General features: G+C 45.4%; 45 protein-coding genes (1 of these 45 running past the window's edge). 16 read left to right on the top strand and 29 right to left on the bottom strand.

Going from position 1 to position 57,671, the window contains the following annotated elements; translation table 11 throughout:
• Positions 1-67, bottom strand: the start of a protein-coding gene (gene can / locus IRQ95_RS16720) for a carbonate dehydratase (protein WP_194437990.1). The gene continues 602 nt to the left of window position 1, outside the view; 67 of the gene's 669 nt are visible here — the first part of the coding sequence; it begins with the start codon at positions 65-67; its stop codon lies beyond the left edge, outside the window.
• Positions 68-312: 245 nt separating this feature from the next.
• Here can and IRQ95_RS16715 point away from each other — a divergent pair, with 245 nt between their 5' ends.
• The 3 genes from IRQ95_RS16715 (at position 313) to IRQ95_RS16705 (ending at position 3,880) form a co-directional block, all read left to right on the top strand.
• On the top strand, positions 313-1,983 hold the full coding sequence (locus IRQ95_RS16715; RefSeq protein ID WP_194438028.1) for a SulP family inorganic anion transporter: 1,671 nt from the start codon (positions 313-315) through the stop codon (positions 1,981-1,983).
• A gap of 200 nt (positions 1,984-2,183) precedes the next feature.
• A complete protein-coding gene (locus IRQ95_RS16710) occupies positions 2,184-3,110 on the top strand; it encodes an ABC transporter ATP-binding protein (protein ID WP_194437989.1) in 927 nt (308 codons plus the stop codon).
• Entirely contained in the window at positions 3,110-3,880 is a 771-nt protein-coding gene (locus IRQ95_RS16705) for an ABC transporter permease (protein ID WP_194437987.1), read from the top strand. The genes IRQ95_RS16710 and IRQ95_RS16705 overlap by 1 nt, the downstream gene beginning before the upstream one ends.
• 224 nt (positions 3,881-4,104) lie before the next feature.
• On the opposite strand, the gene panC is transcribed toward IRQ95_RS16705, so the two are convergent.
• The 7 genes from panC to sfsA all read right to left on the bottom strand — a co-directional run bounded on the left by panC (position 4,105) and on the right by sfsA (position 10,027).
• Positions 4,105-4,986: a pantoate--beta-alanine ligase gene (gene panC / locus IRQ95_RS16700; protein ID WP_194437985.1), complete on the bottom strand. Its 882-nt coding sequence runs from the start codon at positions 4,984-4,986 to the stop codon at positions 4,105-4,107.
• A gap of 11 nt (positions 4,987-4,997) precedes the next feature.
• A complete protein-coding gene (gene panB / locus IRQ95_RS16695; RefSeq protein ID WP_194437984.1) occupies positions 4,998-5,792 on the bottom strand; it encodes a 3-methyl-2-oxobutanoate hydroxymethyltransferase in 795 nt (264 codons plus the stop codon).
• 23 nt (positions 5,793-5,815) lie between these two features.
• On the bottom strand, positions 5,816-6,301 hold the full coding sequence (gene folK, locus IRQ95_RS16690; protein ID WP_194437983.1) for a 2-amino-4-hydroxy-6-hydroxymethyldihydropteridine diphosphokinase: 486 nt from the start codon (positions 6,299-6,301) through the stop codon (positions 5,816-5,818).
• Entirely contained in the window at positions 6,298-7,671 is a 1,374-nt protein-coding gene (gene pcnB, locus IRQ95_RS16685) for a polynucleotide adenylyltransferase PcnB (RefSeq protein WP_194437982.1), read from the bottom strand. Before pcnB ends, folK begins: the two co-directional genes overlap by 4 nt.
• Before the next feature lie 87 nt (positions 7,672-7,758).
• Positions 7,759-8,646 carry a tRNA glutamyl-Q(34) synthetase GluQRS gene (gene gluQRS, locus IRQ95_RS16680; protein ID WP_194437981.1) on the bottom strand — a complete coding sequence of 296 codons (888 nt, stop codon included), beginning with the start codon at positions 8,644-8,646 and terminating at the stop codon, positions 7,759-7,761.
• An 82-nt stretch (positions 8,647-8,728) separates the two neighbouring features.
• Entirely contained in the window at positions 8,729-9,175 is a 447-nt protein-coding gene (gene dksA / locus IRQ95_RS16675; RefSeq protein ID WP_075649367.1) for an RNA polymerase-binding protein DksA, read from the bottom strand.
• A gap of 132 nt (positions 9,176-9,307) precedes the next feature.
• A complete protein-coding gene (sfsA, locus tag IRQ95_RS16670) occupies positions 9,308-10,027 on the bottom strand; it encodes a DNA/RNA nuclease SfsA (RefSeq protein WP_194437980.1) in 720 nt (239 codons plus the stop codon).
• Positions 10,028-10,081: 54 nt separating this feature from the next.
• Between sfsA and hrpB the strand changes: the two genes are divergently transcribed.
• The 4 genes from hrpB (at position 10,082) to acnB (ending at position 20,119) form a co-directional block, all read left to right on the top strand.
• Positions 10,082-12,541, top strand: coding sequence for an ATP-dependent helicase HrpB (gene hrpB, locus IRQ95_RS16665; RefSeq protein WP_194437979.1), 2,460 nt, complete (start codon positions 10,082-10,084; stop codon positions 12,539-12,541).
• A 2-nt stretch (positions 12,542-12,543) separates the two neighbouring features.
• On the top strand, positions 12,544-14,907 hold the full coding sequence (gene mrcB / locus IRQ95_RS16660; protein WP_194437978.1) for a penicillin-binding protein 1B: 2,364 nt from the start codon (positions 12,544-12,546) through the stop codon (positions 14,905-14,907).
• A gap of 63 nt (positions 14,908-14,970) precedes the next feature.
• Positions 14,971-17,244, top strand: coding sequence for a patatin-like phospholipase family protein (locus tag IRQ95_RS16655; protein WP_194438026.1), 2,274 nt, complete (start codon positions 14,971-14,973; stop codon positions 17,242-17,244).
• Positions 17,245-17,530: 286 nt separating this feature from the next.
• Positions 17,531-20,119 (top strand): bifunctional aconitate hydratase 2/2-methylisocitrate dehydratase, encoded by a 2,589-nt coding sequence (acnB, locus tag IRQ95_RS16650; RefSeq protein ID WP_194437977.1) that lies wholly within the window; start codon positions 17,531-17,533, stop codon positions 20,117-20,119.
• Positions 20,120-20,207: 88 nt separating this feature from the next.
• Here acnB and IRQ95_RS16645 read toward each other — a convergent pair whose 3' ends face one another.
• The 4 genes from IRQ95_RS16645 to IRQ95_RS16630 form a co-directional block, all read right to left on the bottom strand.
• On the bottom strand, positions 20,208-21,341 hold the full coding sequence (locus IRQ95_RS16645; RefSeq protein WP_194437976.1) for a glycerate kinase: 1,134 nt from the start codon (positions 21,339-21,341) through the stop codon (positions 20,208-20,210).
• A gap of 17 nt (positions 21,342-21,358) precedes the next feature.
• Positions 21,359-22,624, bottom strand: coding sequence for a GntP family permease (locus IRQ95_RS16640; RefSeq protein WP_075649362.1), 1,266 nt, complete (start codon positions 22,622-22,624; stop codon positions 21,359-21,361).
• A gap of 133 nt (positions 22,625-22,757) precedes the next feature.
• Positions 22,758-23,909, bottom strand: coding sequence for a sugar diacid recognition domain-containing protein (locus tag IRQ95_RS16635; RefSeq protein WP_194437975.1), 1,152 nt, complete (start codon positions 23,907-23,909; stop codon positions 22,758-22,760).
• Positions 23,910-24,064: 155 nt separating this feature from the next.
• Positions 24,065-25,243, bottom strand: coding sequence for a DUF5666 domain-containing protein (locus tag IRQ95_RS16630; protein WP_194437974.1), 1,179 nt, complete (start codon positions 25,241-25,243; stop codon positions 24,065-24,067).
• 88 nt (positions 25,244-25,331) lie between these two features.
• On the opposite strand from IRQ95_RS16630, the gene IRQ95_RS16625 reads away from it, so the two are divergent.
• From IRQ95_RS16625 to IRQ95_RS16590, 8 genes are all read left to right on the top strand, one after another.
• Positions 25,332-26,000, top strand: coding sequence for a response regulator transcription factor (locus tag IRQ95_RS16625; protein WP_194437973.1), 669 nt, complete (start codon positions 25,332-25,334; stop codon positions 25,998-26,000).
• Positions 25,972-27,210, top strand: a complete 1,239-nt coding sequence (locus IRQ95_RS16620; RefSeq protein ID WP_194437972.1) for a sensor histidine kinase — start codon at positions 25,972-25,974, stop codon at positions 27,208-27,210. The genes IRQ95_RS16625 and IRQ95_RS16620 overlap by 29 nt, the downstream gene beginning before the upstream one ends.
• A 72-nt stretch (positions 27,211-27,282) precedes the next feature.
• Complete coding sequence (locus tag IRQ95_RS16615) at positions 27,283-27,654, top strand: YacL family protein (protein ID WP_075649357.1); 372 nt, start codon at positions 27,283-27,285, stop codon at positions 27,652-27,654.
• A 186-nt stretch (positions 27,655-27,840) separates the two neighbouring features.
• Positions 27,841-28,179: a P-II family nitrogen regulator gene (locus IRQ95_RS16610; RefSeq protein ID WP_070962313.1), complete on the top strand. Its 339-nt coding sequence runs from the start codon at positions 27,841-27,843 to the stop codon at positions 28,177-28,179.
• A 23-nt stretch (positions 28,180-28,202) separates the two neighbouring features.
• The gene (locus IRQ95_RS16605) at positions 28,203-29,432 is read left to right on the top strand and encodes an ammonium transporter (protein WP_194437971.1); all 1,230 of its coding nucleotides are present in this window, start codon (positions 28,203-28,205) and stop codon (positions 29,430-29,432) included.
• A gap of 146 nt (positions 29,433-29,578) precedes the next feature.
• Complete coding sequence (locus IRQ95_RS16600; protein ID WP_194437970.1) at positions 29,579-30,592, top strand: Fe(3+) ABC transporter substrate-binding protein; 1,014 nt, start codon at positions 29,579-29,581, stop codon at positions 30,590-30,592.
• Between the two features lie 96 nt (positions 30,593-30,688).
• A complete protein-coding gene (locus IRQ95_RS16595) occupies positions 30,689-32,314 on the top strand; it encodes an ABC transporter permease (protein ID WP_194437969.1) in 1,626 nt (541 codons plus the stop codon).
• Positions 32,314-33,345, top strand: coding sequence for an ABC transporter ATP-binding protein (locus IRQ95_RS16590; RefSeq protein WP_194437968.1), 1,032 nt, complete (start codon positions 32,314-32,316; stop codon positions 33,343-33,345). Before IRQ95_RS16595 ends, IRQ95_RS16590 begins: the two co-directional genes overlap by 1 nt.
• On the opposite strand, the gene IRQ95_RS16585 is transcribed toward IRQ95_RS16590, so the two are convergent.
• From IRQ95_RS16585 to hemL, 16 genes are all read right to left on the bottom strand, one after another.
• The gene (locus IRQ95_RS16585; protein ID WP_194437967.1) at positions 33,342-33,635 is read right to left on the bottom strand and encodes a ribbon-helix-helix domain-containing protein; all 294 of its coding nucleotides are present in this window, start codon (positions 33,633-33,635) and stop codon (positions 33,342-33,344) included. The two genes, IRQ95_RS16590 and IRQ95_RS16585, sit on opposite strands and share 4 nt — an antisense overlap.
• 93 nt (positions 33,636-33,728) lie before the next feature.
• A complete protein-coding gene (locus IRQ95_RS16580; RefSeq protein WP_194437966.1) occupies positions 33,729-34,292 on the bottom strand; it encodes a DJ-1/PfpI family protein in 564 nt (187 codons plus the stop codon).
• A 146-nt stretch (positions 34,293-34,438) separates the two neighbouring features.
• The gene (locus IRQ95_RS16575; RefSeq protein ID WP_194437965.1) at positions 34,439-35,851 is read right to left on the bottom strand and encodes a phosphoglucomutase/phosphomannomutase family protein; all 1,413 of its coding nucleotides are present in this window, start codon (positions 35,849-35,851) and stop codon (positions 34,439-34,441) included.
• Between the two features lie 51 nt (positions 35,852-35,902).
• Positions 35,903-38,311 carry a glycoside hydrolase family 94 protein gene (locus tag IRQ95_RS16570; RefSeq protein WP_194437964.1) on the bottom strand — a complete coding sequence of 803 codons (2,409 nt, stop codon included), beginning with the start codon at positions 38,309-38,311 and terminating at the stop codon, positions 35,903-35,905.
• Between the two features lie 87 nt (positions 38,312-38,398).
• The gene (locus IRQ95_RS16565; RefSeq protein WP_194437963.1) at positions 38,399-40,318 is read right to left on the bottom strand and encodes a beta-N-acetylhexosaminidase; all 1,920 of its coding nucleotides are present in this window, start codon (positions 40,316-40,318) and stop codon (positions 38,399-38,401) included.
• A gap of 13 nt (positions 40,319-40,331) precedes the next feature.
• Positions 40,332-41,207: a glucosamine kinase nucleotide-binding domain-containing protein gene (locus IRQ95_RS16560; protein WP_194437962.1), complete on the bottom strand. Its 876-nt coding sequence runs from the start codon at positions 41,205-41,207 to the stop codon at positions 40,332-40,334.
• Between the two features lie 4 nt (positions 41,208-41,211).
• On the bottom strand, positions 41,212-42,930 hold the full coding sequence (locus IRQ95_RS16555; protein WP_194437961.1) for a glycoside hydrolase family 9 protein: 1,719 nt from the start codon (positions 42,928-42,930) through the stop codon (positions 41,212-41,214).
• An 80-nt stretch (positions 42,931-43,010) separates the two neighbouring features.
• A complete protein-coding gene (locus tag IRQ95_RS16550; RefSeq protein ID WP_194437960.1) occupies positions 43,011-44,006 on the bottom strand; it encodes an ABC transporter ATP-binding protein in 996 nt (331 codons plus the stop codon).
• A gap of 41 nt (positions 44,007-44,047) precedes the next feature.
• Positions 44,048-45,031: an ABC transporter ATP-binding protein gene (locus IRQ95_RS16545; RefSeq protein WP_194437959.1), complete on the bottom strand. Its 984-nt coding sequence runs from the start codon at positions 45,029-45,031 to the stop codon at positions 44,048-44,050.
• 2 nt (positions 45,032-45,033) lie between these two features.
• On the bottom strand, positions 45,034-46,059 hold the full coding sequence (locus tag IRQ95_RS16540) for an ABC transporter permease (protein ID WP_194437958.1): 1,026 nt from the start codon (positions 46,057-46,059) through the stop codon (positions 45,034-45,036).
• A 2-nt stretch (positions 46,060-46,061) separates the two neighbouring features.
• Positions 46,062-47,048: an ABC transporter permease gene (locus IRQ95_RS16535; RefSeq protein ID WP_075649342.1), complete on the bottom strand. Its 987-nt coding sequence runs from the start codon at positions 47,046-47,048 to the stop codon at positions 46,062-46,064.
• Between the two features lie 172 nt (positions 47,049-47,220).
• Positions 47,221-48,903 carry an ABC transporter substrate-binding protein gene (locus IRQ95_RS16530; RefSeq protein ID WP_194437957.1) on the bottom strand — a complete coding sequence of 561 codons (1,683 nt, stop codon included), beginning with the start codon at positions 48,901-48,903 and terminating at the stop codon, positions 47,221-47,223.
• A gap of 641 nt (positions 48,904-49,544) precedes the next feature.
• Positions 49,545-52,928: a response regulator gene (locus IRQ95_RS16525; RefSeq protein ID WP_194437956.1), complete on the bottom strand. Its 3,384-nt coding sequence runs from the start codon at positions 52,926-52,928 to the stop codon at positions 49,545-49,547.
• A gap of 264 nt (positions 52,929-53,192) precedes the next feature.
• Complete coding sequence (gene rsmC, locus IRQ95_RS16520) at positions 53,193-54,215, bottom strand: 16S rRNA (guanine(1207)-N(2))-methyltransferase RsmC (protein WP_194438025.1); 1,023 nt, start codon at positions 54,213-54,215, stop codon at positions 53,193-53,195.
• Between the two features lie 58 nt (positions 54,216-54,273).
• Positions 54,274-55,359, bottom strand: coding sequence for an AI-2E family transporter (locus IRQ95_RS16515; RefSeq protein ID WP_194437955.1), 1,086 nt, complete (start codon positions 55,357-55,359; stop codon positions 54,274-54,276).
• A gap of 249 nt (positions 55,360-55,608) precedes the next feature.
• Entirely contained in the window at positions 55,609-56,901 is a 1,293-nt protein-coding gene (gene hemL / locus IRQ95_RS16510) for a glutamate-1-semialdehyde 2,1-aminomutase (RefSeq protein WP_194437954.1), read from the bottom strand.
• Positions 56,902-57,192: 291 nt separating this feature from the next.
• Between hemL and erpA the strand changes: the two genes are divergently transcribed.
• Positions 57,193-57,534 carry an iron-sulfur cluster insertion protein ErpA gene (gene erpA, locus IRQ95_RS16505; protein WP_194437953.1) on the top strand — a complete coding sequence of 114 codons (342 nt, stop codon included), beginning with the start codon at positions 57,193-57,195 and terminating at the stop codon, positions 57,532-57,534.
• A 38-nt stretch (positions 57,535-57,572) separates the two neighbouring features.
• Here the strand turns inward: erpA and IRQ95_RS16500 are convergent.
• On the bottom strand, positions 57,573-57,671 hold a 99-nt coding region (locus tag IRQ95_RS16500; protein WP_194435861.1), incomplete at its 5' end, for an integrase core domain-containing protein.

Here is a 57,671-nt window from a genome sequence, read left to right as displayed (position 1 = left end):
GTCGTTCAGATTTAATTTCTTCCGACCACTTAGAGTTGTTATCAAAGAGCTGTTTGATTTTCGGCATGGTTGTGCATATATCCCTAAAGTTTCTAGGCGATAATATACACAATGTTACAAAATCGATCCCGTTAAATATACGTTCTTAGGCACTCATCTGACTTGTTATCGTAGCAAAACGCATAGACTTGGCGGGGAAAAAGGCATTTGGCTCGATTTCCTCTAAGTTTTGCGCCAGTTAACACATTTAAGTGAATCTAAACATTTGTTACAGTGACTAAAATCTTTTCGCATATTACAGGGAGCAATATGTTGTTCGGAGAGCGTTTTAAAGACATCAACTTCAAAGGCGATCTATTTGGTGGAGTTACCACCGCGATAATCTCGTTACCTTTGGCATTAGCCTTTGGTGTCGCCTCAGGAGCGGGAGCAGAAGCAGGTCTTTGGGGCGCGATCATGGTGGGCTTATTTGCCGCACTATTTGGTGGTTCGTCGACGCTGATTTCAGAGCCAACCGGCCCGATGACCGTGATCATGACAGCGGTCCTGACTAGCATGATGGCGAAGTACCCGGAAACGGGCATGGCCATGACTTTTACCGTGGTGATGATGGCCGGCGCTTTTCAGATTTTACTGGGAACACTAAAACTCGGTAAATACGTTACGTTAATGCCGTATAGCGTGATATCCGGATTTATGTCAGGGATTGGGGTTATCCTGATTATTCTACAGATCTCGCCACTGCTTGGTCATGCCGCTCCTTCTGGCGGTGTGATTGGTACACTCAAGGCTCTGCCGGAGTTGCTCGCTAATATCAAATTTTCAGAGCTTTTGCTTGGTGCTCTTACCCTTGGCATTCTGTTCTTCTTTCCGCAAAAATACCGTAAATTCGTTCCGGCTCAGTTAGTCGCTTTAGTGGCGGTGACATTACTCTCTGTGATTTTATTTGATACCGATGCTATCCGTCGTATTGGTGAAATCCCAGCGGGTTTACCGTCGCTGGTTATGCCGCATATTAATCCTGAGATGTTTACCACTATGATTATCGATGCCTTAGTACTGGGTACCTTAGGCTGTATCGATACTTTGCTAACGGCGGTGATTGGCGACTCACTGACCCGTAAAGAGCATGATTCTGACAAAGAACTGCGTGGTCAGGGATTAGCGAATATGATCTCCGGTTTATTTGGTGCATTGCCAGGGGCAGGTGCGACGATGGGAACGGTAACGAATATTCAAGTTGGAGCGCGCTCGCCACTATCTGGTGTGATCCGTGCGTTAATGCTGGCGTTAGTGGTATTGGTGGCTGGTGGCTTAACTGAGCCGATCCCAATGGCCGTGTTAGCAGGTATCGCAGTGTATGTGGGTTTCAATATTCTAGATTGGAGCTTTATCCAACGTGCACATAAGGTCAGTATGCAAGGTATGGCGATCATGTACGGCGTTATGATGCTGACGGTGTTTGTTGACTTGATTGCTGCGGTTGGCCTTGGCGTATTTATTTCCAATATCATTATTATTGAGCGACTAAGTCGCGTGCAATCGCGTCATGTAAAAGCGATCAGTGATGCGGATGAGGATGATGTACCCCTAACGGAAGTGGAGCGAGCTTTACTTGATCAAGCGAATGGCAAGGTTTTGTTCTTCTACTTATCTGGGCCAATGATATTTAGTGTCTCTAAGGCGATTTCTCGTCAGCATACCAGTATTGCCGATTACGAAGCGATGATCCTCGATTTGACCGATGTGCCTATGATTGATGTCACCGTTGGTATCGCGTTGGAAAACGCAATTAACGATGCGTTGGATGCTAATTGTGCGGTGTACTTGCTGTGTCCTAACAAGCAGATATGGCAGCAACTTGAGAAGTTCCATATTCTCGATTTAGTGCCGATAGAAAATACCTACTCATTCCGTTATGAAGCGTTGCGAGCTGCAACCAAGCAGGTTGAAGGAAGTGATGAGCCCGTTTATTCAATTTAAGTAAAGCGATGCTGTTGAACGCCGTGGGTTTATGCTCACGGCGTTTTTGTTTATTTCGTTAAGTCACAACCATCGACGATAATATTTCGAAAAAAATCGAAAGGTTTAATTGTAATCATCGTCACTCGACGATAGACTTAATGCAATTGATAAAATCAGCCGCGGTACAAAACACTGCGACGCAGAAAGAATGAGAAGCTATGTACGCACTAGAAATAGATCAACTGCGTAAGACTTATGCAGGCGGTTTTGAGGCGCTAAAAGGAATCAGCCTCAATGTTGAAAAAGGGGACTTCTACGCACTACTTGGACCCAACGGGGCAGGTAAATCAACCACCATTGGTGTCATCTCATCGCTGGTCAACAAAACTTCCGGTAAGGTCAAAGTGTTCGGCTTTGATATTGATAGCGACCTTGAACTCGCGAAGCAAAATCTAGGTTTGGTGCCACAAGAGTTTAACTTCAACCAGTTTGAAACGGTTGAACAGATCGTAATGCAGCAAGCTGGCTATTATGGTGTGTCAAAATCGCTGGCTAAAGAGCGTGCTGAGAAGTACTTAACCAAGCTCGATTTGTGGGAAAAGCGCAAAGAGCGCGCACGTAACCTTTCTGGTGGTATGAAGCGCCGCTTGATGATTGCACGTGCTCTGATGCACGAGCCGCAGTTATTGATTCTCGATGAACCCACAGCTGGGGTCGATATCGAGTTGCGTCGCTCAATGTGGGAGTTTCTCAAAGAGATTAACCAAGAGCAGGGGATCACGATTATCTTGACCACTCATTACCTAGAAGAAGCGGAAATGTTGTGTCGCAATATCGGCATTATTAACCGTGGTGAGCTAATTGAAAATACCTCGATGAAGTCGTTACTGGCAAAACTGCATGTTGAGACTTTTATTCTTGATATTGAAGGCGAGGGTGACGTACCACAACTTGAAAGCGTGGTATCGCAACGTTTGGTTAATGGCTCGCTAGAGATTGAAGTAGAGAAGACGCAAGGTCTTAATCCGGTGTTCAGTCAGCTAACTCAAAGTGGTATTCAAGTGATGTCGATGCGTAACAAAGCGAACCGTTTGGAAGAGCTGTTTGTTAGCATTGTTCAGCAACAAACGCGAGGTGAAGGCTAATGTATCAACTATATTGGACCGCCTTTTGCAGCCTATTGACCAAAGAGGTCAATCGCTTTACTCGTATTTGGGTGCAAACTCTAGTTCCGCCCGCGATCACCATGACGCTCTACTTCATTATTTTCGGTAGCTTAATTGGCTCGCGAATTGGTGAAATGAATGGCTTTAGCTACATGGAATATATTGTGCCGGGCTTGATCATGATGTCGGTGATCACCAACTCATATTCAAACGTCGCTTCGTCATTTTTTAGCTCTAAGTTCCAGCGTAATATCGAAGAGCTATTGGTCGCGCCAGTGCCTAACTACGTCATCATTTTAGGTTTTGTTATGGGCGGCGTCGTACGTGGCTTACTGGTTGGTACCATCGTCACTTTCGTTTCGTTGCTGTTTGTTGACCTGCAAGTTGAGCATTGGGGAATCATCATTGCCACGGTGTTTATGACTTCAGTGGTGTTCTCGCTGGGCGGTTTAATCAATGCGGTGTTTGCGCGCACGTTTGATGATATTTCGATTATTCCCACCTTTGTTTTAACACCACTGACTTACCTAGGCGGGGTGTTCTACTCGATCAGCTTGCTACCAGAGTTTTGGCAAGGTGTATCGAAAATCAACCCAATCGTCTATATGGTCAATGCTTTCCGTTATGGCTTCTTAGGGGTTTCCGATGTGGGCATCGGTATGTCATTTGCCGTACCGATGGTATTTATTGTGGCACTGTATGGGGTTGCTCACTATTTGGTGACCAAAGGGATAGGATTACGTTCGTAGCGGGTTGCGGAACGCTGCGCTACGGATGTGGGAACACTTCGTTACGGAACGCTGCGCTTACGCAGCGTTGAGCAAGTTTGTTTTACGACGGAAGGTGAGAGTAATATCTTATCCGTTATCCGTTATCCGTTATCCGTAGCGAAGCGTTCTCGAAAAAAAAGGTTGGCATCTGCCAACCTTTTTTGTTCTCTAAGCGAAGCGCTCTAAACGCTCGTTTTTCGCTCTTAACCTTCCGAGCTTTCTTCTGCAGCCTCTGTCGTCATATCAACGGTTTGGTTGTCGATAAGACGTGCTTTACCTAGGAAAGCCGACATCAAGATCACTGCTTGTGTCGTTTCTGCGGTAATGGTTTGTAGCGTGCGCGCATCACGAATAAAGATCTCATCTGGCTGTAAGCCCGCTGCTCGTAGCTGATCGCTCGCATCTTCAATGATAGATGCGTAATCATCGCGACCGCCGCGGATAGTACTGCTAATCCAACGCATAGTGCGTGCTAAAACTGGGGCACGTTGGCGCTCATCAAGAGTCAATAAACCGTTGCGAGAGCTCATCGCAAGACCATCCATTTCACGTACTGTCGGTACGCCAATGATTTCGATGTCCATCGCCATGTCTTCCACCATCTTGCGGATGATTGCTAGCTGTTGGAAGTCTTTCTCACCAAAGCATGCCACTTCAGGCTGTACGATGTTGAATAGCTTAGTCACTATGGTCGAAACACCACGGAAGTGACCAGGACGCGAAGCACCTTCAAGCATGCTTGAAAGTCCTGGGACTTCGACAAAAGTTTGCTTGTCTAGACCTTCAGGATAAATAACTTCTGGAGTTGGAGTGAAGACTAGCTCTACACCTTCGCCATTGAGTTTGCTTAGATCATCTTCAAGAGTACGAGGGTAGTTATTTAGGTCGTCGGCACGTTCAAACTGCATTGGGTTAACAAAGATGCTGACCACCACGATATCCGCGTGTTCACGAGCTTTACGCACTAAAGTTAGGTGACCTTCATGAAGGTTACCCATAGTTGGTACGAAAGCAACTTTGCGTCCGTCGCGCTTGTACTGTTTGATCTGCTCACGGAGAGCTGAAATATCAGTAAATGTTTGCATGCTCAACTCCTCTAGGCAATCGTATGAGCTTCGTCAGGGAAGGCGCCAGTTTCCACATCTTGAATGTATTTAGTCACTGCTGTGCGCATATCGCCCGTTTCAGCAAGGAAATTTTTCGAGAATTTTGGCATGTAGTTCGCCGCAATACCGAACATATCGTGCATTACTAGGATTTGACCATCAGTCACATTACCCGTACCGATACCAATAACAGGCACATCCAATACTTCAGTAATGCGCGCGGCAAGATCAGCTGGTACACACTCTAGCAATACGATCTGTGCGCCCGCTTCTTGTAGAGCGAGTGCGTCACGAACCATACGATCCGCTTTATCTTGCTCGCGACCTTGAACTTTGAAACCACCGAAAATGTTAACCGACTGAGGTGTTAGGCCTAAGTGTGCACAAACAGGTACTGCACGCTCGGTGAGCATTTTCACAGTGTCAACTAGCCAGTCGCCACCTTCGATTTTTACCATGTTCGCACCCGCGCGCATTAGCTTGCCTGCGTTCTCACAAGCTTGCTCAGGCGTTGCGTAGCTCATAAATGGCATGTCAGCCATAAGTAGACAGTTTGGGCTGCCTGCGCGCACGCAGCGCGTGTGGTAAGCGATTTCGTCAACGGTTACTGGTAGCGTGCTTGATTCGCCTTGCAAAACCATGCCTAGCGAGTCACCAACAAGTAGTACCGGCATTTCTTGTTGCTCAAAAAGTTGTGCAAAGCTTGCATCGTACGCAGTAGAAGAAGCGAATTTACGACCTTCTTGTTTCCACTTCATTAGGTCGTTGATGGTAATTTTTTTCATTTTTTTTCCTTACTAGGATCTGGCTATGACTGCCACACGCTGAGCCCATTGCGATCGACTTGGTTAAGTAACTGCGTAAGCTCAGTCCCATCAGGGAGAGTTAAATTAGGTGCGATTTCCGCCAGCGGATAGAGAACAAATTCTCTTTCACGCATCCCGTAATGTGGGACCGTTAAACGCTCGGAATCGATCACTTCATTGCCGTAAAGAATAATATCTAAGTCAAGGGTTCTTGGGCCCCATCGCTCATCTTTACGGACACGCCCTTGCTCTAGCTCAATGGCTTGAGTGCAATCCAGCAGTTCAAGTGGCGTTAATTCGGTTTTGATCGCCACGACCGCATTAATGTAGTCCGGCTGATCTTGTGGTCCCATCGGTGTACTACTGTACAGCTGAGACGCTTGCATAAACTCAGAGCTCGGTAGCAACTTTAATGCGTCAATGGCAGCATTCGCTTGAGTAACGGGATCAGCTAGATTGCTGCCGACAGCAATGTAGGCAGTAATCATGATTCGCTTTTACTCTTACGGAAATTGCGCTTTTTATTATTTGGCTTGCGACGACGAGAATTTGGACGGCTTGGTGCCGCATCATCTAAATCATTAACCATCGCTTGGCGCATGTTGCGGCCCGCATTTTGGAAAGTGTGCCACCATTTAGCCAATAGCTCCGTCTCATCACCTTCAATCTCACCACGCATTTCAAGGAAATCGAAACCAGCACGGAACTTATTCAGCTCCATCAAACGGAATGCGCGTTTGCCATTACGACGAGGTAGGCGCATTTGAAGTTGCCAAATCTCGCGAATAGTTGCTGTGTGGCGACGTGGAATAGCAATGGTACGCACTTGATCATCAAGAATGTCGTTGCTCGCTTCCATTACCGCATCGTAATGACATAGATTGCGAGATTCCATTAACTCATCCGCTTTCGCTTGTAGCGGATACCAAAGCATTGCAGCGAACATAAACGCAGGGTTAATACGTTTACCTTCTTCAACGCGCTGATCGGTTGAATCCAAAACAAGATCCAACATCTGCTCCGCTTTTGAGTCGTAGCTGTCAGTGAAAAACTCAGAGACTGACGGGAATAGCTGTTGGAAGAGATTATACTCACGCATTAAATGGTAAGTTTCTAATCCATAGCCACTTTGTAGCATCTTTAGTGATTCTTCGTACAGACGCGCAGCAGGGATTTCTTTCAATAGATGAGAAAGCTCTTCAATTGGTGCTGCGGTGTCTTCTTCGATATCAAAGTCGAGTTTGACGGCAAAGCGAATCGCACGCAGCATGCGTACAGGATCTTCGCGATAGCGAGTCTCAGGATCGCCAATTAGACGAATCAACTTATCTTCAAGGTCTTCAACGCCGCCAGCGTAATCGTGAATCGCATAGTTGCCGATGTTGTAGTACATCGCATTGATTGTGAAATCACGGCGTTCCGCGTCTTCATCAATCGTGCCATACACGTTATCACGCAGCAGCATGCCTTCTTTCGATTGCTGAGAGACGTTTTTGTTTGGCTCTTGGTGATGACCACGGAAGGTTGCCACTTCGATGATATCGCGGCCAAACATAATGTGCGCTAAGCGGAAGCGACGACCAATTAGACGACAGTTTTTAAAAAGCTGACGAATCTGCTCTGGGGTTGCGTTAGTCGCAATATCAAAATCTTTCGGGTTTTGCCCTAGCAATAGATCGCGTACACCGCCTCCTACCAGATAGGCATCGAAGCCTGCACCATGAAGTCGGTAAAGGACCTTCAGCGCATTATCGCTGATCTGTTTACGCGAAATATTGTGCTCTTGGCGAGTTAGAATGTTGAGCGAAAGCTCCGGAAAGCTAATTAGCTCGCTTGGTGTATTGTCGTTTCTATTCATGTGCTTTTAGCAAAATGCGGTGGTTAAACCAGCTATGCTTCCATCTAAATTCTGAGGCCTTAGGGCGAATTTGCGGCTAATGATAGCTTACCGAGCGCGTTTTGAGAATCTCGGTGTGATCTCGGTAGTGTTTGGTAGCTGGCAAATTTGCCAATTTTGTACGCCCCAATGGATGATTTCGGCCAAATTTGCCGCTTCAATATCACGATTGAGTTTAAAACCTAAGAAATGCATCGCTTCTAAAAGTGCAGGTTTAGGGTTGAGATTATCTATCGTCGGAGCGTGGTTTTGCTTTGAGAGCTTCTGCCCGTTGTCTCCCATGGCTAAAGGGAGGTGCAAGTAGCTAATGGGTTGTTTACCCATCATTTTGTATAAACTGATTTGACGCCCTGTCGGCTCAATGAGATCGGCACCGCGGACCACTTCGGTGACACCTTGGTCGATATCGTCTAATACTACTGCAAGGTTATAAGCGAATAAGCCGTCCCGACGTTTGATAATAAAATCTTCATCAGCCAGCGCTTGAGGTATTTTTAACAACCCATGCTTTTGATCGATAAATTCGTAGACCGGTTCTGTCATACGCAGCCGAGTCGCGCTTGGGTTGTCATTAGTAAGCTGTTTTTCTCGACAAGTGCCTAAGTAGTAACCACCGCTTTCTTTGATCTCTTTACGCGTGCATTGACAGTAATAAGCTTGTCCTGACGCCAGCCAAGCATCAATTTGCTGTTGGTAGAGATGATGGCGCTGGCTTTGATAGACCACTTCACCATCCCACTCGAGTTGATACGCTTCTAAGGTACGCAGAATTAAATCGGCAGCGCCTTCCATTTCTCGCGGAGGGTCAATATCTTCAATGCGAACGAGCCATTGGCCTTGATTCGCCTTAGCTTGAAAATAACTGCCCAAGGCGGCAATAAGAGAGCCAAAGTGTAAAGGACCGGAAGGTGAAGGAGCGAAACGACCGATGTACATAGTTGAACCGAGGGTAAAGTGGAATTAAGGAAACCAAAAAGGGAGCATATACGCTCCCTTTTCAATAGTCATCAGCAAAGAATTAACCTTGCATCTGTCTCTCTTTGATCTCTGCAAGAGTTTTACAGTCGATACATAGATCGGCAGTTGGACGCGCTTCTAGGCGACGAATGCCGATCTCAACACCGCAAGACTCACAAAAACCGAAATCATCATCATCCAATTTGTTTAATGTTTTTTCGATTTTCTTGATTAGACGACGTTCACGGTCACGGTTGCGCAGTTCTAGGCTGAATTCTTCTTCCTGAGAAGCACGGTCAACTGGATCCGGGAAGTTTGCCGCTTCATCTTGCATGTGGTGCACAGTACGGTCTACTTCTTCGCGTAGCTGGTTGCGCCAAGCTGATAAAATCTTTCTAAAGTGATCCATTTGCTCAGGTGACATGTACTCTTCACCTGGCTTTTCTTGATATGGTTCAACACCTGCAATGGCTAGGATGCCTAGCGCTTTTTTCTTCGATTCTGGCATGCAGCATCTCCTACTAACACCTAGTCAACTGCTTGAGCAGCTAATTTAAGGCGGGTATCTATAGCAAAAAGAACTTTAGGAGGCAAATACTGTTGAGTAAAGTTAACGCCTATGTGAAGACTGCATCATTTTTCAGCCGAGATATCTGAAATCTACAGCCTTTGCGAGCTTAATCTCACGTTGGGAAATATCGGCTTTGTAGCACAATACTTCCACTCCTTGTTCAATTGCTATTTTCAGTAATTGTGAATAATCCGCGTCTATATGGTGTGCCGGGGAAACTTTTTCAATACCTGAATGCAAAACAATAAATAAAAGTACTGAACGGTTCCCACTTTTGACCATTTCTGTTAGCTCACGCAGATGTTTTTGACCTCTTGTGGTCACTGCATCTGGAAAATATCCCTGACCCGGTTTGCTTTCATCCAAAAGCGTTACGCTTTTGACCTCGATATAGCAGGTTGAGCGCTTAGGGTCGCTAAGCATGACATCAATGCGGCTATTCTCATTACCATACTTCACTTCGGTGCGAAGATGTTGATAGCCTGCTAACTCCTCAATCACGCCTTGTTCTATGCCTTCTACAGCCAGCTGGTTAGCTCGTGCAGTATTAATACATATACGGTGTCCAGCTTGGGTTTCGCTCAACTCCCAACTGTTTGGGTATTTACGTTTTGGGTTATCCGAGGTCGAAAACCAAATTGTGTTTCCCGGTTCGGCACATCCAGTCATTGCGCCTGTATTCGCGCAGTGGATGGTACGTTCACTTTTGTCTTCTAACTGAATGTCGGCTAAAAAACGTTTATAGCGTTTAATTAAAGTAGCTGATTGTAGGCAAGGTTCAAACTTCATTTAGGACTGGTTTTATGTACAATGTTTGCAACATTACACCATAAGGCTCTCCCATTGTCACAATTGCCCATTGAAGCCGTGATGCCGGCACTTCTCTCCGGTGTGCGTAGCGCTTCTCAACTTATTCTTAAAGCAGCACCGGGTGCTGGTAAATCGACTTACTTTCCACTGCAACTGCTTAAGCATGGCATTGTGTCTGGCAAAATTATTATGCTGGAACCACGCCGCTTGGCTGCGCGCAATATCGCGCGTTACTTAGCTGAGCAATTAGGTGATCGAGTTGGACAGCGAGTGGGCTATCGAGTGCGTGGTGAAACCAAGGTCAGTGATGAAACTCAGCTGGAGATTGTCACCGAAGGAATTATGACTCGCATGATTCAGAGTGATCCTGAACTATCCGGTATTGATCTTATTATTTTTGATGAATTTCATGAACGCAGTATTCATGCGGATATGGGCTTGGCGCTATGTTTGGAGATTCAAGAAGCGCTGCGTGATGATCTTAAGTTAGTAGTGATGTCGGCAACGCTTGAGCGACAAGCATTAGCGAAGTTAATGCCAGACGCTGAGTATATTGAATCTCATGGACGCAGTTTTCCAGTCGAGTTTCGTTATCAGCCGTTGAAAGCCAATGAACGCTTTGTGGATGCGATGGTAAAACAGATTCAAACCTTAATGCACAATGAGACAGGCTCGTTATTGGCCTTTTTGCCTGGCGTTGCCAGTATTCTACAAGTGCAAGAACGGTTATCTGGGCTTGCTGCCGACGTCGAAGTCTCTCCTTTATATGGCCAGCTTAATTTTAGTCAGCAGCAAGCTGCTATTCAGCCAGCACCGCAAGGCAAACGCAAAGTGGTGTTAGCCACCAATATTGCTGAAACCTCATTGACCATTGAAGGGATCCGTTTAGTGGTCGATGCTGGTTTAGAACGGGTGGCAAAGTTTGATTTAAAAACGGGGATTACCAAGCTAGAGCAAGTTCGAATTGCTCAGTCATCCGCGGAGCAGCGAGCAGGTCGTGCTGGGCGTATTGAGCCGGGTATCTGTTTACGTCTCTACAGCGAAAGCCAACTGAATCAGCAACCTTATGTGCCTAGCGCTGAAATTTTGCATAGTGATCTTGCACCTCTGGCAATGGAGTTGGCGCAGTGGGGGTGCACGGAAGCGAGCGAATTGAAATGGCTCGATGTGCCAACGGTGAGCGCCCTTACGCAGGCGCGAAGTTTATTATGTTCGCTTGGTTTAATGGATGAAAAATATCAGTTAACCACGGCAGGGAAGAAAGTCCAGCAGCTGGGGCTCGAGCCTCGCAGTGGCGCGATGCTAGTTCATGCGCTTGCGGACAATGACTGGCAGAGCACCGCGCTCGCACTGGCCGCTTTATTGGAAGAGCCTGAGCGAAACATAGTCGATTTCTCTCATAGCGTGCAACGTTTACAAGCTAGTAAACACAGCAAGCAAAAAGTCGTGGTCACACGCGCTCAAAGTTTGGCAAACAAACTGAAGCTGAGCTTTAACTTATCTCAAGTGGATGAACGACTCGCCCCTATGCTACTTGCAATCGCTTTCCCTGATCGAGTGGCGCAGCGCCGCGTGCAAGGAAATCGATTTTTGCTGGCCAATGGTCACGGTGCTCAATTTCGTGATGATGAGCCACTTGGTGATGATGACCATGTTGTGGCGATAGATTTGATGCGAAGCCAAGGTGAGTCGGCGCTAATCAACTTAGCGATAGAGCTCGATATCACTCAGCTTCGCAGTGCGATGCCAGAGAAGTTTATTCAGTCAGAAGTCGCCGATTGGGATGATAAGCGTGGCAAGCTGGTGTCTGAAGCGCGTCTCTGCTGGCAGGGACTTGTGGTTGAAAGCAAAGAATTGCCTGCTCCAGCGGCAGAAAAGATCACCGAAGCGTTATTGAACTATGTTCGTCGTCAAGGCTTGCAGGTGTTGAATTGGACAGAGAGTGCTAACGAGCTATTAGCGCGTATTCGTTGTGGCTGTGAATGGATGCCTGAGCGAGATTGGCCTGCATTTGACGAACAGTCACTGCTGGTGAATTTAGAGCTGTGGTTAGAACCGTATTTGGTTGGCATCAATTCAGCTAAAGCGCTGCAACAAGTGAATTTAACGCAAGCGCTTTCTGCTTACCTCGGCTGGCCGCTTAATCAAGAGATTGACGAATGGTTGCCGACGCATTTTCAATTGCCTACTGGCAGTCAGAAAAAGATTGTTTACCAAGTCGGTCAAGAGCCTATGTTGGCCGTACGCATGCAAGAGGTGTTTGGTGAACACAGCTCACCAACGGTTGCTCAAGGTAAGAAAACCGTAGTGCTCGAATTGCTATCTCCCGCACAGCGACCTCTGCAAAGAACCAGTAACCTTGCAAGTTTTTGGTCAGGAGCGTACCAAGAAGTTAAAAAAGAGATGAAAGGTCGTTATCCTAAGCACGTTTGGCCGGATGATCCTGCTAATCATATTGCAACCACCAAAACTAAAAGACAGTTCAATCAGTAACCATGACAGAGAAAACAACAAAAACACCGCGTAAGCCAGCGGCGAAAAAAGCCCCAGCTAAACGTGGTAAACCGAGTCCACGTAAGAAAAAACCAGCAAATGGTAAAAAGTCATGGTTGAAAACCCTATGGGGGATTAGCTGGAAGTTGGCGTTGGTGGGTATGGCTATTTTACTGTTTATTGGTATTTACCTAGACAGCTTAGTTAAGCAAAAATTTGAAGGGCAGTTATTTGAGCTACCCACCGTTGTTTATGCGCGTATTCTTAATTTAGCGCCGGGCGATGAAATTAGCCTCAAAGAAGTTCGCAATGAACTGGATGTATTGAACTATCGTAAAGTCCGTCAACCGAAGTATGCCGGCGAGTACTCTTCGTCATCGACCAAGATTGAGTTGATCCGTCGTCCGTTTGAATTTACTGATGGGCCAGAGCCTGATCGCCATGTGATGCTGCACTTCGATAGCAGTGGTTTAACACGTATTCAATCATTGGAGAAAAAAGGCGATCTAGGTTACTTACGTATCGAACCAAAAATGTTGGGCATGCTGGAGAAAAACCGCGATGAACAACGTTTATTTTTACGTCGCGAGCAGTTCCCTGAAGTGATGGTGGATGCTTTATTGGTCACCGAAGATCGTGACTTCTACAAACATGATGGTGTTTCGCCATTGGCGATAGCGCGTGCCATGGTGGTCAATATCAAAGCAGGGCGTACGGTACAAGGCGGAAGTACCTTAACTCAGCAGTTGGCTAAAAACTTGTTCTTAACCAGCGATCGCACCTTGTGGCGTAAGATCCGTGAAGCCTACATCGCGATCATTCTGGATTATCGCTATGACAAAGATCGCATTCTTGAAGCTTATCTCAACGAAGTTTATCTAGGTCAAAGTGGCGGTGAAGCGGTACATGGCTTTGGTTTGGCTGCACGGCTCTATTTTGGTCAGCCTATTCAAGAGTTGCGTATTGATCAGTTAGCTATGCTGGTGGGTATGGTCAAAGGACCGTCTTACTACAACCCGGTGCGTTATCCAGAGCGAGCTAAGACGCGCCGTGATTTGGTGCTGCGTTTGATGATGCAGCAAGGCTATTTGACCGCGAGTGAATTTGACCATGCGGCCAGTCGTCCGCTCGATATTCAAGATAACCCACGTATTGCCAGTCGTCAGCCTGCTTATTTTCAGCAACTAAAAATAGAGTTAAAAGAGAAAGTGGGTAGCGCTTTTGAAGCGGACAAAGGGTTGAAGGTATTTACATCTCTTGATCCGGTGTCGCAGCATGAATTAGAAAAAGCGATAGAAAAGAAGATCCCGCAACTTGCTAAGGTGGCAGGTAAGGAGCTCGAAGGTGCCGCGATTGCTGTCGATCGTCATAGTGGTGAGATCCGCGCGATGGTGGGGGGGAAACGCACAGGTTATGATGGATTTAACCGTGCCCTAAATGCTAGTCGCCAAATAGGCTCACTGGCAAAACCTGCGGTATATTTGACGGCTCTACAACAACCAGAGCGTTATAACCTCGCCACGACCCTAAACGACAAACCATTAAGTCTAAAAGGTTCTAAAGGTAACGTGTGGTCACCACGGAACTACGACCGTAAATATCGCGGTGATGTGCCACTTTATTTAGCGTTAGCTAAATCACTTAATGTGCCGACGGTACAACTGGGGATGCAGTTAGGTATTCCTCAAGTCGTGGAGACATTTGGAAAACTGGGCGTCGATAAGCAAGAGATTCGCCCTGTACCTTCAATGTTCTTAGGTTCATTTAGTTTGACGCCATTCCAAGTGGCGCAGATGTATCAAACGTTAACCAACTCAGGCAAGCAGGCTAAGTTATCAGCGCTGCGCTCAGTGGTGGATATGGACGGTAAAGTGATGTTTCAATCGTTACCGATAGCTAAGCAGACGGTTGACCAACGTGCAGCTTGGCTAACCACCTATGCGATGAAGCGCGGTGTGGCGGAAGGTACCGGACGCTTTTTAAATAGTCAGTTTTCCTCAGCGGCACTCGCGGGTAAAACCGGTACCAGTAACGACACCAAAGATAGTTGGTTTGTTGGTATCGACGGACGTGAAGTAACCACAATTTGGCTTGGCCGAGATGATAATAAAACGACCAAGTTAACGGGCTCTAGCGGTGCATTACGCGTTTATGCAGAGTACTTGCAACACCGAATACCGACTAAGTTGCTGTTACCTTGGCCTAAGGATATTGCGACCTTTGGTTTTGCTAAAACTGCTAACGGTGATTTAGTCCTTGATTGTGGTAATAATTTTAAGCTGCCTGTTTGGGATGAACATGATAAGTTGCAACAAGAGTGCAGTAATCAACCTGCTGATTGGTTGAAGAAAATCTTTACCTGGTAAGGTATCGACTAGGGCGTATATGAGGGAACATCACTGGTGAAAAAGCTAAGTCTACTACTGACAATGGTGACGTTTATTGCATCCGGAGTGTTGGCACAAGATCTTAACGAGCCAAAAAACACGGATCACAAGCACAGACCGAAAATTGCCTTAGTACTTGCTGGTGGTGGGGCGAAAGGGGCGGCACATATTGGCGTATTAAAAGCGCTCGAGCAAATGCGTATTCCAGTGGACTATATTACCGGAACCAGCATGGGCGCTTATGTTGGTGGCCTCTATGCGACGGGTATGAGTGCCGACGAAATTGAAGCGTTTATCGTCAGTGTTGATTGGAGCAGTGGTTACCGAGACCGGGTCGATCGCAGTCAGCGTCGTGTGCGAGATAAAGAGTATGAAGACCGCTACCAGCTAACGACGGATCTTGGCTTTGATCATACCGGCATTAAAGGTTCTCGCGGCGTCGTTCAAGGTCAGGGAATGTTGCGTATCCTGCGTGAAACGACAGGTAACTTGCCCGCGTTCGCCTCTTTTGATGATTTAGCTATCCCATATCGTTCCGTTGCAACTGATATTATCGAATTAGAGTCGGTAGTGATTGATCATGGCTACCTTGTCGACGCCATGATGGCGAGCATGTCTGTACCGGGCGCTTTACCACCGTATCGTATTGGCGAGCAATTACTCGTTGATGGTGGCGTGACCAACAACATGCCGGTTGATGTTGCGCGAGAGCTGGGTGCAGATATTGTCATTGCTGTCGATATTAGTACCGATTACAAGCAGGAAGAAGATTTTACCGATCTATTTACGGTTGCCGATCAACTTTCCAATTATCTGGTGCGCCGCAGTACTAGCCGCCAGGCTGAAACTCTGACAGAGCAGGATTTCCTATTGCAACCACAAGTGGGTGATATGGAAACCACGGAGTTTGAGCGTATGCCTGAGGCGTACCAAGAAGGTATTCGTATTGCCACGGCACAAAAGGAGCGCTTACAAGCACTATCACTCAGCAGTGCTGACTATCAGAAGTATGTTGAACATAAACAAGCGTTACGTAAACAACTTAAGTATGGCGATGAAATTCCTGTCAGCGATATAGTGATTAACAATAACACCCACTATAGCGATGAGCTTCTAGAGAGCCGTCTCAACCTTGAGCCCAATCAACACTTAACTACTAAGCAGTTAGAGCAAAGCGTTCAAGACCTTTATGCCCTTGATCGTTTTGAGTTAATTACTTATCGCTATGATCAGCAAGATGATCAAGATGTGGTGGTTTTTGATGTAAATGAGAAGGCGTGGGGACCGAACTACCTTAATTTCCGTTTCTTTCTCGAAGATGACTTCAATACAGATAGCCAGTACTCAATCGGTATGTCAGCCAACTTTACAGACCTCAATCAAAATGGTGCTGAACTAAGAACCAACCTTGAAGTAGGTACGGATAAATTGGTTGAGGCTGAGCTCTACAGTCCATTTCTATCAAATCAGAAACTCTTTACTACATTTGGCGTTGAATACAGTAAGCAAAAACGTAATGCACCAGTCGCTGGCTTTGAAGATACCAGTTTAGAGGCGACCAAAGACTTTTTACCGGTTAGTTATAATGAGTGGGTTGCGCAGTGGGCATTAGGTTATCAGGAAGCTTTGTGGCGAGAGTTTACTATTGGAGTGCGCTATACCAATGGAGATGGCCTTTTCTCTACCTTGCCATCATTGGGGGATGTTGAGTTTACTCGCCAAGGTATCTTTGCCAATTATCGTATCGATACATTAGATAACTATAATTTACCGACTCGAGGACTTTACCTCGATTTGCACTATTTGGTCTCAAAAGATAAAACTGTAGGAGAGCCTTCATCGGTTTTTGCCGGTGAAGAGAGTGATGTTTCTTATGAGTTTGGCGCGAGTTTTACTGCTGCAAAGAGTTTTTCTCGCCATACTTTGGTCGCAAATTTGGAAGGCGGGTTTGTTGAGAGCCAAAACTCAACTTTACCCATCGATCCAGAAAGTATTGGTGGTTTTTTACAACTATCCGGTATCCCACGTAATAGCCTAATTGGTAAAAACAAAGTATTCGGTAGCCTTGTTTATCGTTACCGCTGGTTTGATAACGACTTCGGTTTGTTTACTTCACCATTCTATGTGGGAGCATCGCTTGAATATGGTGGTGTGTGGTCTGATCCTGATATCGGTTTGTCAGATGCACCGCTGTATACGGCGGGCTCGCTGTTTGCGGGGATCGATTCACCCATCGGGCCAATTATGTTTGCTTATGGGCGAACGGAAGATAATTTCGATTCAATCTATTTAATTGTTGGCACATCATTTAAGTAGATTGAACAAAAATGAGAAACCACAAAACAATCGTTTGTAGCTGGCAGAAATAGCGGACAAATCATAGAACTTTAGTCTTAAGTTGCTATGTTGGTCAAAATGATGAGATTTTAATTTATGGTTAAATTTGCTATCATGCTGCCCACAGTTTGGCCTCTCTGGCGCTGTTTATCAGTCGATGAATAATGACAATATGGCAATGGAGAGCCAAGTTTCCAAGGATGTTTACTCCTCATGTTTATAACAAACAGAAATCGAGGAGAAGCCGCAATGAGAGGAAAAAGTCGTGCTTGAAGCCTACCGTAAACACGTCGAAGAGCGTGCTGCTGAAGGAGTTGTTCCGAAGCCTTTGGATGCTGAGCAAGTTGCTGGACTTGTTGAGCTTTTAAAGACCCCACCACAAGGTGAAGAAGCGTTTATTCTTGACCTACTTGAAAACCGCATTCCACCTGGTGTTGATGAAGCCGCGTATGTTAAAGCTGGCTTTTTAACCGCAGTTGCTAAAGGTGAAGTTGCTTCTCCACTCGTCAGCCGTGAAAAAGCTGCCCAGTTGCTAGGTACAATGCAGGGCGGTTACAACATTGCGCCACTAGTTGAGCTATTAGATGATGAAGCGCTTGCGCCTATCTCAGTGACTGCACTGTCCCATACTCTGCTGATGTTTGATGCTTTCTATGATGTAGAAGAGAAAGCCAAAGCAGGCAATCAGAACGCTCAGCAAGTCATGCAGTCTTGGGCTGACGCGGAATGGTTTACGGCGAAAGATAAAGTCGCTGAAAAAATCACAGTTAAAGTATTTAAAGTCACGGGTGAAACCAACACCGATGACCTATCGCCTGCACCAGATGCATGGTCTCGTCCTGATATTCCAGTGCACGCGAAAGCGATGCTTAAAATGGAGCGTGATGGCATCAACCCTGATGAGCCAGGAAGCGTTGGTCCAATCACTCAAATCGAAGATCTGCAAAAAGATGGTATTCCTCTTGCGTATGTCGGCGATGTAGTCGGTACGGGGTCTTCACGTAAATCTGCAACTAACTCCGTGCTTTGGTTTATGGGTGAGGATATCCCATACGTGCCAAACAAACGCACTGGTGGTATCTGTCTAGGCGGTAAGATTGCGCCAATCTTCTACAACACAATGGAAGATTCGGGTGCACTACCGATCGAATTAGACGTACAGAACATGAATATGGGTGATGTGATTGATATCTACCCATACGAAGGCGTTGTGCGTAAGAACAACGAAGAAATTTCTAAGTTTGAACTGAGCAAAGTCCTGCTGGATGAAGTTCGCGCTGGCGGTCGTATCCCACTTATCATCGGCCGTGGCTTAACCAGTCGTGCACGTGCTGCACTAGGTCTAGAAGAAACGGATCTTTTTGCCAAGCCAGTTGACCCATCAGCGTCAACCAAAGGCTACACGCTAGCACAGAAAATGGTCGGTAAAGCATGTGGCGTAGAAGGCGTACGTGCAGGTCAATACTGTGAACCTAAGATGACCACTGTAGGCTCGCAAGATACCACCGGTCCAATGACGCGTGACGAACTGAAAGACTTAGCCTGTCTTGGTTTCTCTGCTGACTTAGTGATGCAGTCGTTCTGTCATACTTCGGCTTATCCAAAACCAGTCGATGTTAACACGCACCACACTCTGCCTGATTTCATCATGAATCGTGGTGGCGTTTCGTTGCGTCCGGGTGATGGCGTAATTCACTCATGGCTAAACCGTATGCTACTGCCTGATACTGTAGGTACAGGTGGTGACTCACATACTCGTTTCCCACTAGGCATCTCATTCCCAGCAGGTTCTGGTCTCGTTGCGTTTGCAGCGGCAACCGGCGTCATGCCATTGGATATGCCTGAATCTATCCTGGTGCGCTTTAAAGGTGAAATGCAGCCAGGTATCACACTACGTGATCTTGTCCATGCCATTCCTTACTATGCGATTCAGCAAGGCCTACTGACGGTTGAGAAAGCAGGTAAGATCAACGAGTTCTCTGGTCGTGTGCTAGAGATTGAAGGGGTTGAGCACCTAACCGTTGAGCAGGCGTTTGAGCTATCTGATGCGTCAGCAGAGCGTTCTGCTGCAGGTTGTACAGTCAAGTTGTCGCAGGCGTCAGTTGATGAGTACCTAAACTCGAACATTACCATGCTTAAGTGGATGATCTCTGAAGGTTACGGTGACCGTCGTACTATCGAGCGTCGTATTACCGCAATGGAAGAGTGGGTGGCAAATCCTGAACTGATGGAAGCAGATGCGGATGCGGAATACGCACACGTTATCGAAATTGATCTTGCTGAGATCAGCGAGCCAATTTTATGTGCGCCAAATGATCCGGATGATGCTCGTTTGCTATCTGAAGTACAAGGTACACAAATCGATGAAGTGTTTATCGGTTCATGCATGACCAACATTGGTCACTTCCGTGCCGCCGGTAAGCTACTTGAGCAGTTTGGTGGTCAATTAGATACTCGTCTATGGGTAGCGCCGCCGACTAAGATGGATAAAGACCAGCTTACCGAAGAAGGTTACTACGGCATTTATGGTCGTGCTGGGGTTCGTATTGAAACGCCTGGGTGTTCACTATGTATGGGTAACCAAGCGCGCGTCGCAGACAAAGCAACAGTAATCTCGACATCAACGCGTAACTTCCCGAACCGTCTAGGTACAGGTGCGAACGTTTACCTATCTTCTGCAGAGCTAGCAGCCGTGGGTGCAATTCTAGGTAAGATTCCAACCAAGGAAGAATATCTAGAGTACGCTAAGCAAATTGATGCGACTGCGGCGGACACTTACCGTTACTTGAACTTCCATAAGATGGAGCAGTACACCAAGAAAGCGGATGACGTGATCTTCCAAGAGCCTGCATAAACTTGTTTTAGAATAAAGCTTAGTTAGTAAAAAACCGCTGATAATTCAGCGGTTTTTTGTTTTTATCAATTAAGGGAAAGCCGGTAAATTACAGTTTCACTTGCAGCATCGCAGCAACGTTACGCGCAGTTAACTCGATGTTTTGTGCCGCTTCGACTAGTGCGGTTGGCAAGTCCACTGAGCGGTTAACCACGGCAAATACCGCATCAATACCGTGTTCATGTACCACACCACAATCTTGAGTTAGACAGCCAGCAATGCCGATAACCGGCACATTGTGTTTTTTCGCAGTACGCGCGACACCAATTGGCGTTTTACCATGGATAGTTTGGCTATCGATACGACCTTCACCAGTGATGACCAGATCAGCATCAGCAACCACTTCTGATAGGTTGACCGCATCCATAACGATTTCGATACCTGGGCGCAATTCTGCGTTTAGTAGTCCCATTAATGCCGCGCCTAAACCGCCAGCCGCACCTGCGCCAGGACGGTTTAGCACATCGTGACCCAATTGCTGTTTAATCACTGCCGCATAGTGAGCAAGGTTACTGTCTAGTTGCGCGACCATCTCTGGCGTTGCGCCTTTCTGAGGACCAAATACTTGTGATGCTCCTTTTTCGCCGCACAATGGGTTATCAACATCACACGCAACTTCTAAGCGTATATTCGCTAGGCGAGGATCAAGCTCACTCATATCGATGGTGTGCAGTTTCGCCAGTTCACCGCCGCCAAACCCAAGCGATTGGCCTGACTCGTCAAGTAGGCGAATGCCAAGAGCTTGCGCCATACCTAGACCGCCGTCGTTAGTCGCACTGCCGCCAATGCCAACGATGATGTGCTCAACACCTTTATCAAGTACCGCTTTGATTAGCTCGCCAGTACCTAACGTGGTGGTGATCATTGGGTTGCGCTTTTCAGGCTCGACTAGGTGTAGGCCAGATGCCGCTGCCATTTCAATGATGGCCGTTTTACCATCACCCATTAGACCGTAGAAGCCCGTCACTGATTGACCCAGTGGACCTGTTACTGTGTGTTCAATGATCTCACCGCCGGTTGCGTCAACCAATGATTGAACCGTACCTTCGCCACCATCAGCCATTGGCAACTTGATGTATTCAGCATTTGGCAGGACTTGTTTGAATCCCTGCTCAATGGCAACGGCGACATCCATCGCGCTAAGACTTTCTTTGTAAGAATCTGGAGCAATAACAATTTTCATAGTGATACCTAAACGCCTTAAACAAATAAACCAAATACGCCGAACATCATGGTTGAGACAAATGCGATCATTAGACCAACCGCTGACTCGTAAGGAATGAGCTTAAGACGCTCACGAATATCCATGTGAACTGCACCACCTGTAGCGTGGAAGAAGCTGCCGTGAGGCATGTGATCAAGTACGGTTGCACCTGAGTGAATCATTGCCGCGCCAGCTAGAGCTGGTACGCCAAGTTCCAAAATTGTGTGGCTAAATACGCTGGCAGCAACCGCAGTACCTGCTGTTGTCGAAGCGGTTGCAAGCGACATCATTGCACCTGAGATTGGCGCTAGTAGGTAAGATGGCAAACCTGAAGCCGTCAGGATTTCAATTAAGCCACCTTTCAAACCTGAGTTAGCAATAATGCCAGCCAGCGTGCCCGTACCAAGAAGCATGACTGCAACCGGAGCCATGCGGCTTAGACCAGAAACGGCGAAGTGGTTAGTATCGCTAAAGCGACCCATGACTACCGCACCAATAAAGCCGCCAAGCGGAAGCGCGATCAGTGGATCAACGTTGATACCCGCGATAGGGCGTAGAGCTAATAGTGCAATCGCAACTAGTGGTGCAACAATCGCAGCGCCAAAGGTAGGCAGTTTGCTGTGATCGACAGAAACCACTTCGCTTTCGTGTACCATGCTGCCTTTGTTGGTTAGGCGTTTAGCAATGATATAAGCCAGTGCAAGACCAAATAGACCCGGGATAACACCCGCTGCCATGACCGAAGTCAGTGGTACGTTGAACGCATCAGCTGCAGCAATAGCGTTCGGGTTTGGTGACATGACGTTACCTGCTTTACCGCCACCGACCATCGCAAGAAGAATGGCAGTTTTAGAGATGTTAGCGCGCTGGGCAATCGCCAGAGCGATAGGAGAAACAGTAATAACCGCAACGTCAACGAATACGCCAACCGCAGTCAAAATAAGAGTAGCAAGAGCAAGAGCAAGCAGGGCGCGAGTTTCGCCGACTTTCTTAACAATCGTTTCTGCAATAGAGGTTGCTGCGCCTGATTCAATCAATACGCCAGCAAGTACACCAGCTGCGAGAATACGCAGAACCGCAGTAACAATACCTTGAGCGCCGCCAATCATCAGCGACACAGTGTCAGTCAGCGAAACGCCGCCAACCACACCACCAACTAAGGCACCGATAATCATGCCGTATGCTGGTGGAACTTTGCGTAGAATAAGTGCAATGGCAACAACAAGTGCCGCTAAGGCACCAAGTGTAGAGACTTCAGCCATGGGGATTTCCAAAAAGGTTTTAAGAATAATTTTGTTGGCACTATAGACGTGCTACTTAAAAGCGTCTTTGGATTGAACAACAAATATTCTGGCTGAAATAACGACATTTTTGTGCGTTTGCACAAAAGTTAACTTAGTGACGAAATAGATTTAGTGCTAGGTAGAGATGTAATTTGTCATCTAAGTTGTTGATGTTTAATGATGTAATTTCTTCTATGCGCTCAAGTCGATAACGCAGTGTATTGCGGTGAATATGCAGGATTTGGCAAGTTTGATAAGCATCACAATTCTGCGCAAAATATGCTTTGAGGGTTTTCTCTAACGTGCCTTTGCTGTCGTTTTGCACCAGTAAATCGAACGGTTCTCTAAGTTGATCGGCTTTCCACGACTCTTCGAACAGGCTGCTCAGCAGAACAGGTAAGCGGTGATTTTGGTAGAAAAACACTTCCCCTTGTTGGTCTGCGACAGCGTTCAAAGTCAGTTTAGCGGTTTGGTACGATTTGCTTAATCCGTCGCTATCGGCGAAATAATCACCCAGAGCGATGCGGATTTGAAACTTGCCTAACTGACGAACACGTTTAAGTAACTTAGTGACGCGTTTTCGCTCATTGTCGAGTGACCAACCCGTTTTGGTTAGCTCAATGGGTTTGAGTACCACCACTTCATTGGTTGAAACGGACAAAATGCCGACGAGATTGTCACGTTCCGGAAATTCCAATAGGTGCACCAACTGCTGCAGGTGTGCCAGCGATAACGGCGCATCACTGTCAGTGGGCATGACTTGAACTATGGCCGCGATACGTGGTTTCGTTAAGTCGAGCTCGAGTCTTTCAGCGATAACGCGAATTTGACCATCATCGGTTGAAGCTCCTTGAATCAGCTGCATCACCAACTCTTCACGGTGACGTTTGTGCCACTCGACTTGAGACATCAACGCGGCTTGTTCGATGATCAGTTCAGCGGTCATTTTGACCAGTTCACCATATTGGTGCACTGCGTCGGGATCGCCAGAAATACCAATTACGCCAATCACTTTATCTTGGAAAATAATCGGTAGATTGATACCCGGTTTTACCCCTTTAAGATGCTCAGCCGTTGCTTGGTCGATGGCTACCACACGCTGCTCAGCGATAGCCAAAATTGAGCCTTCATGACGTTGACGTAGGCGAGTTGGATCGCCAGAGCCAATGATCCGACCAAACTCATCCATCACGTTGACCGAGTAAGGAATAATTTTCATGGTGCGTTCGACAATTTGTCGTGCGATGGTTTCGTTGAGCTGCATAGCCAGTGAGTATTGAGAGAGTAAAAAGGCACAATAGCATTGCCAGTTTATCGGAACAATAAGCTAACAGTTGGGAGGTGTGCTTTAGAGGAATATCTGAAATAAAAAAGCACCTAGCAAAGTAGGTACTTAAAAGATTCTAGGCAGGAGGTAAGTTAGTCGTAATCTCGTTGTTCAATCTCATTTGCGATGTATTTACCGTCAAGCAGATAGGCTTCAACTTCGATTTCTTCATTAGTTAACGTATCAAATGTTAAGCCATCGTCATACTCGGTAAACTTATTGACGTAAACGGTGTGTTTTTGCCCAGTACTTTCTAAGCTAAGCGTAAAATGCGTGTCGTCATCAGAGGTTTGCGTGACAGTGCCTTTGAATTCAATTTCATTGTCGTCCCAATCACCTAAGTCGTTATCGTTATCTTCAAACTCGATTTCTAAAGCAACATTATTACGGCCGATTGTCACTTCAACCATCGCTCCTTCAATTAAGTTGCGTTTGTCACCATCGTCAAAGCGAGTTTGTGATGTTACTTGAAAACGCCCTCGACTATTTAGGACGAAAGAGCTTTTATCTTGTGCTACTTGAGTGATGACACCTTCAATTTCCGTATCATTTTCAACTTCGTCATAGCTTTCAACTTCTACTTTATTAGCTATAACTGTTGAATTCGATAATGAATCGAAGTTGCCTTCAACCTCTACCCATACACCCTCTTCAAGAGGCCCATCTTCGACCACAGAGTTGGTGTAATCAACCGTAAGTGCTGCACCTAGCTTAAATGTACTGTTAGTGATGCTTGAGGCAATACCCTCTACTTCAAACATGTTCAATAGATCTGCATCATCAAATTTAACTATAGACAGTACTTTGTAGCCAGTATCTAAATTTGGTGCTGGTAGCGCAGAGACCATTACCCAATTACCGTCTATGATCAATTCTCGATCAATAATTGTAGATAGTTGTTCAAATACTAATGGAACACCATTTACGGTGAACTTACCTAGAGACTCATCAGTGATAGTGATAAAGCCGGCCATTGTTGGTTCAAGTTGCAAACGACTACCAGAACTACGTGTTTTATTTGCAGAAAGAGAAACAATCATTCCAGGTTCTAAATCTTTAGGAGAAAGTTCAACAGTGGAATAGCTCACGCTAGCAACATCATACTGATGGCCATTAACCGTTACTGTATTACCCGACACACGTTCGATGGTGCCTTGCGCTGCACTTGGACGATGTTCACTGTGACTTGAGTCTTTGTCACTGCCACCGCCACCGCCGCCACAACCTGTAAGTAGAGCGCCTAATACACTAACAAGAACTAACTTTTTCATTTATCGACTTTTCCTGACTAGAATGCTGAAAACGGGTGTATCCTAATCGGTGAAACGTGAAGCACTCGTGAAGAAACGTGAGAAAAGAATGAAAATATTAATTGTTGATGACAGCCACAATGTGGCCGAGACAATCGCTGATTATTTGGAATTGGAAGGCATGACCATCGATTGTGCCTACCATGGAGAGGCTGCCTTAAACTTAGTGGCACAGAACCATTATGATGTGATCATTATGGACATTATGATGCCCAAAATTGACGGTGTTTCCGCCGTTAAACGGTTACGCAAAGAGCTATTTTGTAACACGCCAATCCTATTTTTAACCGCCAAAGATAGTTTAGAAGACAAAGTGGCAGCATTTGAAGCGGGTGGAGACGACTATCTGCTTAAGCCATTTGCCATGCAGGAATTGAGTTTGCGCTTGCGGGCTTTAGCCAGTCGAGGACCGAGACAGGACATCGGGTCATTGCATTTCGCTGATATTGAAATTGATAGTCAAACTGGCGAAGTACAACGAGCAGGTAAAGCGATAAAATTGAGCAGAATTCAAAAACGAATTCTTAAAGAGCTTGTGCGTCATGCACCGGCGATTGTTTCACGACAAGAATTAGTTGAGTCGGTTTGGGGAGACGATGAACCAAGCAGCGATGCGTTGCGCAGTCACATATATGGTTTACGTACCGCTTTAGATAAAGGGTTTGAGCAATCAAGATTAGAGACAATTCATGGCCAAGGTTACCGACTTAAAGCATAAACATCACCCTAGTATCTATCGCAAAATACGCCGCAGTTTTGGCTTAATGACCTTACTGATGTTCAGTATCTTCTGGGGCGTGATCTATTTTGCTGAAAACCAGATTGAGGTGTTAAGTCTACACCATTGGTTAGACACTGAAGCAGAACGTTATAAAGCAGACTACGAAATTGAAGGGGAGTTAGCTCGCCTGCCGCAAGAAGCGGAGTTCTCAACTTATTGGAGTGAGCAAGAGCTGCCTGTTTGGTTGAAAATCTATGATACTCCGGGGTTTTATGAACACTTACTTGGTAAAGAAGATAAGCACTTTCTTGTGACTCCGCATCCTTCAGGTAAAGGGTTAATGTATGTCGTCTTTCAAGACGATGCTGATGATTATCTCGATGATTATGAATTAAGCCTACATAACTACACTTTTTTGTTAGGTGGTTTTGTCTCTTTATTGGTTGTTCTCTATGGTTTTAGTGTGGTGCGCTCTCTGTCGAAGCCATTAAGCAGATTAGAAGAGAAGATTCGTCAGATGCCGCCTTCCGAGCCCGTTTTTGATGTGGATACGAAATACGCAGAAACTCGCCGAATTGAGCAAGCTTTGCTGGATAGCAAACTGGATATTGTTGGATTTTTTCAGCGTGAAAAAGAGTTTAGCCGTTTTGCCTCTCATGAGTTACGCACACCAATCATGGTAATACGAGGTTCAACGGATTTACTTGGCAAAGTGCCTGATACGCCTCCGGTTGCTAAAAAAGCGATTGCTCGTCTTGATCATGCCGCAGAACAGATGCGGATCTTAACCGAAACATTTTTGCTGCTAGGTAAAGAGACTATTGATGATTACCATTTTGGTGAGTGCGATTTAAACCAAGAATTAACAAAACGTTTAGAAGAGATGTCGCCCCTTTTTGCCAAGCAAGATGCCACATTCTCCCTGAATATCGAAGGCGAGCAAGTCATACATGCGCCTGCAAGCTTTGTGACTATAGTGATCGACAATCTCGTTAAAAATGCTTTTAGCTATAGCTTGGGTGAGATTGAAATTACGTTAATCGATGGGTGTTTGATGATAGCCAATCGTCATGAAGGGAATGAAACATATAATGCAGGTTATGGCTGTGGATTGGTGATTGTTGAGCGAATTTGTGAACGTATGAACTGGGTGTTTACTACCCAAGATGATGGTAAGCAGTTTACCGCTCAGGTCTATTTTACATAATTGCGATAGCGCTTTGCTCTGTTGTTAGCTTGTGGCTATACTCTCGCGTTTTCAATTTACTGGACTATGACGATGGAATTTGAATTTATTCGCAATACGCTAATGGGCGAATACTACGTTAAGTGCAGTATGGGGCATGAAATCGTAGGTCGTTGGCTACAAGACGAAATCGGTAAAGATTGGCAGAAAATCGAACGCGTTGAGCAACTTATCGAGCAAGCTTTGACTAATCCTCAAACAGAACACTTCTTTGAAGGTACTGAAATCAGTGTTTCTATTCAGGACGATGAAGTGTTAGTGCAAGAAAATGTATTGGCACATGGTGAAGAGATGGATGCAGATAGCGAGTTTGATTTTTATGATTGTGAAAGCACTGCCAGTTGTGGCATTGAGGATTTTTCAATCATGATTGAGCGTTGGAAAAGCTTCCTCACCACGCGTTAGCACTTTGCTTTGATAAAATACTCAGAGAATGCTTTATATTTGTGAAAAGGCGCACCAGGATGGTGCGCCTTTTTTGTGCGTGAAATAAATATAAATCGATAAATACTTTTTAATCAATAGCTTAATTAGTTGGCACGCCACTTGGATTGTTATTGGAAAAGGACAACCGATCTGAGAGAGGATGCAATGAAATTAATCAACGCGATAATCAAACCGTTCAAATTGGACGATGTGCGTGAAGCGCTAGCCGATGTGGGCATCGAAGGTATGACGGTATCAGAAGTAAAAGGATTTGGTCGCCAAAAAGGTCATACCGAATTATACCGTGGTGCAGAGTATCAAGTGGATTTTCTACCGAAAGTAAAGCTAGAGATCGCCACCCAAGCAGAGAACGTCGATCGTGTGATTGAAGCGGTCACCAAAGCGGCACATACCGGCAAAATCGGCGACGGTAAAATTTTTGTTTACGACCTCAGTCAGGCGGTTCGAATTCGTACTGGTGAAATGGACGCAGAAGCTCTGTAAGACTCAAGGATTGGAGAATACTCATGGAATTATCATTAACTGTAAGCGAACTACGTTACGCCCTCGACACCTTTTTCTTTCTCATTTCTGGCGCGCTTGTGATGTGGATGGCAGCAGGCTTTGCCATGCTAGAGGCTGGATTAGTTCGATCTAAGAATACCACTGAAATCCTGACTAAGAACGTCTGTTTGTATGCGATTGCTTGTACCATGTACCTAATCGTCGGCTACAACATTATGTATGTCGATAATGGCGAAGGCGGTTGGTTACCTTCATTTGGTGCACTGATTGGCACGCAAGGAGAGGGGGCTGATCATTCGCTGGAATCTGATTTTTTCTTCCAAGTAGTGTTTGTCGCAACGGCGATGTCTGTGGTCTCAGGAGCCGTAGCTGAGCGCATGAAGCTTTGGTCATTCCTTATCTTCTCAGCAGTACTAACCGCATTTATCTACCCGATGGAAGGCTACTGGACATGGGGTGGAGGTTTCTTATCAGAAGCAGGCTTTAGTGACTTTGCCGGTTCAGGCATTGTACACATGGCGGGGGCATCAGCTGCACTAGCAGGCGTATTGCTATTGGGTGCTCGTAAAGGTAAGTACGGTAAAAACGGTGAAATCTACCCAATCCCAGGTTCAAACATGCCGCTGGCAACACTGGGTACTTTTATTCTGTGGTTCGGTTGGTTCGGCTTCAACGGTGGTTCGCAGCTAATGGTTTCAGATTTTGAGAACGCGACTGCAGTCGGTCAGATTTTCTTGAACACGAATGCAGCCGCAGCGGCTGGTGCCATTGCTGCACTGTTGGTGTGTAAAACGACTTGGGGTAAGGCAGACCTTACTATGATCCTAAACGGTGCATTGGCAGGTTTGGTTGCGATTACCGCTGACCCTCTGTCTCCTTCGCCTGTGTATGCATTGTCTATTGGTGCGGTGTCTGGTGCGCTAGTGGTGTTTAGTATCGTTGCGCTAGATAAGCTGAAAATCGATGACCCAGTTGGTGCTATCTCGGTTCACGGTGTGTGTGGTTTCTTTGGTCTAATGGTAGTGCCACTCAGTAATGGTGATGCAACATTTGGCGCTCAGCTTCTTGGTGCTGCAGTTATCTTTGCTTGGGTATTTGGCGCAAGCCTAGTGGTGTGGGGCGTACTCAAAGCGACGATCGGTATCCGAGTTTCTGAGGATGAAGAGCTAGAGGGCATGGACATGCATGATTGCGGCGTAGGTGCCTACCCAGAATTTGTCTCGGTGAAATAAAACGTTACAAATAGATTACTAAAAAAGCCCGCTTTGGTTAATGCCTTAGTGGGTTTTTTGTTTTTAGTGATTGAAATCCAAACAGACATGAATATAATAACGCAACTGATAAACATTATCATTACTATAAGCAAAGGATTTCGATAATGAAAAAGCTGTTAACTCTTTCTGCACTAGCTTGTGCAACTCTAGCCCCAACAGCAATGGCTGCTGAAGAAGTGAACGTATACTCTTACCGTCAACCTTTCCTAGTTGAGCCTATGTTCAACGAGTTCACTAAAGAAACTGGTATTAAAGTAAACGTAAAGTTTGCCAAAAAAGGCTTAGCAGAAAAACTGCAACAAGAAGGTGAATACAGCCCAGCAGACGTGATTCTGACTGTAGACATCAGCCGTCTTTCTGACCTAACAGAGAAAGGTTTGGTTCAACCAGTTAACAGCGACATTCTAGAAAAGAATATCCCAGCACAATACCAAGATACTGATAACGAGTGGTTTGCACTAACAACTCGTACTCGTAGTGTTTATTCATCACGCGACCGTGTCGGCAAATTAGGTGATGATTTCACTTACGCTGACCTAGCTAAGCCTGAATTCAAAGGCAAAATCTGTACTCGTAGCGGTAAGCACCCTTACAACGTTTCTCTTGTATCAGCGATGATTGCAGAAAATGGTGAAGCGGCGACTAAAGAGTGGCTAGAAGGCGTAAAAGCGAACCTAGCTCGTAAGCCTCAAGGTAACGATCGCGCGCAAGTTAAAGCGATTAAAGAAGGTCTTTGTGACGTTTCTCTAGGTAACAGTTACTACTTAGGTAAGATGGTAAACGACAAAGAGCAAAAAGCTTGGGCTGATGCGGTTTACATCAACTTCCCTAACCAGAACACCACAGGTACACACGTAAATATCTCTGGTATGGCTCTGGCCAAGTACTCGCCAAACAAAGAAAACGCAGTGAAACTGATGGAGTTCCTAGCAGGCGATACAGCGCAAAGCATGTACGCTGAAGTGAACTACGAGTACCCAGTAAAAGCAGACGTAAAACCATCTGAGCTAGTAGCTTCATGGGGTGAATTCAAGGCAGACAAGATTTCTCTAGATAAGATTGCAGACCAACACGAAGCAGCAATCAAGCTACTAGATGAAGTGAAGTTTGACCTTTAATCATCGTTAAGGGTATAAAATACTCAATAATTGAAAATGGAATATGAGATGTAAAAGGAAACCTTTACATCTCTTTCCGCCTGAAACGATTAGGCGATGAAAGAAAAAAACTCTATTTGGAAAGCCAGTAGTGGGACATTAGCCCTGCTACTGGTTTTGCCTATTTTTGCGATATTTTTTACAGCTATCGGTGAAACCGATCAGCTGTTTTCTCATTTAATGTCGACAGTACTTCCGACTTACACGTTTAATACCATAGCGTTAGCGGTTGGGGTGATGTTGTTGTCACTGGTGTTCGGTATTCCTTCTGCTTGGTTGATGGCAATGTGCCGTTTACCGAGTGAGCGCATTTTGCAATGGGCGCTAGTGCTGCCGCTAGCTATGCCTGCCTATATTGTCGGTTATATCTTCACAGATTGGTTTGACTTCGCCGGTCCAATACAGATTGCTTTACGTGATTTAATGGGGTGGCAAGCGGGCGACTATTGGTTCCCTGATATTCGAACGTTAGGCGGCGCGATCGTTGTCTTGGCGTTGGTACTGTACCCTTACGTGTATCTTTTATGCCGCGCTGCATTTATGGAGCAAAACGTCTCTTTGCTACAATCGGCGCGCCTGTTGAAGTGTTCCCCTTGGGAAAGTTTTTATCGTATTTCTCTACCATTAGTGCGTCCTGCCATTGCTGTTGGACTGTCTTTGGTAGCAATGGAAACCATCGGTGACTTTGGTACAGTGAGCTACTTTGCCGTCAATACATTAACTACCGCGGTTTATGATACTTGGCTTGGCTATTCGAGTTTGACAGCAGCCGCTAAGATCTCTGCAATTATGTTAGTTTTTGTTATCTTGTTGCTCTCAACCGAACGCTATAGCCGCCGTAAACAGAAACTATTTCAAAACCAGTTTAGTAGCCGTGAAGATTTTCGTTATGAGTTAACGGGATGGAAAAAATGGCTCGCATTAGTATGGTGTTGGGGCTTGGTCTCGGTGGCCTTTATCTTCCCGCTGGGACAACTGCTTATCTATGCCTATAAGTATTTCGCCCAAAGTTGGACTACTGAGTTCCAGCAATATGCCATTAATAGCTTGTATGTGTCATTAAGCGCCGCCGTGATTGCGGTATTGATTGCTTTGGTGGTGAACTTCTATCAACGCCTTTCTGCTAAACGTACTGCGGTTGCATTTATGCGTTTTTCATCGCTGGGTTATGCTGTTCCGGGCACTGTTTTGGCAATCGGCGTGATGGTGCCTGTGCTGTTTATGGATCATTTGGTCAATGATATTGCTAAAGCGATGGAATGGGGACGGCCGGGATTGATTTTCTCAGGCTCCATGTTCGCGATTATTTTTGCTCTCGTAGTGCGTTTTTCTGCGGTGGCGATTGGCAGTATCGAAAGTAGTCTGAGCAAAGTTTCACCTTCATTGGATATGGCTTCTCGTACTATGGGATGCAATGCCAATCAAATGCTACGTCGCGTTCATTTACCTTTGATCCGTCGTGGGGCATTGATTGCTGGATTGTTGGTATTTATTGAGTCTATGAAGGAGCTCAATGCTTCTTTATTGCTGCGTCCATTCAACTTTGAGACACTGGCGACCTACGTTTACAATTTTGCTTCTGATGAGCACCTTGAACTTGCGGCAATGCCCGCAGTGTTACTAGTCCTAGTCGGCCTAGTTCCATTGGTGTTGGTCAACCGTTCTTTAGAGCAGGTACATTGATGAGCTGTGCACTTTCTATAAAAAATCTGACCTGCAAATATGATGATCAGACGACCATTTTAAAAGAGCTTTCCTTGCAAGTAGAGCAAGGTGAGATCATTTGTCTGTTGGGGGCGAGTGGTTGTGGTAAAACAACATTACTTAAAGCGATCGCGGGCTTATTGCCGCTAAGCTCAGGCTCCATGACGCTCAATTGTATGACCATTGATGATGGTGAGCACTGGATGCCGCCAGAGCAGCGCAATATCGGCATGATCTTTCAAGATTATGCGCTATTTCCTCATTTGACCGTCGAGCAAAACGTGGCTTTTGGCTTGCGAGAGTTGAGTGCTACGGAGCAGAAAGCGAAAGTAAAAGAGATGCTGGAGTTGGTGCATTTAGAGCAGTATGGTGAGCGTTATCCTCATCAGCTGTCGGGTGGTCAGCAGCAGCGTGTTGCGATTGCTCGCTCGCTGGCTTATAAGCCAGATTTGCTCCTTTTGGACGAGCCTTTCTCTAATATCGATACTCAGGTTCGTCATGAGCTTATTGGTGAAATTCGTAAGATTTTCAAACAACAAGGCGTGACCGCAATTTTCGTAACGCACAGTCGAGAAGAGGCTTTTGCGTTTGCTGACAAGATGGCAGTAATGAATCACGGTGTAATTGAGCAATATGGCACTGCCAGTGAGCTCTATTACCAACCATCAAGTAAGTTCGTTGCTGATTTCTTAGGTGGTGGCAGCTACTTGAGTGCCAAGCGTCTTTCAGAAACAGAGTTTGATACTGAACTAGGGATTATTGAAGCGACTGCGCAGCAGCCAATTGAGTTAGATGCCGAATGTGAGTTGCTGCTAAGACCTCAGCATGTACAAATTAGTGCTTCTGAGGAGAGTGGCGTGAAAGTGACAGAACAGCAGTTTATGGGTGATCACTGTCGATACGTGATTAATGCCAATGGCCATAAATTGTTTGCTAGCTCTGCTGAGGCGCTGGACATCGATCAAATGGTTTCAGTAAAAGTGGAAACACAAGGCGTGCTAGCTTTTTAAGTAGCCCCCAGATTGCTAAGCGAAATTCGCTGCCCGCCATTGAGATAAGTTGTGCAGGCTACGCGTAATAACGAGGTGAAGTTACCCACTTCACCTCGTTTTTCGATCACTTCTCGGTAAATGCGGGTAAGAAATTCCGCTACGCTGATTTCTGCTTCCGACGCAATGTCTTCAATCACTTTCCAAAATACCGCTTCCAACCGTACGCTGGTGACAACACCATCAATACGAACAGACTTCGATTTGAGCTCGAATAGTTCTACTTCGGCTCCAGAATAGATTTCACACATCTTGCTTTTCCATACCGTTTAACACTCTCTATTCAGAATACTGGTTTATATAGAAAACGCATTACGCCTTTAGTCTAGCTTGGACATTGAGTGTTATTTTGTAAGTTTTTGATTGAACTGAGCCAACCAAGCAGGATGAGCAGGCCAAGCTGGGGCTGTAACAAACTGTCCAGAGGTGAGCGCTTGATCCATATCGAGATCGACATAGTGAGCACCAGCGAGCGTGACTTCTGGCGCACATGCTGGGTAAGCCGAAATGTTTTCACCTTCGATGATCTTGGCTGCGGTTAATAGTTGGGCACCATGACAAATGGCTGCGATAGGTTTAGCATCATGATAGAAAGCTTGTACTAGACCAATCACTTGATCGTTAAGTCTGAGATATTCAGGTGCACGCCCACCAGGGATAAGTAAAGCATCGAATTGGGTAGAATGAATAGAATCAAAATTTTCATTAAGGGTAAAGTTATGACCGACTTTCTCGGTATAAGTTTGGTCACCTTCAAAGTCATGAATAGCGGTTTTAATTTGTTCACCCTTTTGCTTGTCAGGGCAGACCACACTAACCTTATGGCCTAGCATCGTTAATGCTTGAAACGGCACCATTAACTCGTAGTCTTCAACAAAATCGCCTGCGATGATCAGTACTTTAGCCATTGTTTATCTCCTCTCTTCATTGGAGAAAGTAAATTAACAATTATTTTACATGTAATGGTAATAACCGATTACTACAAAACAAAATGCCCAGCTAAAGTGCCGGGCATATATTAGTACCATCTCGCGGTTTTAAACGTTTGATGACGTTAAAGCTGAAGGAAGTCTTTCATTTGTTGAACGACTCTCTCTGCTGTTGGCTTATCTGCCATTTCGGCAAAAATACGCAGTAGTGGTTCTGTTCCTGAGAAACGTGCTATCACCCAGCCGCCATTTTTGAAGTAGACTTTAGCGCCATCTTCATAGCTAACTTTTTCAATTTCAAACTCGAATTCAGGCAATTGTTTATCAACATAAACCTTGTCGTATAGAGACTGTTTAGCGGCTGCTTTGAACTTGCAATCACCTTCCGCTGTGTAGGCATAACCATACTTAGCGTAGATTTCATCGAGCAATTCAGATAGCTTTTTACCGGTCACTGAGATCATTTCAACCAACAGGCTTGAAGCGAATACGCCATCCTTACCTTTGATGTGACCACGAATGGTTAAACCACCCGAACTTTCGCCACCGATCAGTGAATCGTCAGCTTCCATTTGCGAGCTAATATGCTTAAAGCCTACTGGAACCTCAAAGCTCTTTTCGCCGTGATCTGCTGCGATTTTGTCGAGTAGGTGGGTGGTGGCAATGTTACGTACCACAGAGCCTTTCCAGCCTTTATACTCAAGCAAGTAGTAGTAGAGTAAGATTAATACTTCGTTCGGATGGATGAAGTTGCCTTTTTCGTCGATGATGCCAAGACGGTCTGCATCGCCATCGGTACCGATGCCAATATCGTAACCTTCGTGCGCAACTAAATGCATCAAACGATACAAGGTAGCTGCGCTTGGTGATGGCATCAAACCGCCGAAGTCAGGGTTTTTTCCATCGTGAATCACATCAACTTCACAGCGACCATTGATTAGAACGGTTTGTAAGGCGTTTTTTGCCACACCAAACATAGGATCGATCAACACGCGTAAGTTAGATTTCTTGATCGCTTCGATGTCGATGAAGTTAATGATTGAATCAACGAATTCGTTCATCGGGTTGATGATTTCAATTAGCTTGTCATCAACAGCTTGCTCAAACTCAACGCTCTTTACTTGCTTTGAAGTTAATACCGAAACTTGTTGCTCGATCTTCTGCGTGATGATTTCATCAGCATCTCGGCCACCTTCGATAAACACTTTGATACCGTTGTAATCGGCAGGGTTATGCGAAGCAGTGATGCACGCCGAATAGGCACAGTTCATTTCCTTTGCTTTAAACATCACGATTGGCGTAGGAACGAACTTGTCGATAAAGCTCACTTTAATGTTGTTTGCGGCTAACACTTCTGCGAACCAGCATCCCGCTTTATCGGAAAGAAAACGGCGGTCATAACCAATCACAAAGCCACGATCGGCCACTTGCTCATCATTAATGATATTGGCGATAGCTTGAGCGACGAGGCGAACATTATCCTTGGTAAACTCTTCACCAATAAAGGCGCGCCAGCCACCTGTACCAAATTGGATCATGGGATCTTCCTTAGAAAAAGAGGGCAGCCGCGAGTGGGCTGCCCACAGGGTTTAACCTAGAGTTACGATAACTTCGTTTACAGAACCTTCCGCTTGAACTGGTACAGATGCACCATTTACCGCTTCACCGTTCACTGTAATTGACTTAACGCCTTTACTTACTGATTCAGGGTTTACTACTTTGATGTTGTAAGTTGCACCCAGCCATTGGCGAGTGACTTCGAAACCTGGCCAGTTAGTTGGGATACATGGATCGATAGTTAGACCATCAAAGCCTGTGCGCACCCCAAGAATAAAGTTGGTGACTGCGAAGTAAGCCCAGCCAGATGTACCCGTTAGCCAAGGGTGGTTCGCACGACCGTGATCTTGGTGATCGCGACCCATGATGAACTGCACGTACGAGTATGGTTCTGCAATACGTTTTTCGATGATGTCGTTTTGGTTGTATGGGTTTAGTGCATCGTAGAACTTCATTGCACGGTCGCCACGGCCAAGTTTTGCTTCAGCTACCCATGCCCATGGGTTTGGATGCGAGAAGATTGCGCCGTTCTCTTTTACGCCTTGGTAAACGCGAGTCACAAAGCCGATGTCATCGTTTGGTGTTGCGAATGATGGTGAGTTTAGGTGCAGGCCGTATTCAGAGAATAGGTTCTCGTCGACAGCGTCCATCGCTTTTTCACCGCGCTCTTGAGATACCGCGCCAGAAAGTACCGCTAGCGTGTTTGACTCTAGGTGTACACGGCCTTCTGCTTGTTGTGCTGTACCGATTTTGTCGCCATTCTTGGTTAGACCACGGATGTACCAACCGCCTTCGTCGTCCCAAAGGTGCGTTTCACACGCTTCGCGAACATTGGCTGCCATAATGGTGTACTTTTCAACGTCTGCATCTTTACCTAGGTATTTTGCGAGATCGATGAATTCTTGCAGTGCCCAGAAGTGTAGGAACGAAACCATTGATGATTCACCACCACCTAGGTTTAGACAGTCGTTCCAGTCTGCACGCAGACCTTTACAAATACCGGTTTGACCTACGTACTCTGCCGAGAAATCGAGCGCTGCTTTCATGTGGTCATATACTGTCGCATCGCCGCCATCAGCGTAAGGGATCACTTCGTCAAAGAAGCTGTGCTCGCCCGTTTCCATCACGTATTTGCAGATGGTTGGGACTAGCCATAGATGGTCATCAGAACACGTGTCTTCAATGCCGTGGATCTTGTCTTCATCTGATGGCGTTGGAACAACGGTTGGAGATTTAGATGGCTTAACGTCTGCTTTTTCTGGATCGAACCAATCTGGATCAAATAGGTGTAGACCGTAACCTGCTTTCACTTGGCCACGCAGTAGATCAACGATACGTTTACGCGTCATTGCTGGGTTAGCGTGAGGGACTGAAATAGCATCTTGCGCTGTATCGCGGTAACCAAGACCAGTACGACCACCCACTTCGATAAATGAAGCAAAACGAGACCACACCACACAAGTTTCTGCTTGGTATAGTGTCCAAGCGTTGATCATGGTGTCGAGACCTTGGTTTGGTGATTTCACTTGGAACTTGCCACAGCGCTCGTCCCAGTGTGCTTTGATACCCGCGAATGCGTTGTCGACTTCAGCGAGATCTTGGTACTTAGCACGTAAACGCTCACCGTTGCCTTTACCAATACCTAGGATGTAAGCAAAGCGAACCTCTTCACCCGGTTGAATCGTGAATTGTTTATGTAGAGAGCCACAGTGGTTGTAACAAGTTTGCGCGGTGTTGAAACACTTACCTTGTTCTACCGCTAATGGGTTAGCTTCATCACGGTATAGACCTAGGAAGCTGTCACGTTGACCGTCGTATGAATCTGGATCAAACGTTGAAGCTAGGTAGTAGAAACCTTCGAAATCGTTAGTGTTATAGTACAGATCGTATTCAATCACACCGTCATTGTAAGACGTGCCCGCAGAGTAGAGAGACATCTGGTGGTTTTGGTTGTCTGACTGAATATGGCTGAATGAGAATTCAACAAATGAGAATGCGCTGATTGTACGTGGTTTGTCTGAGGTGTTCTTGATCACTACATCCCAAACTTCAGCATCTTCGCCTTTTGGTACAAATAACGTTTTGGTTGCTTCAATGCCATTATAGTCACACTTAAACTTAGAGTATGACAAACCATGACGAACCTCGTAGCTCGCTTCATCTAGGCTCTTAGCTACAGGTTGCCATGAGATTGACCAGTAGTCACCAGTCTCGTCGTCACGCAGGTAAACATAGTGTCCCGGACGGTCGAATGTCGCATTCGGACGGAATTTCGTCACACGGTTGTACTCTGGTGAGTTATAGAAAGAGTAGCCGCCAGCATTGTGCGAAATAACGGTACAGAATTTTTCAGTGCCTAGGTAGTTGGTCCATGGCGCAGGCACATCTGGGCGTGTGATGACATATTCACGATTGTCATTATCGAAATAGCCGTATTTCATCTTAATTTCCTTTTTACCAAGCCACTTCAAGGTGGCTAAAAATTTAAGCTAGTGAAAACGTCTAACAATATGGGCTATTGCTAGTTGTTATTTATTTTTCCACGGATGACGGTAACTAATGCCTTGTTTGCCTAGCATTGGTAAATGCCCTTTCAACCGGGTTAGATAATCTTGCCAATCTCGGTGTGGTTTATCCGTCCAGCATGCTTCTGCTAGGGCAGTTAAGCGTGGGAAAACCATATAATCCATGCGTTGTTGGTGAGTAACGATTTCACACCATAGCGCGCATTGAATACCGAGGATTCTTTTACGAATTGGGTCTGTATCTGGTACTTCTTTTAATGGCTCGTATCGGTAGGCCTTTTCTAAAGGGATAGTGCTTGCCCAATCCACACCCGGTTCATCAGGAGAATAATCTTGAGCCATATCCAGATAGGTATATTGTGCTGGCTGTAAGATCACATCGAAGCCTTGACTCGCGCAGTTCAGGGCCGCTTCTTCGCTCAACCAAGAGTAGATAATGGTATCTTTACTGACTTTATTGCCGTGCTGAGCTTCTTCCCATCCGACCATGCGTTTACCAAGCGCTTTGAGGCGTTTTTCTGCATAGCGGAGTAAATGGCCTTGTAGCTCTTTGGCGCTGTGGTAACCGTTTTCCTCCATTAGCGCTTGGCAGAGTGGACTGTTGACCCATACGCCATCAGGCACTTCGTCTGCACCAATGTGTACCCATGGTGATGGGAAGAGCTCTACAATTTCAGCTAAAACTGTATCCAAAAATTCATACGTGCCAGCCAAAGCCGGGGATAAAACGTTGTCGTTGTAGTGCTGAATGCTGCGATATTGAGAATGATCGTCATTGTCGACTAATAGATGCGGTAGCGCTTTGATCGCTGCTCGACAATGACCAGGAATATCGATCTCTGGAATGACGGTAATTCCTCGCTCTTCAGCATAATTAACAACATCACGAATATCTTCTTGAGAGTAGAAGCCCTGATGAACATCGTTCAAGGTACTGAATTGCGGTTCGAGTAGAGTACCGGCCCCTCGTGTTGAACCAATATCGGTCAGTTGAGGGTAGGCTTTTATTTCTACGCGCCAGCCTTCATCATCAGTAATATGCCAATGGAAATGGTTAAATTTATAGTGGGCGAGTTGGTTAATAAGCCTTTTTACACGCTCAACAGGATGAAAATGACGCGCGCAGTCGAGCATCATGCCTCGATAGCGAAAGCGTGGTTGATCAGAAATCTGTACAAATGGCACTTTTAAGGTATTGGCTTGCTCAGTGCCTTCAATTAATTGAAGTAAAGTTGCGCTGGCATGAACAAAACCAGCGCTTGAACCTGCCTCCAAACGGATGCCTTGGTTCGTAACAGATAGATTGTATTCACCTTCATCAAGGGTTGGGTTGTCGCGAAACAGAATATCACTGTGACCAATCGGACTGGTCTTAAATTGGAAAAGTGTTTCTAGTTCTACTTGCAGCCACTGTGCCGCGCGTTCAGCTCGCGTCGATTGCAATGTTATTTGGCTGCTTGGTGACAATAGATAATGCCCAGATTGCGTTACACATTGATTTGGTTTTGGAATTAAAGCGAGGGGACTGCTCTCAACTTGGGGAAGTTCAGATCGTTCTCTGTATGGTGATGCGAGCGCAATTGGTGTAACAACGACAGGGTGCTTAAGGTTAGCACCTCGCTCGACGACAAGCGCATCTTTAAAACCATCGGTGTAATAGCGCAGTGGGGCGGTATTAATGCTGAATTCGCAGTAATAGTGCTCATTGGCGCTGAGTTCACTTAATTCAGGTGTTACGGTGCAGAAACTACCAATTTGCTTGATCTTGCCGTTAGTGAAACTATCCGGAAGAATGTAGCGATCGATAATAAACTGCAGTTCCCAATCTACAAGAGGTTGATCAGATAAGTTATGTAACGTCACACCAAAGCGGCAGAATTGTTTCTGCTCTGATAAAACCGTGAGATCAACGCGATAGCTCATATTTTACAAATCCTTAATACAGATTATGCTCTGTTTTACCAGCCATCATGAGCGCGCCTTCAATCGCGTCATACTGAGGCTCGACAATCCATTTTTGAACCGGTGGTGAAAGCCACTCTTTAATACGTTCTGCAATGCTGCCCATCAAACAAATTCGAGTCGCTCCTTTGCGATTTAAAGCCATCAGAAACATTTCGATATCTTGTGCTGTTTGCTGCAGCATCGACATTGCGAGAGCATCACCTTGATAGGCAAGCTCAAAAATTGCGGGTGAAAACTGACCGTAGTCTTTAGGGATTGCCCCTTTTGACCACTCTACGATTGCGTCGACATCGTTATCAAAGTGGTTGAGTACATGCTGTGCCAACGGTGTTTTTTCAACAATACCATCGTAAGCAAGCAGCACTTGTTGAATCAGACGCAGACCCATAACAGCGCCACCACCTTGGTCAGAGATAGGAAACTCTCTACCACCAACGACATGCTGTTTACCATCTTGAAGTAAGATGCCACAGGAGCCCGTTCCGCCAATCATAATCGCACCGTCGCCACCGTTGTGTGCGCCCAAACAGGCACCGTAAGCATCAGTATTGAGTACCATAGAGGCAAATGGGTGCGGTTGTGCCATAAAAGCCAACCAAGAGTTTTTATGTTCGGCTCCGGCTAACGCGAGCCCTACGTGCATCTTGCCAAAATCTTGCTGACTGAGGTTGGCTTGTTTCGCTGCCGCATTAATGGCTTCAATGATTGCCGCCATTGCGATTTCTGAACCAAGCATAATATTAGCGCTACCACTTTTGGCTTCACCAACGAGCTGATTATTTTCATCGCGGATACGTGCACGACAAGAGGTACCGCCACCATCGATACCGACGTAGTATAGAGTCATTAGATTAATCCTTTATGCTGTCAAAATGATGATATTGACTGATGATAGCGAGCAAATACCAAGCTCCATGAGGGATCCATTGCTCACCCCATCGCCAGTTTTGCAACATATCATCTTTCTGCTCAGGTGGATTAAATGCGATGTCTTCTTCATCCTCAAAACCGCCTGTAATACCGTTGCAAACGCCACCTTTGGCATTGAAAAAGCCTAAATTAGGTAGGTAATCAGGATTGTTATGACCAAAGCCATCTAACATGCACATATCATACGGATTGTGACCGACAATCCAGTTGAGTGCGTTTTGTCCAAATGTGACAAGTTGTTTTTTTGTCTCCTCATTGGAGACGAAATCTTGAGCGATAAATGCCATGCTCGCTAGGGAGCCGAGGCGAGCATTTTCCCCTTGCCACCAATAGCCAGTTTCATTTTCGTGAGCCACGAAAAATGCATCTCGTTTCTCTCCGTTAACCGCTTTGACATATTGGCGTGGGTAGCCAAATGGATTTGCAACTTGGTGAGTAATCGTCAGTTCAAATTCAACCGCTTGGTTAACGACTTGAGTGATAGTATCGATCGCGGCAGAGTCTTGCTCAATTGAGAGATACTCACACAATGCGATAACAGGTAAGCCTGCTTCTGCGGCGTGAAAGTACGGACGAGTTCCATCTTGATTGGCAGACCAGTAATGCGTTTGAGTCTCATCTGAGTGTTGGCGTGCAGCAAGGCGGTTGGCCCATCGACGACTTTCAGCAAGATAGTCATTGTTGTTGGTCACTCGATAGAGTTCAACAGCGGCAAGTAGTGCACAGTATTCATCAATGATGTTTTCTTCACCGTCATTGATATATTGAGTGTTAAATTCTGTTAGGTGCCAATACGCACTTTCTGCCACTCGTAAATAGTCAACAGATGAGAAGTCACCATCTTGATTCAGACTCGATGCTTTCGCTAATGCTGCGATTGAAATACCACCACCTTGTCTAAATCCTGCTTGGTAATCTTCAGATTTATGACCTTGTTGGGTTGCGTAAGCACAAATCTCACGCTGTTTGATATCTTTTGACCATTTATCAAATACGGTCATGTAGAAAAAACCTTGTTGGCTATACATGCGAACGAGGAAGTCCGCGCCAAATAGTGCTTCTTCAATTAAACGGACAGAGGAAAACTTCGCGAAGTTTTCGTTTTCATCCACGAGATCTAAGCCTTTCAACATATTCCAAACTACCATTGGCGTTTGTTGAGGATTAAAAAAGTTAGCGTAGGATAGGTGGCTGAGATATTTACTCACATCGCCAGATGCATCGTACCAACCACCACGTACGTCGGCCGTTTGATCACTGCCTAAAATAGGTGCTTGTTGATCTTGTTTGTCAAAAATACCGCCACAGCGTTGTGATTTAAAATAATGTAAGACATCAGAAAAAGTACGTTGCATTAGCACACCGCAACCGATTTCAAATGTTTCAGAACGAATATTGTCAAAGCGCAAGTAATAGCGCCCTAATTCTGTATGCTCGGAGAAGTCAATGCGAAAAAAATTCCCTTGGTGCCAATGTGCGACTTTTCCGCCCTTATTGACTTCTATGGACGCAACAGTTTGATGACTGTCAGCACACACCAGTAAGGCAGTGGTAGTAGACAGGCGAGGCTTTCTCGTCATCAATACAGCCTGTTTAGGCCCAAGGGATTCATAACCAATGTGGTTAGTAACTAGCAGCATTGCTGTCTCCGCAAAAAATTTGTAATAACATCTATCAAGAGAGTGAAAGCCAAGAGTCTTTGCTCTTGGCTCTATTAGGGTTAATCTTCGTAGAGGTAACAGCGTACAAAGTGGTTCTCTGATAATTGCGTGACGCTTGGAAGGCGCTCACGACACTTATCCGTCACATGTGTACAGCGACCTGCAAAAGGACAACCAACCGAATTCGGTGTCCAAAGCGGGATTTCCCCTTTGTTCCCTTTCAATTTTTCGTGAATGGACTTACTTGGATCTGGTACTGCAGAAACGAGCAGCTGAGTATATGGATGTTGAGGATCGTGAATGATCTCTTCAGTATCTCCCCACTCAACCATATGGCCGACATACATAACCGCCAAATCTTCAGCAATGTAACGAGCGGTCGCAATATCATGCGTGATGTAAAGTAGAGACATCTGTTTCTCAAACTTCATCTCTTCCATCAGGTTTAGTACACCCGCTCGGATAGATACATCTAGCATTGAAGTTGGTTCGTCCGCGAGTACAACCTCAGCACCAACAGCAATGTTGCGAGCGAGGTTAACACGCTGGCGTTGACCGCCTGATAACTGATGAGGGAACTTCTCAGCAGTCGCTTTTGGTGGGATCAAACCCACTTGTTCTAGTAGATCGTATACGCGCTCTTCTAGCTCTTTCTTGTTGCCCGGTTGTACTTTTTTATGGATCAACAAAGGACGTGCAATATGATGGAAAATGTTGTGCGTTGGATTTAGAGATCCAAACGGGTCTTGCCACACCATTTGCACACCTTCACGGTAGTGCATTAGGTCGCTGCGAGATTTGATGTCCATAATATCGCGCCCTTTGTACTCGATCGTACCTGAGGTTGGCGCGTACATTTTTGCGATCATTTTTGCCGTAGTGGATTTGCCTGAACCAGATTCACCTACCACAGCCAGACCACGACTTTTGTACATTTTGAATGACACATCATTGATAGCACGCATCATTGGTTGTTTTAGGGCATTACTGCTGATAGGGAAATCTTTAACGAGATTTCTTCCTTCTACCAGTAGTTCACCGAATTCTTTGCTCATAATTGTCTCCAGAAATTTTATTTTTGTGCTTTTTTACATTGCTAGATCTTGGTCTGGGCAATTGGCTCACCGTAAAGATGGCAGTTAGAGAAGCGATTTGGCTCGATTTGTCTCAGCTTAGTTTCAACCTGCGTACATTTATCATGCACTCGGTCACAACGGGCTTGGAAACGACAGCCTTGAGGTACTTCTAGTAAGTTCAATGGGTTACCAGGAATACCAGTTAGCTTCGTTTTTGGTCCGGTTAGCGGAGGGAATGAGCTACCCAAACCTTTGGTATAAGGGTGGTATGGGCTAGTTAAAATTTCTTTCGATGGAGCAACTTCGATCAATTCACCTGAGTACATGATGCCAATTCGATCTGAGAACTCGACCATTAAAGATAAGTCATGAGTAATAAATAGAATTGAGAAACCGAACTCTTCTTTTAGTGCATAAATCTTTTGTAGAATTTCACGTTGAACCACTACATCAAGTGCTGTCGTTGGTTCATCCATGATGATCATTTTCGGGTTTAATGCTAAGGCAATTGCAATCACAAGACGCTGACGCATGCCTCCAGAAAACTGGTGAGGGTAGTCAGTGAGGCGACTAGGGTGAATATCAACAATTTCCAGTAAACCTTCTGCACGCTTACGAGCTTGATCACGAGTCATGTTGGTGTGGCGCATTATTACGTCACAGAACTGATCTTCCATGGTTAGCACTGGATTTAGCGCGTTCATCGCACTTTGGAAAACCATCGACATCTCACTCCAACGGAATGACTGCATACGCTCATCGCTGTACTCTAAGATATTCTCGCCATTGAAGATTACCTCACCACCAGTGATAAACGCAGGCGGCTTATGAAGGCGCATTAGTGAGAAAGCAACGGTTGATTTACCACATCCAGACTCACCAGCAAGGCCGAATACCTCACCTGGAGCAATGTCAAAGCTAACGTTGTTACAAGCTCGGACATCGCCCGAGGCTGTAATGTAGTCAACACATAGGTTGCGGATAGAAATTAGTGGTGCTGTCATGGTTATTTATCTCCGCTCCAAAGTGCATTTTGTGGTGGTAGTTCAGGCTCGCGTGCTTTCTTCTCTTGCGCTGCAAGTTTCTTCCAACGCTTCATGCCTTTGTGTGAACGAAGTTGCGGGTTGGCAATTTCATCTACCGCGAAGTTGAGTAGTGCTAGACCTGTCATCAGTAGGATTAATGCTGAACATGGAGCCAGAAGTTCCCACCAAGCGCCAATGAGCATTGATGATGATGTCTGAACGTTGTACAACATGATGCCCCAACTTACGGTATTCGGGTCGCCTAGACCTAGGAACGAGATAGTCGCTTCCATCATGATTGCGTACATGACTGAACCGATGAAGCTTGCGCCCACGATAGGGATAAGGTTCGGTAGAATCTCAACGAAGATAATGCGCCATGAAGACTCACCCAATACTTCCGCTGCTTTAACAAACTCTTTTTCACGCAAAGCCATGGTTTGAGAGCGTATTACACGAGCGCCCCATGCCCAGGCGGTAAAACCGATAATGAGGGCAATTGTCAGTGGGCCTGCCTCACCGATAAAGGCGGCCAGTACAAACAACAGAGGATATTGAGGGATAACCAACATGATGTTCATCGCAGCTGTCAGCGTGTCATCGATGCGGCCTCCAAAGTAACCAGCAGAAATACCGATCACTGTGGCTAGGAAACAAACCGTAATACCTGCACCAAAACCAACCGCAAGTGACACTCGAGCACCGTGGACAAATTGTGACCAAATGTCACGACCCATACGGCTTGTACCCATAACGTGATCCGCTTTCTTAGACATGATCAACGTGCGACGATCATCAGCTAAGTTTTGTGCGATCCAGCCATCAGGATTAGCTTGCGCAGATTTTACGACGATAGACGGGTATTCATGGGGGTTACCCGTGCGTTTATCTGGCGCATGCTTAGCTAGCATAGGTGCAAATAGTGCGATAAATAAAAAGCAAGCTAGGATAATGCTACCTACCAGGGCCATCGGGTTACCGACAACGAGTTTTAGGAAACCTTTCATAATTATTTGCCTCCCTTGCGTAGGCGAGGATCAAGAACAACATAAAGCATGTCAGCTAGAAGGTTAAAGAACAGCATGAACAGAGTCATGATAAGTAGCTGACCTTGGAGAACTTGGTAATCACGCGCTTTGATCGCGTTAAATAGGACAGAACCAAGACCTGGATAGTTGAAGATAATTTCGATGATTAGCTGACCACCAATCGCCATACCGAGTGCCATTGAAAGGGCGGTCACGCTTGGTAGCATCGCGTTACGTGCTGCGTAATTGAATACGATACGTTTCTCGTTGAGGCCCTTACCTTTTGCCATAGTGATGTAGTCTTCAGCAAGAAGGTTAATCATGTTGTTACGCATGTTAACTAGGAAGCCACCGATCTGAACAACGGTTGCACAGAAAAGAGGAAGAACAGCGTGATAAGCAACGTCTTTAATGAATGCCCAACTCGTCCAATCTGGAGAAGTACCAGCAGTATATGCGTAACCCGTTGGGAACCACTTTAGTCCGATAGCGAACGTAAATAGAGCGATCATCGCAATTACTACTTGCGGTACCGCTTGGATTACTAGCATACCTGGAGTAATAAACGCATCGTACTTACTACCGCGTTTCCAAGCTGCATAGATACCTAGAATTGAGCCTAAAGAGAAAGATAGAATTACAGCGGTACCGGCTAGGAATAGTGACCAGCCAAATGCGCCACCTAGTAATGTATTCACAGATAGCGGATAGAACTGGATTGATGTACCCAATTCCCAGCTAAGAATGTTTTTCATGTAAGCAACATATTGAACCAGCAGGCCGCCATCGACGAAACCTAAAAGCTCTTTCATTGCTGCGATACGTTCAGGTGTTACCTGAACAGAAGCGTTAGCAAACATCATGGTAACTGGGTCACCAGGCATTGCTCGCGGAATAATAAAGTTCAAAGTTGCCGCAACCAAAAGAGCGACAAAATAAAATGACAAACGTCTTAAAAAATAACCCATAACTTACACCTTACTCACCCAGATTTTCCCTGTTCCTGGTGTCAGGTCGCTCAGCGCGAAACTACAAATTTGAGCGTAATAATCCCCTGACGCTTGGCGCCATACCTTTCTTTGCTAGTAGGAAGGGAGGGGGAATATGCGACGCACAGGAAGTGCGCCGCAAGATTGCCTATTACTTAACTGGTTTTAGGTCCAGTACGTGTAGTAGACGCTCAGGGATACCAGCCCAAATGTTTGGACGGCCTTGAGGATTTTCTTCGTTCCACCAACCAGTAAAGCGAGTTGTGTTGTACTGGAACATGTATGCGCCAGACATTACAGGGATCGTTACTTGGTCAGCTGCGATGATAGCTTGGATACCGTGTGCGATATCTAGCTGTTCTTTCTTATCAGCAGTCTTGTAGAAGCTGTTCAGTAGCTTGTCTAGCTCTGCATTTTTGTAGTAGTGCAGTGCGAAACGTGGCATACCGTCGCCAGACTGAAGGCTTGAGTTGTAACCACTGTTCCAGTACAAGTGTGGATCTGCACCGTGGAAGTAGTTGGTGTACGCTACGTCGTACGTTGCTTCAAGCATAGCTTGGTTGTACACAGAGAAGTCTGGAGTACGTGCTTTTGCTTTGATGCCTACTTCAGCTAGTTGCTCAACTGCAAGTTGAACTGTGTTGTTGAAGTCTGTCCAACCATTTGGTGATTGAATTAGAAGCTCGAAAGACTTACCAGATGGAGTGTCAACAAAACCATCTTTGTTTACATCTTTAAAGCCCGCTTTCGCTAGTAGCGCTTTAGCACCTTCAACGTTGTACGTGTTGTAACCTTTGTACTTGTTGTGAGTCTCTTCGTCTGACCAAGTCTTAAATGCGTAACCTAGACCTGATGCGAAGTCATTCACTGTACCGCCGCCGTAGAATGCGATGTCGATAATAGTTTGACGGTCAAGAGCCATAGAGAACGCACGACGGAAGTCAACGTTAGTTAGCGCTTCGTTCTTCACTGCATCTGGGTGCTTGAAGTTTACCACAAATGCTTGCGTACCTGCTGGCGGGTACCAGTACTGGTGGTTAGGGCTCGCAGCCGCGTAAGTGCGGTCGATGTCAGGAATGAATGAAGAAGTCCAGTCCATCTCACCGTTTACAACTTTACCAAGGAATTGGTCGTTGTTTGCGATTTGAGGAACACGTAGACAGTCAACGTCTAGGTTGTCTGCATCCCAGTAGTTCGGGTTTTCACACTGAACATAAAGTTGCGGTGTAAATGTAGCAATTTCAGTGAACGGACCGCTACCAACTGGGTTTTCGTTCGTAAAGGTTGAAGGATCTTCTACCTTGCTCCATACGTGCTCAGGCACTACTGGAACTTTTACGATTTCGTAAGCTGCGTTTGAGTTTGCTTCTTTGATGTTGAACTTAACTTGGTAGTCGTTCAGCTTCTCAACGCTAGATACCCATGAATTGATACCGCTTTGGTCTAGTTCTGGCTTCTCTTTAACTAGGTTGAATGAGTAGATAACGTCATCCGCGTCAAACTTCTCACCGTCAGACCATTTCACACCTTTACGGATATCAAATACAACACTTAGTAGGTCGTCAGCAATAGTGTAGTTCTCTGCTAGACGAAATACTGGCGTGTTACCTTGCATTTCATTGAACACTACTAGCGGCTCGTATAGGAAGTCCGTTGTAGTGTGCAAGTTTGTTGCACCTAGGTATGGGTTGAAGTTACGAACAAAAGTCGTGAACTCTTTAGGGTGGATCGTTAGTTCATTTTTTTCTGCAGCAGTTGCTACTGAAGCAAAGCCAGTAGTTGCAGTTGCGATAATCGCTGTTGCTAGTGCAGTTTTTTTAATGTTGGCAAGCATAGCTGTTCCTTACTATTTGCTTTCATTTCACTAATGGATATGAATGTTATCAATTGATGAACACTCTCTAAGGCCTACCTCAGTTGTCTGTTTAACGTCGGAGGGTGTTAAACATTCGAGTGGCCTGTAGGCCTTAGGCACGGTTAAGAAAACACCGAATTTAGTTGTTTGGCAATTTCGATTCCCGTAAAAAACGTCAAAAATTACTATTCTTACGTCAATAACGTTAATATCGATATTGGTGTGTGTTTTTTTAATGGTTTTTTAACATTGATATCACTCGCAAAATGTCAGTGCGAACTTTGTGTCGGTTAGTGGTTACTTACTTTCTATGGGTTTATGAGTATGGTCTTGTTTGAGTGTGTATTTCCATGAGATCTTTGTCACTTATGTGGTTGGTAGTTAATTTTAACTGCTAAATTAAATCTGCCGAATTGTTGTGATAGCCATCTCAAATACGCTCATATTTTGTCACAATCAGCTAATTCTTGCTGAATAAGTGTGCGATTGCTATCTAGTTGAAGCGTTTTTAACAACATGGCTAGAGTTGTTTTGCAGCAAATAAAAACGATTTTTTGCCTTAATTACCGGCAAAAAAAACTCACCGAACGGGGTGAGTTTTTTTTCGCGCTATCGGATGCTTAGGTGGTGAGTAAATGTTGCAGCTTATCGCGAAGCTCTTCTATCTTGCTACGTTCTTTAGTTAAATCCGAACAGTTATCAAGAATGTACTCTAACGAATTAAGCACGGTACGCCAGCGAGGCGTTTTTGGTAAAGTTTCTATGCGCAAGTACTTATCGAGCGTTCGAGTTTGCAGCGTACTCCTATCGAGATAGACGCGCCATAAGCCACTTTGCTCAGCAAAGACAAACTTGCTATTCCCCGTTGAACTTTCCCAATATTCAATCGCTGTTGTCATGGCCTCAACAAGCACTTCTCTCATTAGATCGTGTTTGGATTTTTGTTCGCCTGATACTCGATCAGCAAGGCGAGTAAATTCGCCTCCGAGTTCTTTAAGTTGTTGTAGTTTGGCTTTGTCACCATCAAATGCATAACTCGATAGTGCTTCAATGGCCGTCTCTAAATTATTTACTCTTTGAGTATTTGCACTCCCACCATGATCGAAGATATACATAGACTTTAAGCCAGATGCATCGGGTAGGCGAAGGATGTCACCGTTAATATGCTGACGCGTATCTTCAATATAGATGTCAACTTTACCGCAGTAATGAGGTTGTGTGATATCAAGGAACTTAGGTGAGAGAAGTTCTTCAGCATTCGCTCGTTTTAATTGTTCGACAGAGCGTTTAAACAGTTTTGCCGCCGCTTCGTTGGCAAAACGCACTTTACCATCTGAGCGCGTGCAGAGAATGGCTTCTGGCGCAGACTCTAATTGCTCAAGTAGGCGATTCTGTGTTTCGATAAGGCTTGCTTCAACGGCAGAGCGCTGACGCAGTTCATCTTGCAGCGCTTGGTTTTCTAAGCGACGTTGTTCAGCTTGGCTTGCTGCTAAGTGCACTTGCATTCTCGCCGCTAATTCTTGTTTGTTGAATGGCTTTGATAGATAGTCATTTGCGCCAGAGTTGAAGCCTCTGATACGGTCGTCTGCTTGATTCAGTGCCGTTAGCATGATGACTGGCAGTTCAATGCTATCAAATTGCTGGCGAATCGTTTCACACACTTGATAACCTGTTAAGCCTGGCATCATCACGTCGAGAAGAATCAATGCTGGTTTTTCATCTTCAATGGATTGTAGTGCCTCATAACCGTCTTTGGCGCAGTGAACACGGTAGCCTGACAACCTCAAGAAGCTCTCGAGTACTTTTACATTGACCGGTTCATCATCGACGACTAACAGTAATTCACCATCTGGATTTGAAGGCAGATTTACTTGTTCGTTATCTTCAAGAACAAAGTTCTCTGGAGCGACGAAGTGAATACTATCACTATGACTTGCAAGAGCGACTTGTTCTTCAGTTGCAAGTGGTAGGGTAAAGCTAAACGTTGTACCAACCATAGTTTGGCTGCTTACATACAGAGCGCCACCCATCAGATCAATTAATTGGCGACTGATTGATAAACCGAGCCCAGCACCTTGACGATAGCGGCTAGAATCACTTCCGGCTTGAGTTAAAGGTTCAAAGATGTGCTCAAGTTGATCGGCAGGTATGCCTTGTCCTGTGTCAACCACTTGAATGCGCATTTTGGCATCAACGATGTTCGCTGATATGACAATTTTACCCTCGTTGGTATATTTGATCGCATTGCCCACGAGGTTATACAGCACTTGTTCCAAACGTTGTGGATCGGCGGCGACCCAAACTGGTTCAGTTGGAACTTGATTAATAATCCGAATCTGTTTGTTGCCCAGCAAATGTGAAGATAGCTCCAACACCAAACGAGTAGCGGTGGAGAGATCGACCGCACTGGTATTAATATCCATATTGCCGTAGCGCATTTTGTGGTAATCAAGCAGATCGTCGACCAAGTTTGCTAAGCGCTGTCCACTGCTAATAATGATATCCAATTGATATTTATGTTCTGAACGAAGCGGCCCATTGGCTCCAGAAACCAGCGCTTCAGCAATTCCTATCATGCCATGTAAAGGCGTGCGCAGTTCATGGGATGTGGTTGCGAGAAATTCATCTTTCAGTTTGTTCGCAACTTGTAGTTCGTCATTTTTTTGCTGAATCAGTTTGATATTGTTTTCAAGCTCTTGATTCTGTTCTTTGATCAATTGCATTTTTTCACGAATGGAGCGTTGCATACGCTCAAACGCGATCGCAAGACGGCCTATTTCATCTTTACGCTCGGTATTGATTTCTGCATTGAGGTCGCCCGCAGATGCTTTTTCGGCCGACCAAGTGAGTTTGAGTAGTGGGGCAGTAATGAAATTGGACAAGTAGTGTGAAGCGATGACAACGAGAATTATCGCCAATAGCATCGCGACTACAAATACGGTTTCAAGTTGTTTAATCCGAGAAAATGCTTCTTCTTCAGGTACTTCTACCACTAGTGCCCAGTCCAACCCTTTAGATTCGATGTGACTATGAGCGGCGATAATCTCAGCACCGTTAGCGTTGGTGAAAGTGCCAACCATAGGTGGTTTTGTAAAAGCAGTATCGATGATTGACTGACTGCTATCGACATCCGCTTGCTCGAACGAAAGAGTGCGCAACTTGTTATCTTTGCCGACTAATAAGGTTTTTAGCTCCCAAATATTATTATTGTCGGCAATAAGTTTGGTTAAGCTGTTATTTGGTAGCCTAAACATCGCGTAGCTATGCAGGTAACCTTGCTGAATTATAGGCGCGCCAATCCAAGCGAAACTTTTGTCACCTTCTTGCATGAAGTCAGAAAACACCACAGGTGTATAGTCTTGATTGTCTTTGCGTTTGCTACTTATTTCATCGCGGAGCTTTTTAAATGCCAACCCTAGATTGGCTTGCTTGAACTCTCCTTCAAGTAGATTGGTACCATAGTAGTCATACTTAAAGATGGAATAAGTCACGTTGCCATTAATATCGACTAGCAGAATATCGTCAAAATCAGAGCGTTTAAGGAGTTCCAGAAATGAACGATGGTAACGAGTATGAAGCAAGCGGTAACGCTCAGTGCCATTGTAAACCGGTGATTCAGGTAATATAAAAGTCTTGATTTGATTGCCTGAGCCCGGGATGTAGCGTTTTTGTGCGTACTCCCTTGCCTGAGTCATATCGAGCCCAAGGCTCTGAAAGGCATTGACTAAACCATAGAATCTTCCTCCACTGGCATAGGCAAGTTCAGAGCGAACAAAACCCATCACCTCAGATTCACGCGCGTTAAGATAATCTGTAATTTGCTGATGTTTACTATCGCGAACAGAAATGAGGTGTGATGTGCTTTGCTCTTGGAGATCTTGACTATGAGATTGGAGAAAAAAGAGAGCGATCAGCGTTAAAGGCGTAATACTTAACGCTAAAAATGCACCCATCAAGGTATTTTGCAGACGTTTAAAACGTTGTTTCCGATACAACTTAAACATAATAAAGAGTATGACTTTCCATGAAAACTGGGCCTGTTTTGTTGGCCATATAAATTATGCGTACAGTGATGCTCTAACTTGCAGTGAATGGCATGAATCAGTCCGTCAAAAACTGCATTTAGGTCGTGTGATCTAAAAATGACAAAATTAACGAGTTTTTTTACTTTGACAAGTAAGTCCAATCTAAAGCGTGCTAGGCGACGCAGAATTTCGTTATTTGAGAGGAAATAGCCCAGAAAATGGGGAGTTTCTGGGCAATAGGGATTAATTTTTCGCGTAGTAAATGGCGAATTTATTGGTCTTATTTAGCGTGTCGCATTTACCAAACGCTTGTTCGATAATTGGTGGGTACTGCAAAAAGCTATTAGCCACGATCAACAATTCACCGTTCGATTTCAACTGTTTTGGCGCATCTTTTAGCAAGGTTTCCGTCGCACTATAGCTGGTATCAAGCCCTGAGTGGAAAGGAGGATTGCTCACGATAAATTGGTAGTCATCTGCACAATCAGAATATACGTCCGAGGCAAATACTTTGCCTTGCAGATTGTTAGCCGTAAGGGTTGCTTTTGAGGACTCTATCGCTAGAGCACTGATGTCACACATCTCTAATTCGATACTTGGATTCAGTGTTGCCATTACGCTGCCAATCACACCCGCGCCACAGCCAAAATCAAGCACTTTGTCTTGTAGGGTTGGTAAGGTATCGAGCAGTAGTTTACTGCCAATATCAAATTCACCATGGCTAAATACACCAGGCAGGCTTTTGATGGTTAATGTGTGCTCTTGGTAGTTAACAGAATAGGTTTTAAACCATTCCTGCATGTTAAACGGCTTGACGCTTTGCATGCATTGCCCCCAGTAAAATGAGCAACGGCGTGCCGAGTCAAATTTATTGATGATGCCGTAAGGTTTGAACATTTTTTCAATGCTTTTCACCCCAGAGCGGTTTTCACCTACGACAACAATTTCGGTATCTTTGCCCAGCTTCGCCATTAACATCGCAAGCAAATAGTCGGCTTCCGCTTTTGCTTTCGGCCAGTAGAGCAATACCATGTCCGCATTTGTATCGTGATCAAACTCAGCACCAAATACAGCAGTAATATTTGAGTAGGCTTGTAATTGGCGGAAGTAGCCATAGTGAGTGGTGAACACTGTGACAGATTCACAATGTTTCGCTAACTCAATTGGAAACAAATCTTCGGCTTCGCCAGCAACGAGAACATGCTTACCTGAGAAGTAGGCAAGTTGGCGTTCGGCAATCTGGCTTGGTGCGATGTAGGCAGACATGATGTAGCTCGACTGAATAAAAAAGAGGGGGGATTCTCTCATAATCCCCCCTCTGTTGTTAACTCTTATCTTGTTGGTCTAAGAAGTCGGAAAACTCTTCTTCATAGATATAGAAAAGCACCATAGTGACAGCAAAGATGATTGGGCCGTAAATCAGACCGATCAAACCAAACAGATGCAGACCACCGAGTAGAGAGAAGAAAATCATTAGCGTGTTCATGCCTGCGCTGCCTTGCATTAACAATGGGCGCAATAAGTTATCAATTGAGCCTACAACTGCAACACTCCATACCAGTAAAAATACCGCCCAAGTGGTATCGCCGATGATAAATAGATAAAGGGTCGCAGGTATCCAAATTAGAGCAGTGCCAACAACAGGAATAAAGGAAGCAAAGCCCATCATCGTTCCCCAGAATAGCCCAGGGAAACCTGCTAGCCACATACCAAAACCGCCAGCAATACCTTGAGCTATCGCAGTTAGAAACGATCCCATTACCGCTGATTTTGCGACTTTCTCTACTTCATTGAGTAGCTTGTCTTCTTGGCTGCGAGATAGTGGCAAAATATGACGCATCGCTGAAATGATTTTGTCGTGATCGCGTAGTAGGAAGAAAAGCACAAACAGCATAAGGAAAAACGACATTAGGAAATTGGTCGCATCGCCTAATATTTTTGCGCTAAAACCGACAATATTAGAACCAAATGTAGTGGCAAATTGTGCGACTCGCTGCGCGATCTCTTGCGGTTTAATCTCTTCAAACGGCAAGTAGGTATTAATCAACTTAAGTCCTTTCACCACCCAAGGGTGAGCAAAGACTTCTTGGATACCGCCATGGGTTACCCAATAGTAGACGTTTTGTGAGAATACGGTGCCTTGTTGCACAATCGCGGCAAACACGAACAATAATGGAATCACAATAATAAAAGTGAGGATCACGCAAGAAAGCAGTGAAACGATGTTTTCGTGATTCGGTAGTTTTTTCTCAAGCCACTCATGGATAGGGAACATGAGTAGTGACAGAATAAACGCCATCACAATGGAATTAATGTACGGTTCAACCAAAAGAAAACAGGCGAAGCCTGCCCCAAGTAAGGCCGCGATCAGAACCCAATGCCCTGACGTAATTTTAACTTTATCTGTCACGGTTATGCCCAATAGATAAACAAGATATAGAGTATAATGGCTTGAATTCTGAGTGTTATCAACGGGGAGTTAAATGATGGGCTGTTGTAACAATGATAAATGCAGCGCGGAAACTAGCGTGAAAACGAGCAAGCGTGTTCCTTGGTTTGCTATTACAGCGATTGGTTTGGTGTTATTAGTGCTGTTCAACTGGCAATAAAAAAGGCTGCTTGTGCAGCCTTTTTGTCAAATTAACAGGAAAATGAGCGATTAGGCTTCTTGAGCCAAGATCGCAAAACAGCGATCTGCAGCGCTTAGTGTTGCTTCGATTTCTTTGCTGCCATGAGCAAGAGATGTAAAGCTTGCTTCAAATGCTGACGGTGCCAAGTAAACGCCGTGATCAAGCATTAAGTGGAAGAAACGCTTGAAGCGTTCAACATCACACTTCGTTACGTCTTCGTAGCAAGTTACGGTCTCTTGTTCAGTGAAGAAGAAACCAAACATGCCACCCACTTGGTTTACCACTAGTGGAATACCGTGTTTATCAGCAAGCTGTTTGAAGCCATCTGCTAGTTGTTGAGTGATGTATGCTAGACGCTCTTCATTGCCTTCTGCACGAAGAACATTCAAACATGCAAAACCTGCGGCCATTGCAACTGGGTTACCTGATAAGGTACCTGCTTGGTATACAGGACCTGTTGGCGCAATGTATTGCATTACGTCACGGCGACCACCAAAAGCACCCACAGGCATACCACCGCCGATAACTTTACCTAGCGTGGTTAGATCTGGCTTGATGTTGTAGTGTGCTTGTGCGCCGCCAAGAGCAACGCGGAACCCCGTCATTACTTCATCAAAAATCAGTAGCGCACCTTCTTGGTCACAGATTTCACGTAGACCTTGGTGGAAACCATCTACTGGTGGAATACAGTTCATGTTGCCCGCTACTGGTTCAACGATGATACAAGCGATTTGGTCTTTATTCGCTGTAAATAGCTCGCGCACAGAATCTAAATCGTTAAACGTTGCCGTCAGTGTGTGTTTAGCAAAATCCGCAGGAACACCTGGTGAGCTCGGTTGACCTAATGTCAGTGCACCTGAACCTGCTTTTACTAGTAGGCTGTCTGCGTGGCCGTGGTAACAACCTTCAAATTTGATAATTTTATCACGACCAGTAAAACCACGAGCTAGGCGAATTGCACTCATGGTCGCTTCAGTACCTGAGCTAACCATACGCACTTGTTCCATTGAAGGAACAAGCTCGCTCACAAGCTCTGCCATATTAATTTCAAGTTCTGTTGGTGCGCCAAAGCTTAGACCACGCTGAGCTGCACTGATTACCGCTTCACGAATCGCAACATGGTTGTGGCCAAGGATCATTGGACCCCACGATCCAACGTAATCAATGTATGCTTTGCCGTCAGCATCAAAAATTAGAGGGCCATCAGCACTTTCAACGAATACCGGTGCGCCACCAACGCCATTAAAAGCTCGAACTGGTGAGTTCACACCACCCGGGATGGTTTTTTGCGCTTTTTCATACAGGTCTGCTGATTTGGTCATTGATATATCCTCTTTTGATTGCTCGGACCAACATATGGCGGGCATTGTACCCCTCCTAACGGCGATGAAAAACGTTTTCCACAATATTCTCTACAAAATAAGTTTCAACTTGTGAGCTAAACATTTTGATAACACATCGTTGCATTATTAAATGACTCAATTAGTGGTGAATACTTGAACGCTGCACTCAGGTATTAGATAATCACACAATCAATAAAACATAACTGCTGCGAAAATGCCGCTTAATATGGGCAGTAGAGTAAGTAGTAGCGACAAGTGAGAGAGGTCGGTGTGAGCGAAGCCAATATCCCCCTAACTTTTTCTGATGCGGCGGCAAAGCGCGTTAACACTTTGATTGCCGAAGAAGAAAACCCAAATTTAAAACTGCGCGTGTACATCACAGGCGGCGGTTGTAGTGGTTTCCAATACGGTTTCACTTTTGATGAAAGCGTTAACGACGGTGACACCACGATCGTAAATAGTGGTGTAACACTGGTTGTTGACCCTATGAGCTTACAATACCTAATCGGCGGCGAAGTGGATTACACTGAAGGCCTAGAGGGTTCACGTTTCTTCGTCAACAACCCTAACGCTACAACGACATGTGGTTGTGGTGCTTCATTTAGCGTGTAAGCCCTTGACCCGTCCTGATATGGGTTGACACTTTTTAGTTAAAACGCTCGGTGTACTTCATCGGGCGTTTTGTATTTTAGCGCTGTATGAGGCCTCATCTGATTATAGATTTCTACTGACTCAGCGACCATTTTTCT

Source organism: Vibrio fluminensis, from assembly GCF_015278125.1.
GTDB lineage: Bacteria > Pseudomonadota > Gammaproteobacteria > Enterobacterales > Vibrionaceae > Vibrio > Vibrio fluminensis.
This window is presented reverse-complemented; position numbering and strand designations above follow the sequence as displayed.

What these genes read in the sequence shown, in the direction of transcription:
- IRQ95_RS16585 (WP_194437967.1), bottom strand. Translation starts at nt 33,635, where the DNA reads ATGTGTGAAATCTATTCTGGAGCCGAAGTAGAACTATTCGAGCTCAAA.
- panB (WP_194437984.1), bottom strand. Translation starts at nt 5,792, where the DNA reads ATGAAAAAAATTACCATCAACGACCTAATGAAGTGGAAACAAGAAGGT.
- IRQ95_RS16595 (WP_194437969.1), top strand. Translation starts at nt 30,689, where the DNA reads ATGAAAGAAAAAAACTCTATTTGGAAAGCCAGTAGTGGGACATTAGCC.
- IRQ95_RS16570 (WP_194437964.1), bottom strand. Translation starts at nt 38,311, where the DNA reads ATGAAATACGGCTATTTCGATAATGACAATCGTGAATATGTCATCACA.
- IRQ95_RS16710 (WP_194437989.1), top strand. Translation starts at nt 2,184, where the DNA reads ATGTACGCACTAGAAATAGATCAACTGCGTAAGACTTATGCAGGCGGT.
- IRQ95_RS16615 (WP_075649357.1), top strand. Translation starts at nt 27,283, where the DNA reads ATGGAATTTGAATTTATTCGCAATACGCTAATGGGCGAATACTACGTT.
- IRQ95_RS16550 (WP_194437960.1), bottom strand. Translation starts at nt 44,006, where the DNA reads ATGAGCAAAGAATTCGGTGAACTACTGGTAGAAGGAAGAAATCTCGTT.
- IRQ95_RS16630 (WP_194437974.1), bottom strand. Translation starts at nt 25,243, where the DNA reads ATGAAAAAGTTAGTTCTTGTTAGTGTATTAGGCGCTCTACTTACAGGT.
- IRQ95_RS16610 (WP_070962313.1), top strand. Translation starts at nt 27,841, where the DNA reads ATGAAATTAATCAACGCGATAATCAAACCGTTCAAATTGGACGATGTG.
- hemL (WP_194437954.1), bottom strand. Translation starts at nt 56,901, where the DNA reads ATGACCAAATCAGCAGACCTGTATGAAAAAGCGCAAAAAACCATCCCG.
- IRQ95_RS16525 (WP_194437956.1), bottom strand. Translation starts at nt 52,928, where the DNA reads ATGTTTAAGTTGTATCGGAAACAACGTTTTAAACGTCTGCAAAATACC.
- IRQ95_RS16580 (WP_194437966.1), bottom strand. Translation starts at nt 34,292, where the DNA reads ATGGCTAAAGTACTGATCATCGCAGGCGATTTTGTTGAAGACTACGAG.
- IRQ95_RS16545 (WP_194437959.1), bottom strand. Translation starts at nt 45,031, where the DNA reads ATGACAGCACCACTAATTTCTATCCGCAACCTATGTGTTGACTACATT.
- pcnB (WP_194437982.1), bottom strand. Translation starts at nt 7,671, where the DNA reads ATGAATAGAAACGACAATACACCAAGCGAGCTAATTAGCTTTCCGGAG.
- dksA (WP_075649367.1), bottom strand. Translation starts at nt 9,175, where the DNA reads ATGCCAGAATCGAAGAAAAAAGCGCTAGGCATCCTAGCCATTGCAGGT.
- IRQ95_RS16565 (WP_194437963.1), bottom strand. Translation starts at nt 40,318, where the DNA reads ATGAGCTATCGCGTTGATCTCACGGTTTTATCAGAGCAGAAACAATTC.
- mrcB (WP_194437978.1), top strand. Translation starts at nt 12,544, where the DNA reads ATGACAGAGAAAACAACAAAAACACCGCGTAAGCCAGCGGCGAAAAAA.
- gluQRS (WP_194437981.1), bottom strand. Translation starts at nt 8,646, where the DNA reads ATGTACATCGGTCGTTTCGCTCCTTCACCTTCCGGTCCTTTACACTTT.
- IRQ95_RS16640 (WP_075649362.1), bottom strand. Translation starts at nt 22,624, where the DNA reads ATGGCTGAAGTCTCTACACTTGGTGCCTTAGCGGCACTTGTTGTTGCC.
- IRQ95_RS16535 (WP_075649342.1), bottom strand. Translation starts at nt 47,048, where the DNA reads ATGGGTTATTTTTTAAGACGTTTGTCATTTTATTTTGTCGCTCTTTTG.
- IRQ95_RS16705 (WP_194437987.1), top strand. Translation starts at nt 3,110, where the DNA reads ATGTATCAACTATATTGGACCGCCTTTTGCAGCCTATTGACCAAAGAG.
- IRQ95_RS16555 (WP_194437961.1), bottom strand. Translation starts at nt 42,930, where the DNA reads ATGCTGCTAGTTACTAACCACATTGGTTATGAATCCCTTGGGCCTAAA.
- IRQ95_RS16560 (WP_194437962.1), bottom strand. Translation starts at nt 41,207, where the DNA reads ATGACTCTATACTACGTCGGTATCGATGGTGGCGGTACCTCTTGTCGT.
- IRQ95_RS16625 (WP_194437973.1), top strand. Translation starts at nt 25,332, where the DNA reads ATGAAAATATTAATTGTTGATGACAGCCACAATGTGGCCGAGACAATC.
- IRQ95_RS16655 (WP_194438026.1), top strand. Translation starts at nt 14,971, where the DNA reads ATGGTGACGTTTATTGCATCCGGAGTGTTGGCACAAGATCTTAACGAG.
- IRQ95_RS16590 (WP_194437968.1), top strand. Translation starts at nt 32,314, where the DNA reads ATGAGCTGTGCACTTTCTATAAAAAATCTGACCTGCAAATATGATGAT.
- IRQ95_RS16530 (WP_194437957.1), bottom strand. Translation starts at nt 48,903, where the DNA reads ATGCTTGCCAACATTAAAAAAACTGCACTAGCAACAGCGATTATCGCA.
- panC (WP_194437985.1), bottom strand. Translation starts at nt 4,986, where the DNA reads ATGCAAACATTTACTGATATTTCAGCTCTCCGTGAGCAGATCAAACAG.
- IRQ95_RS16605 (WP_194437971.1), top strand. Translation starts at nt 28,203, where the DNA reads ATGGAATTATCATTAACTGTAAGCGAACTACGTTACGCCCTCGACACC.
- IRQ95_RS16600 (WP_194437970.1), top strand. Translation starts at nt 29,579, where the DNA reads ATGAAAAAGCTGTTAACTCTTTCTGCACTAGCTTGTGCAACTCTAGCC.
- IRQ95_RS16540 (WP_194437958.1), bottom strand. Translation starts at nt 46,059, where the DNA reads ATGAAAGGTTTCCTAAAACTCGTTGTCGGTAACCCGATGGCCCTGGTA.
- IRQ95_RS16635 (WP_194437975.1), bottom strand. Translation starts at nt 23,909, where the DNA reads ATGCAGCTCAACGAAACCATCGCACGACAAATTGTCGAACGCACCATG.
- sfsA (WP_194437980.1), bottom strand. Translation starts at nt 10,027, where the DNA reads ATGAAGTTTGAACCTTGCCTACAATCAGCTACTTTAATTAAACGCTAT.
- rsmC (WP_194438025.1), bottom strand. Translation starts at nt 54,215, where the DNA reads ATGTCTGCCTACATCGCACCAAGCCAGATTGCCGAACGCCAACTTGCC.
- folK (WP_194437983.1), bottom strand. Translation starts at nt 6,301, where the DNA reads ATGATTACTGCCTACATTGCTGTCGGCAGCAATCTAGCTGATCCCGTT.
- IRQ95_RS16575 (WP_194437965.1), bottom strand. Translation starts at nt 35,851, where the DNA reads ATGATCCAATTTGGTACAGGTGGCTGGCGCGCCTTTATTGGTGAAGAG.
- IRQ95_RS16620 (WP_194437972.1), top strand. Translation starts at nt 25,972, where the DNA reads ATGGCCAAGGTTACCGACTTAAAGCATAAACATCACCCTAGTATCTAT.
- IRQ95_RS16645 (WP_194437976.1), bottom strand. Translation starts at nt 21,341, where the DNA reads ATGAAAATTGTTATTGCTCCAGATTCTTACAAAGAAAGTCTTAGCGCG.